The 57,671-nt window shown below is 57.9% G+C and carries 45 protein-coding genes, 1 rRNA gene and 1 riboswitch; of the genes, 15 read left to right on the top strand and 31 right to left on the bottom strand.

The genetic code is table 11. The features are described from left to right. Positions 1 to 558: 558 nt before the first annotated feature. Positions 559 to 2,004 carry a sodium/pantothenate symporter gene (gene panF, locus K341_RS0107610; protein WP_009657584.1) on the bottom strand — a complete coding sequence of 482 codons (1,446 nt, stop codon included), beginning with the start codon at positions 2,002 to 2,004 and terminating at the stop codon, positions 559 to 561. Beyond that, positions 2,001 to 2,261: a DUF997 family protein gene (locus K341_RS0107605; RefSeq protein ID WP_009657581.1), complete on the bottom strand. Its 261-nt coding sequence runs from the start codon at positions 2,259 to 2,261 to the stop codon at positions 2,001 to 2,003. Before K341_RS0107605 ends, panF begins: the two co-directional genes overlap by 4 nt. Positions 2,262 to 2,818: 557 nt before the next feature. Between K341_RS0107605 and K341_RS0107600 the strand changes: the two genes are divergently transcribed. Next, complete coding sequence (locus K341_RS0107600; RefSeq protein ID WP_026762379.1) at positions 2,819 to 4,792, top strand: methyl-accepting chemotaxis protein; 1,974 nt, start codon at positions 2,819 to 2,821, stop codon at positions 4,790 to 4,792. 240 nt (positions 4,793 to 5,032) lie between these two features. Then, entirely contained in the window at positions 5,033 to 7,009 is a 1,977-nt protein-coding gene (locus tag K341_RS0107595) for a methyl-accepting chemotaxis protein (protein ID WP_009657582.1), read from the top strand. A gap of 89 nt (positions 7,010 to 7,098) precedes the next feature. On the opposite strand, the gene K341_RS0107590 is transcribed toward K341_RS0107595, so the two are convergent. The 4 genes from K341_RS0107590 to K341_RS0107575 all read right to left on the bottom strand — a co-directional run bounded on the left by K341_RS0107590 (position 7,099) and on the right by K341_RS0107575 (position 10,038). Continuing rightward, a complete protein-coding gene (locus tag K341_RS0107590) occupies positions 7,099 to 7,677 on the bottom strand; it encodes a phosphatase PAP2 family protein (RefSeq protein WP_026762378.1) in 579 nt (192 codons plus the stop codon). A 127-nt stretch (positions 7,678 to 7,804) separates the two neighbouring features. Then, entirely contained in the window at positions 7,805 to 8,539 is a 735-nt protein-coding gene (locus K341_RS0107585; protein WP_026762377.1) for a PepSY domain-containing protein, read from the bottom strand. A 197-nt stretch (positions 8,540 to 8,736) separates the two neighbouring features. Further along, entirely contained in the window at positions 8,737 to 9,168 is a 432-nt protein-coding gene (locus K341_RS0107580; protein WP_026762376.1) for an EamA family transporter, read from the bottom strand. A 57-nt stretch (positions 9,169 to 9,225) separates the two neighbouring features. Next, entirely contained in the window at positions 9,226 to 10,038 is an 813-nt protein-coding gene (locus tag K341_RS0107575) for a substrate-binding domain-containing protein (RefSeq protein ID WP_248676885.1), read from the bottom strand. A gap of 64 nt (positions 10,039 to 10,102) precedes the next feature. Here K341_RS0107575 and K341_RS0107570 point away from each other — a divergent pair, with 64 nt between their 5' ends. Next, on the top strand, positions 10,103 to 11,509 hold the full coding sequence (locus K341_RS0107570; RefSeq protein WP_009350677.1) for an MATE family efflux transporter: 1,407 nt from the start codon (positions 10,103 to 10,105) through the stop codon (positions 11,507 to 11,509). Positions 11,510 to 11,588: 79 nt separating this feature from the next. Here the strand turns inward: K341_RS0107570 and K341_RS0107565 are convergent, their stop codons facing one another. Together K341_RS0107565 and dsdA are read right to left on the bottom strand one after the other, a co-directional pair. Next, on the bottom strand, positions 11,589 to 13,253 hold the full coding sequence (locus K341_RS0107565; RefSeq protein ID WP_009350676.1) for a methyl-accepting chemotaxis protein: 1,665 nt from the start codon (positions 13,251 to 13,253) through the stop codon (positions 11,589 to 11,591). A 242-nt stretch (positions 13,254 to 13,495) separates the two neighbouring features. Next, positions 13,496 to 14,824: a D-serine ammonia-lyase gene (gene dsdA, locus K341_RS0107560; protein ID WP_009350674.1), complete on the bottom strand. Its 1,329-nt coding sequence runs from the start codon at positions 14,822 to 14,824 to the stop codon at positions 13,496 to 13,498. Positions 14,825 to 15,000: 176 nt separating this feature from the next. On the opposite strand from dsdA, the gene K341_RS13015 reads away from it, so the two are divergent. Beyond that, entirely contained in the window at positions 15,001 to 16,044 is a 1,044-nt protein-coding gene (locus K341_RS13015) for a CatB-related O-acetyltransferase (RefSeq protein ID WP_026762374.1), read from the top strand. Here the strand turns inward: K341_RS13015 and K341_RS0107545 are convergent. From K341_RS0107545 to K341_RS0107535, 3 genes are all read right to left on the bottom strand, one after another. After that, positions 16,002 to 16,925, bottom strand: coding sequence for an SIR2 family NAD-dependent protein deacylase (locus K341_RS0107545; RefSeq protein ID WP_050788030.1), 924 nt, complete (start codon positions 16,923 to 16,925; stop codon positions 16,002 to 16,004). The genes K341_RS13015 and K341_RS0107545 overlap by 43 nt on opposite strands. Then, positions 16,925 to 17,707 carry a protein-ADP-ribose hydrolase gene (locus K341_RS0107540; RefSeq protein WP_009350670.1) on the bottom strand — a complete coding sequence of 261 codons (783 nt, stop codon included), beginning with the start codon at positions 17,705 to 17,707 and terminating at the stop codon, positions 16,925 to 16,927. The genes K341_RS0107545 and K341_RS0107540 overlap by 1 nt, the downstream gene beginning before the upstream one ends. Positions 17,708 to 17,814: 107 nt before the next feature. Further along, positions 17,815 to 18,444: an NAD(P)-dependent oxidoreductase gene (locus K341_RS0107535; protein WP_009350669.1), complete on the bottom strand. Its 630-nt coding sequence runs from the start codon at positions 18,442 to 18,444 to the stop codon at positions 17,815 to 17,817. A gap of 201 nt (positions 18,445 to 18,645) precedes the next feature. Here K341_RS0107535 and K341_RS0107530 point away from each other — a divergent pair, with 201 nt between their 5' ends. Further along, positions 18,646 to 20,082 carry an alanine/glycine:cation symporter family protein gene (locus K341_RS0107530; protein WP_026762373.1) on the top strand — a complete coding sequence of 479 codons (1,437 nt, stop codon included), beginning with the start codon at positions 18,646 to 18,648 and terminating at the stop codon, positions 20,080 to 20,082. A 76-nt stretch (positions 20,083 to 20,158) separates the two neighbouring features. Here the strand turns inward: K341_RS0107530 and K341_RS0107525 are convergent, their stop codons facing one another. Next, positions 20,159 to 22,063, bottom strand: coding sequence for a PTS fructose transporter subunit IIABC (locus tag K341_RS0107525; RefSeq protein ID WP_026762372.1), 1,905 nt, complete (start codon positions 22,061 to 22,063; stop codon positions 20,159 to 20,161). Positions 22,064 to 22,634: 571 nt separating this feature from the next. Beyond that, positions 22,635 to 23,546, bottom strand: a complete 912-nt coding sequence (pfkB, locus tag K341_RS0107520) for a 1-phosphofructokinase (RefSeq protein WP_009350664.1) — start codon at positions 23,544 to 23,546, stop codon at positions 22,635 to 22,637. Positions 23,547 to 23,720: 174 nt separating this feature from the next. Here pfkB and K341_RS0107515 point away from each other — a divergent pair, with 174 nt between their 5' ends. Then, a complete protein-coding gene (locus K341_RS0107515) occupies positions 23,721 to 24,602 on the top strand; it encodes a YitT family protein (RefSeq protein WP_026762371.1) in 882 nt (293 codons plus the stop codon). Between the two features lie 436 nt (positions 24,603 to 25,038). Here K341_RS0107515 and K341_RS0107510 read toward each other — a convergent pair whose 3' ends face one another. Then, complete coding sequence (locus K341_RS0107510) at positions 25,039 to 25,548, bottom strand: cysteine hydrolase family protein (RefSeq protein ID WP_026762370.1); 510 nt, start codon at positions 25,546 to 25,548, stop codon at positions 25,039 to 25,041. 39 nt (positions 25,549 to 25,587) lie between these two features. Then, positions 25,588 to 25,935, bottom strand: coding sequence for a hypothetical protein (locus tag K341_RS11680; RefSeq protein WP_081657287.1), 348 nt, complete (start codon positions 25,933 to 25,935; stop codon positions 25,588 to 25,590). A gap of 208 nt (positions 25,936 to 26,143) precedes the next feature. Here K341_RS11680 and K341_RS0107500 point away from each other — a divergent pair, with 208 nt between their 5' ends. Both K341_RS0107500 and K341_RS0107495 read left to right on the top strand, forming a co-directional pair. Then, entirely contained in the window at positions 26,144 to 27,142 is a 999-nt protein-coding gene (locus K341_RS0107500) for an IS5 family transposase (protein WP_026762369.1), read from the top strand. Positions 27,143 to 27,491: 349 nt separating this feature from the next. Continuing rightward, positions 27,492 to 28,163 (top strand): hypothetical protein, encoded by a 672-nt coding sequence (locus K341_RS0107495; protein ID WP_009350577.1) that lies wholly within the window; start codon positions 27,492 to 27,494, stop codon positions 28,161 to 28,163. Between the two features lie 127 nt (positions 28,164 to 28,290). Here K341_RS0107495 and K341_RS0107490 read toward each other — a convergent pair whose 3' ends face one another. Next, complete coding sequence (locus tag K341_RS0107490; protein WP_026762368.1) at positions 28,291 to 28,731, bottom strand: Dps family protein; 441 nt, start codon at positions 28,729 to 28,731, stop codon at positions 28,291 to 28,293. A gap of 143 nt (positions 28,732 to 28,874) precedes the next feature. Next, positions 28,875 to 29,006: a hypothetical protein gene (locus K341_RS13010; RefSeq protein WP_009657764.1), complete on the bottom strand. Its 132-nt coding sequence runs from the start codon at positions 29,004 to 29,006 to the stop codon at positions 28,875 to 28,877. A 218-nt stretch (positions 29,007 to 29,224) separates the two neighbouring features. Here K341_RS13010 and K341_RS0107485 point away from each other — a divergent pair, with 218 nt between their 5' ends. Further along, complete coding sequence (locus K341_RS0107485; protein ID WP_009350580.1) at positions 29,225 to 30,514, top strand: O-acetylhomoserine aminocarboxypropyltransferase/cysteine synthase family protein; 1,290 nt, start codon at positions 29,225 to 29,227, stop codon at positions 30,512 to 30,514. A 186-nt stretch (positions 30,515 to 30,700) separates the two neighbouring features. Then, positions 30,701 to 30,876, top strand: a riboswitch (cobalamin riboswitch). A gap of 199 nt (positions 30,877 to 31,075) precedes the next feature. Next, positions 31,076 to 33,649, top strand: a complete 2,574-nt coding sequence (locus K341_RS0107480; protein ID WP_026762367.1) for an autotransporter outer membrane beta-barrel domain-containing protein — start codon at positions 31,076 to 31,078, stop codon at positions 33,647 to 33,649. Between the two features lie 82 nt (positions 33,650 to 33,731). Here the strand turns inward: K341_RS0107480 and aepY are convergent, their stop codons facing one another. From aepY to K341_RS0107425, 12 genes are all read right to left on the bottom strand, one after another. Further along, complete coding sequence (aepY, locus tag K341_RS0107475) at positions 33,732 to 34,844, bottom strand: phosphonopyruvate decarboxylase (protein WP_026762366.1); 1,113 nt, start codon at positions 34,842 to 34,844, stop codon at positions 33,732 to 33,734. Positions 34,845 to 35,011: 167 nt separating this feature from the next. After that, positions 35,012 to 37,138 (bottom strand): sulfatase-like hydrolase/transferase, encoded by a 2,127-nt coding sequence (locus K341_RS0107470; protein WP_026762365.1) that lies wholly within the window; start codon positions 37,136 to 37,138, stop codon positions 35,012 to 35,014. Between the two features lie 566 nt (positions 37,139 to 37,704). Continuing rightward, entirely contained in the window at positions 37,705 to 39,807 is a 2,103-nt protein-coding gene (locus tag K341_RS0107465; RefSeq protein ID WP_026762364.1) for a sulfatase-like hydrolase/transferase, read from the bottom strand. Positions 39,808 to 39,862: 55 nt separating this feature from the next. After that, positions 39,863 to 41,980 (bottom strand): sulfatase-like hydrolase/transferase, encoded by a 2,118-nt coding sequence (locus K341_RS0107460; protein ID WP_026762363.1) that lies wholly within the window; start codon positions 41,978 to 41,980, stop codon positions 39,863 to 39,865. A gap of 15 nt (positions 41,981 to 41,995) precedes the next feature. Continuing rightward, entirely contained in the window at positions 41,996 to 44,137 is a 2,142-nt protein-coding gene (locus tag K341_RS0107455) for a sulfatase-like hydrolase/transferase (RefSeq protein ID WP_037349512.1), read from the bottom strand. Positions 44,138 to 44,335: 198 nt separating this feature from the next. Continuing rightward, on the bottom strand, positions 44,336 to 45,442 hold the full coding sequence (locus K341_RS0107450; protein ID WP_026762361.1) for a 2-aminoethylphosphonate aminotransferase: 1,107 nt from the start codon (positions 45,440 to 45,442) through the stop codon (positions 44,336 to 44,338). 3 nt (positions 45,443 to 45,445) lie between these two features. Further along, positions 45,446 to 46,153 (bottom strand): class I SAM-dependent methyltransferase, encoded by a 708-nt coding sequence (locus tag K341_RS0107445; protein ID WP_026762360.1) that lies wholly within the window; start codon positions 46,151 to 46,153, stop codon positions 45,446 to 45,448. Between the two features lie 8 nt (positions 46,154 to 46,161). Next, the gene (gene aepX, locus K341_RS0107440) at positions 46,162 to 47,457 is read right to left on the bottom strand and encodes a phosphoenolpyruvate mutase (RefSeq protein WP_026762359.1); all 1,296 of its coding nucleotides are present in this window, start codon (positions 47,455 to 47,457) and stop codon (positions 46,162 to 46,164) included. Beyond that, positions 47,454 to 48,173 carry a phosphocholine cytidylyltransferase family protein gene (locus K341_RS0107435; protein WP_026762358.1) on the bottom strand — a complete coding sequence of 240 codons (720 nt, stop codon included), beginning with the start codon at positions 48,171 to 48,173 and terminating at the stop codon, positions 47,454 to 47,456. The genes aepX and K341_RS0107435 overlap by 4 nt, the downstream gene beginning before the upstream one ends. Positions 48,174 to 48,335: 162 nt before the next feature. Then, complete coding sequence (locus K341_RS12605; RefSeq protein ID WP_156024921.1) at positions 48,336 to 48,551, bottom strand: hypothetical protein; 216 nt, start codon at positions 48,549 to 48,551, stop codon at positions 48,336 to 48,338. A 118-nt stretch (positions 48,552 to 48,669) separates the two neighbouring features. After that, the gene (trpS, locus tag K341_RS0107430; RefSeq protein ID WP_026762357.1) at positions 48,670 to 49,683 is read right to left on the bottom strand and encodes a tryptophan--tRNA ligase; all 1,014 of its coding nucleotides are present in this window, start codon (positions 49,681 to 49,683) and stop codon (positions 48,670 to 48,672) included. A 47-nt stretch (positions 49,684 to 49,730) separates the two neighbouring features. Beyond that, complete coding sequence (locus K341_RS0107425; protein WP_026762356.1) at positions 49,731 to 50,786, bottom strand: CatB-related O-acetyltransferase; 1,056 nt, start codon at positions 50,784 to 50,786, stop codon at positions 49,731 to 49,733. 169 nt (positions 50,787 to 50,955) lie between these two features. On the opposite strand from K341_RS0107425, the gene K341_RS0107420 reads away from it, so the two are divergent. The 3 genes from K341_RS0107420 (at position 50,956) to K341_RS0107410 (ending at position 53,892) form a co-directional block, all read left to right on the top strand. Next, the gene (locus tag K341_RS0107420) at positions 50,956 to 53,220 is read left to right on the top strand and encodes an anaerobic ribonucleoside triphosphate reductase (protein WP_026762355.1); all 2,265 of its coding nucleotides are present in this window, start codon (positions 50,956 to 50,958) and stop codon (positions 53,218 to 53,220) included. A gap of 110 nt (positions 53,221 to 53,330) precedes the next feature. Then, the gene (locus K341_RS0107415) at positions 53,331 to 53,597 is read left to right on the top strand and encodes a type II toxin-antitoxin system Phd/YefM family antitoxin (RefSeq protein ID WP_009350596.1); all 267 of its coding nucleotides are present in this window, start codon (positions 53,331 to 53,333) and stop codon (positions 53,595 to 53,597) included. Continuing rightward, the gene (locus K341_RS0107410) at positions 53,584 to 53,892 is read left to right on the top strand and encodes a type II toxin-antitoxin system RelE/ParE family toxin (protein WP_009350597.1); all 309 of its coding nucleotides are present in this window, start codon (positions 53,584 to 53,586) and stop codon (positions 53,890 to 53,892) included. The genes K341_RS0107415 and K341_RS0107410 overlap by 14 nt, the downstream gene beginning before the upstream one ends. 23 nt (positions 53,893 to 53,915) lie before the next feature. Here the strand turns inward: K341_RS0107410 and K341_RS0107405 are convergent, their stop codons facing one another. Next, positions 53,916 to 54,524 (bottom strand): SAP domain-containing protein, encoded by a 609-nt coding sequence (locus K341_RS0107405; RefSeq protein WP_026762354.1) that lies wholly within the window; start codon positions 54,522 to 54,524, stop codon positions 53,916 to 53,918. A gap of 186 nt (positions 54,525 to 54,710) precedes the next feature. Between K341_RS0107405 and fsa the strand changes: the two genes are divergently transcribed. Next, the gene (gene fsa / locus K341_RS0107400) at positions 54,711 to 55,364 is read left to right on the top strand and encodes a fructose-6-phosphate aldolase (protein ID WP_282705187.1); all 654 of its coding nucleotides are present in this window, start codon (positions 54,711 to 54,713) and stop codon (positions 55,362 to 55,364) included. Positions 55,365 to 55,816: 452 nt separating this feature from the next. On the opposite strand, the gene clpX is transcribed toward fsa, so the two are convergent. Further along, positions 55,817 to 57,118, bottom strand: a complete 1,302-nt coding sequence (gene clpX / locus K341_RS0107395) for an ATP-dependent Clp protease ATP-binding subunit ClpX (RefSeq protein ID WP_009350601.1) — start codon at positions 57,116 to 57,118, stop codon at positions 55,817 to 55,819. Between the two features lie 373 nt (positions 57,119 to 57,491). Here clpX and K341_RS0107390 point away from each other — a divergent pair. Continuing rightward, positions 57,492 to 57,671 (top strand): 16S ribosomal RNA (locus K341_RS0107390); the annotation flags it as partial.

Here is a 57,671-nt window from a genome sequence, read left to right as displayed (position 1 = left end):
CGAGGTTCGGCCTCCCTTTGGGAGGTGATGCACATGACGCTGTATGAAGTGCTTTCGCTTGCGATCGCTGCTCTGACGCTGATTGTCAGCATTATATCTGCTCTATTTAATCGTTGATTAAATAGAAAAAGAACCGTCCACGCGGTTCATGTCGGCTCTTCTTCAATCCTAAAAAATTTGGGGAGTGACCGACGGTACCACTCGGCTGTCACTCTTTTTATGCCATTATTATACGGTTCCACACAAAAAATGTCAAGCACACTTCCGTTTTACGAAACTATGCGCTATAATATTTGCAAGTGACAGACGAGGTTCGGCCTCCCTTTGGGAGGTGATGCGCATGACGCTGTATGAGAAGCTTTCGCTCGCGATCGCCGCTCTGACGCTGATTGTCGACATTGTTTCGGCTCTGTTTAATCGTTGATTAAATAGAAAAAGAACCGTCCACGGTTCATGTCGGCTCTTCTTCAAGAAACAAAAATTTTGGGGAGTGACCGACGGAACTACTCGGCTGTCACTCTTTTTGTGTCTTCATTATACGTTTCTCAATACAAATTGTCAAGTCTGGGTGCGCCGCTCGAGCATATTCCCGATGAGGAAAAACGCGAGCGAGACGGTAATGCCGACGGCGATGGGATGCAGACCGAGCGGACGAAAGCCCACCGCCATCGCGACGCAGTAGACGAGCGTCCCGCCGCCCATGGCACAGAGCGCACCCGTGCGCGTCGCCCACGTCGTAAAAAGACCAAAGACAAGCACCCAGAAAAACGCCGTCTCAAGCCCACCGAACGCGAACATATTGATGAGCCAGATGAGCGACGGCGGCGCGATGGCGAGAATGAACACAATAATGCCCAGCGCGGCGGTAATGCCCATGGAGAGACGGCGCAGCGTCTTTTCCGGGACGAACCGACCGCGTTTTTGCATGTGATGGAGATAGACATCCTTCACCACCGCGGAGGACGCCACGATGAGCACGCCCGAGATCGTTGAGATGGACGCCGCGAGCGGGCCGATGATCGCAAAACCGAGCAGCGCGGGCGGCATCACCGACGCCATCAGCTGCGGGATCACACTGTCCACGCCGCCGAGTTCCTTTGCCGGAACCATGAGCACACCGCGCCCGAGCACACCGACGAGGTTCACCGCGATGTTCATAAAGGAAATCACGATCGTCCCGATGATCATCGCCCGGTTCATATCACCGCTGCTCCGATAGCTGATCGAGCGCACCACCGACTGCGGCAGCGCGATCGTCAGCGCGCCCACGAGCAGCCACTGTGAAATGTAGAGCGACACCGGCATATGCCCCGCTGACGTCGGCGTCAGCATCTCCGGATGCGCCGTGCGCAGCGTCTCCATGATCGCCGCAAGCCCCCCCCCTGCATCGAGTACATAGTAAAAGAGCAGCACGATCCCCGCCATCATCACCAGCGCACAGCAAGTATCCGTCAGTGCAACGGCACGGAATCCGCCGATCGACGTATAGACAACGACCACCACACCGAAGAGAATCAGCCCCAGCTCGTAGCTGTATCCCGTTACCGCCGCAAAGAGCTGTGCCCCGCCGACGAACTGCGCCACCATCGACGCCGCAAAGAACAGCACAATCGCAAATGCCGCCAGCGCCGCGAGCGCGTCCGAACGGTAGCGGTGCCGGATGATGTCCACGATCGTCACCGCGTGAATGCGGCGGGCAAGGCGCGCCACCTTTTTCCCGAAAATGCCGAGCACGAGGAAAATCGTCACCGCCTGAATGACCGCCATATAGATCCAGCCGAAGCCGATCTCGTACGCCATCCCGGGACCCCCAACGAACGAACTCACAGAGCTGTACGTCGCGACCATCGTCATCGCGAGCACGAACGATCCGAGCGACTGCCCCCCCACGAAGTAGCCCGAGAGGAAGCCGCCCGCACCTTCATGTCGCCGCACATAGATGCCGAGCGCGAGCATAAAGACCATAAAAAAGAGCAGCGGCAGCAGCACATAGAGCGTATTCATCGCTGCGCCCCCTCTCCGTGCGACTCAAAGGGCACATCCTCCGCCGTGCGCGCAAGATAGAACGCGAGCAGGGCCCCCACCACCATCACGCCGACTGTCGACGTGATCGCCCAGAGCGGGAATCCCGCGACCCAAATATCCGCATCCGCCAGCCCAAAGCCCAGCAGCACCCACAGCACCGCGAACACAGCACCTGCTGCTGCGGTACGCCTCGCCTCACGCGCGATAGCGTCCGCACATCTCTCTTCGGTTGTCATAAACTCCTCCTCAAAACACGCGCCGTCGAACGCAGAACAACATGCTGTCCGCGGCAGTTTCCAATAAAATATACCGCATTATCCTACCATAAGTTGATATAGTGTGCAAATTTTTTCTGAATTTGACGTAGGTCTTTAACTACGCCTTCGCTTGGATTCTCCTCATGCCTAGCTATGCATCAAAGCTTGCACGCCGCGTAGGTTGCGGTGGGGAGACACGGAATTTTCGCGCCTAGCGTTGTCATTTTCGTCGAACGCTTCGTCGACGTAGGTTTTGGCTGCGCCTTTATTCCTAGCTATGCATCGAAACGTCCGTGTCATTCGGCTGCAAAATCAAATATCATAGATCGAAAAGAACCGGAAACGTTCCTCGTTTCACGGTTCTTTTTATTGTTTCTATAAAATTCTCATGACATTTGTTAAATTTCTTAAAGTATGGGATTGATTTAAATATATAAATCATATAAAATGGATAGCATTAAATGTCGGGGACAGGTACGCTGTGGGGCGCACCCGATTGTTGTGTAGAAATGGAAATGAAAAGGAAGGGATGTATTTTGGGAATCAAGCAAAAACTGCTTCTCATGGGAACCCTCATGGTGCTGCTCGTTATTGCGATCTGCGGCATCGGCTACTACCGCGCACAGGAAGCGCTCGTGGAGAGTACCTCCGGCGAGATCAACGCGCTCCTGCACGTTGAATCGGAGAAACTCGACAGCTGGATCTCGAAAAAACTCCAGCGCACCGAGAGTCTGGCGAACCTCCTCACCGCCATGGGCGACAATCCCGTCGTCATGAACCGTGAGATCGTCAGCCTCGCCGCCGGCGATAAAGATCTCATCGACCTCGCCTACGGCGCCGAGGACGGGCGCTTCATCAGCTGGGTCGACGGCAACATCACCGGAGAGTTTGACCCGCTGAACCGCCCTTGGTATCTTGAGGCAAAGACCAAGAGCGCACCGTTCTTCACATCCGTTTACGTGGACAACTCCACGAAGAAACCCATCATCTCCGCCGTCGCTCCCTACAGCATCGACGGCACGTTCCGCGGCGCCGTTCTCTCGGACATCTCGCTCGACGCCCTCGCGGAATACATCAAATCCGTCAAATACCAAGGTACCGGAGCGAGCATCGTCGTCGACCCGAGCGGGCTGATCATTGCGTCCTCCGAAGGGCAGGCACTGCACAAGGTCGACGAGAACGAAGTCCTCAAAGTACGCTTCCCGGAGATGCTGCAAAATAAAAACGGCTACTTTATCATGGAAAAAGACGGGCAGTCGCAGATCATCGCGTACGCCACCGTCCCATCGACCGGCTGGGTCGTCAGCATCGCCGTTCCCGAGAGCGTCGCCTTTGCGCAGCTTGCCGGGCTCAAGACCACCTACACGGTCATGAGCATCATCGGCATTCTGCTCGTTGCGGGCATCCTCTTCGCCCTCCTGCGCTTCGCATCGTCCGTTACCGGAGCGACCGAGCGCCTCATGCACCACGTCGGACTGCTCGCAAAGGGCGAGCTGAACCTCCCCGATCTGCCTGTTGTCTCGCAGGATGAGCTCGGGCGCCTTGCTGAGAACTTCAACAGTATGGTCAAAAATATCAAGGCGCTCATCAAGCAGGTTGCCGGAACCGCCGAGCAGCTCGCCGCCGCAAGCGAAGAGCTCACCGCAGGCGCGCAGCAGATGGCGGAATCCGCCACCGCCGTCGCCTCCACCGTCATTGAGGTCGCGGGCGGTACGGATCGCCAGCTCGAGAGCCTTGCGGGCGCAAAGAAGACCATCGGTATCGTCATGGGCGACGTCACGCGCATGAGCGAAAAAGCGGAAAAGGTCGCCGCCGGCTCCGCCTCCACCGCGGATGCTGCCGCCCGGGGCGAAACCCTCATGAACGAAGCCATGACAAAGATGAGCGGCATCGAGCAGAGCGTCCTGCGATCCGCCGAGGTCGTCGAAAAACTCGGCGAGAGTTCCAAGCAGATCGGCGAGATCGTCGAATCCATCTCTGCCATCGCAGAGCAGACCAACCTCCTCGCCCTCAACGCCGCTATTGAGGCGGCGCGCGCAGGGGAGTCGGGGCGCGGCTTTGCAGTCGTCGCCGAAGAGGTGCGCAAGCTCGCCGAGGGGGCACGTGAAGCCGCCGAGCAGATCAAAGAGCGCATCTCCGTCGTCCAGCATGATACCGCCGAAGCAGTTACCGCCATGCAGAGCGGCACCGCCGAGGTGCAGTCGGGTTCCGCTGCCATCCGCGACGTTGGGGCGCAGTTCGAGGACATCATGCGTATGGTCGATGAGATCAACACGCAGATGACTGAGATGAACAGCGCCATTCACACCGTCGAGACAGGCATGGACGACATTGTCGGATCTGCGACCATGGTCAACGAAATCACCGAGCAGACCGCCGACCATATGCAGAGCATCTCCAGTTCGTCCGAGTCGCAGTCCGCCTCGAGCCAGGAGATCGCAAGCGCATCGCAGAGTTTGGCGATGCTCGCGACGGACTTGCAGAATACCACGAATAAGTTCAAATTCTAATCGGGTTCGATTAAATATTGGTTCCGCAAAGGCATGCCGGGGATTTCCCGCCGTGCCTTTTTTTGCGCGCATATCCGATGGCTTCGAATCATTTTCTCACAGATATCTCGGTAAATTTTCTCTAAATATGCATAAGGGCTTGATTAACCCGCGAGAATTATATAGAATAAAAAAGGAACGCGATAGAGTCGGGGGACTCTGATAGAGTGATTCCATATTTTTTGAAGGAAGGAATATATTGTGGGGATCAAACAAAAACTTCTGCTGACGGGAATTCTCATGGCGGTACTTGTCGTTGCGATTTGTGGCATCGGTTATTTCAAGGCGAAAAGCGCGCTCGAAAATAGCATCTCCGGCGAGATCAAGGCGACGTTGACCGTCGAGAGCGAAATGCTGAACGGCTGGCTGAACGAAAAAGGGCGTATCGCTCAAGCCACGGCAAACCTCCTCACCGAATATGCGGGCAGACCTGAGCAGTTTGACCAAAGCATGCTTAGTCTCGGCGCAGACGATAAGGATGTGCTTAACATCATTCACGGTGCGGAAAGCGGCAGGTACATCCGCTGGACGACGGGCGATGCCACGGGGCAGGTCAATCCACACGAACGCCCGTGGTACAACGAAGCCAAGGCAATTGGAAAACAGGGATTTACCAAGGCATATGAAGACCTCAATACCAAAAAGATCCTTGTCTCGGCAATCGCTCCATACAATGATAAAAATAATACGGTCGCGGGTGTTGTCTGCGTCGACATTTCGCTTGCTCCGCTCGCCGAACATATCAAGAATCTCAAATATCACGGGCAGGGACAGGCCGAGATCGTCGATCCGAGCGGTATCATCCTCGCCTCCTCCGAAGGGCAGGAAATGCAGCGCTTCGACCAAAATGAGGTTCTGAAAGCGCGTTTTCCTGAGATGCTGCAAAAGAAAGCCGATTACTTTACAATGGAAGAGAACGGTGAGGAGCAGATTATCGCCTATGCCACCGTCCCTGTAAACGGTTGGATCGTCGTCGTTTCCGTACCGGAATCCATTGCTTTTGCCGAGTTGAACAGCCTCAAACTGACCTACGCCGTGATGAGCATCATCGGTATCGTGCTTGTCGGCATCATTATTTTCGTGCTTCTGCGCTTTGCGTCTACCATCACGGGGGCGACCGATCGCCTCATGCACCATGTCAGTGCATTGGCAGAGGGGAAACTGAACCTCCCGGATCTCCCCGTTACCTCCAAGGATGAACTCGGTCGGCTTGCATCGAACTTTAATACTATGATGAAAAATATCAACGGTCTCATCAAGCAAGTTGCCGGAACCGCCGAGCAACTCGCGGCGGCGAGCGAAGAGCTCACCGCGGGCGCGCATCAGATGGCCGAATCCGCAACAAATGTTGCCTCCACCGTTGTCGAGGTCGCGAGCGGTACACAACGGCAGCTTACGAACGTCTCCGGAGCAAAGGCCGGTGTCGAAACCGTATCCGGCGATATTCGCCGTATGACCGACGATGCGAAACAGGTTGCCGCCGGCTCCGCTGCGACTGCAGACGCAGCGCAAAAGGGCGAAGCTCTTATGAACGAGGCCATGGCGAAGATGGCGGGCATCGAGCAGAGCGTTCTGCATTCAGCCGAAGTCGTCGAGAAACTCGGCGAAAGCTCCAAGCAGATCGGCGAGATTGTTGACACGATCTCCGGTATCGCCGATCAGACCAACCTTCTTGCACTCAATGCAGCCATCGAAGCGGCACGCGCGGGAGAGACCGGACGCGGCTTTGCAGTCGTCGCAGAGGAAGTAAGAAAGCTTGCTGAACAGTCCCGTGAAGCCTCCGAACAGATCAAAGAGCGCATCGCCGGCGTCCAGCGCGATACCGCCGAAGCCGTCGCTGCGATGCAGAGCGGCACATCGGAAGTACAGGTAGGCACAGCTGCGATTCATGACGTCGGTGCGCAGTTTGAAAGCATCATGAAGATGGTCGATACGATCAACGGACAAATGGCACAGATCAACAACGCCATGCAGACCATATCGACGGGAGCCGAGGATATTGTTCATGCTGTCGACGATATCAATGAGATCAGTAAAACAACGGCGGATCACATGCAGAATATTTCCAGCTCCTCGGAATCGCAGTCCGCATCGAGTCAGGAGATCGCAAGCGCATCGCAGAGTCTGGCGACACTAGCGACGGATCTGCAAAATATCACGAATAAATTTAAGTTTTAGCAGCGACGCGCGACCTTAGCACATCGTTGTGTTACGATAAAAAGACCGCTCCCAATCGAGCGGTCTTTTTTGTATGTGGTAGGTCGTATTTACTTTTTGCACCGGCAGATCAGCGTGGGCGGGAAGTTCCGCAGGATGCGCTCGGCAAGCCGCCACGCGACGACGCCGAAGAAGATGCCGAGCGCGGCGCCGGCGATGACGTCGGTCGGGTAATGGACGAAGAGATACATCCGGGAGAACCCGATGAGCGCAGCGAGCGCAAGGAGTACCGTGCCGATGCTGCGCCGCACGCCGCAGGCAAGCACCGACGCCATTGCAAATGCGCCGAAGGTATGCCCCGACGGGAAGGAATAATTCGTCGGTCCGCCGTCCGCGAGCACGGTGACAAGTGGATATGTGACGCAGGGGCGCGCGCGCATGATGAGGTTTTTCAGCGCGAGATCGCCGACGACGAGGCAAAAGAGCAGTGCGAGGATGACGGCGATGCCGACGCGGCGGTATTTGCGGGTGTAAATAAGCACTCCTGCGAGGAGGCACCAAATGATGCCGAGTCCGTGCAGATCGCCGAGCGACGAGGCGCCGATCATCCACGGGGTGAGCCACGGGTGTACGAGGTGGTTCTGTATCCAAAAGATTGCCGCCGTATCCGCCCCAAGAATCATGTCCATATGTGAAGCTTCCCTCGATTCTAATCATATGAAATGTAACTTTTTTGCCCAAAACGATACCCGCAGTGCGCCTGACGGTCGCCTGCGGGATCGCGGCGTTGCTCTTTAATTTTCGGTATCCGAGGGATTAGTCGTCAACGCGGCTCGAGAGCACATTGCCGGTTGCGGCGTCGATGCGGACTTTGTACTTCACCGTGCCGTCGGTGCAGGTGACGTTATAGACGGGCAGGAAAGCGGGGCGCGCGTCGGGCATGGCCATATGCGGGGCGGGTGCGGCGCCGTGCATTGGTGCAGGTGCGCCGACAGGCGGCTGTGCGGCATCCGCAGGGGTGGTCTGCGGCGGTGCTGCGGGAGCTCCTGCCGGCTGCGGCGCGGGGGCGTTTGCCGCCTGTGCGGCTGCGCCGCGATCGCGCTGCGCGAGGGCGAGCTTGAAGTAATCTTCGGGGGTGACATCGCCGCGGTCACGGCGTTCTTTGTGTTTTTCTCCCTTTTCATGCTTTTTGTCCTTGTCGTGTTTATCGCGTTTGTCATGTTTGTCGCGTTTTTCGTCACGGTCAGCGGCATTGGTGAGTTCCACGCGGCGGAATGTCAGCGCGCTCTCGTCCTTTCCGACTGCCGTTGCGGCGATTGAGCGTGCCTCCGCTTCGGAGATGAGGCTGACGTTCTCGCGCTCTGCCTGTGCGGTCATCATTGCCGTCTGAGCGGCGGCAGCGGCGGTGCGGTGCGCGATCTTTTGCTCGTGCATATAGTACGATGCGCCGCCGGTGACGACTGCCGTGAGTACGAGGAGCGCGCCCAGTTTCTTCAGACGCGATTTTGTGACGATCCCCGATGCTGCATTTTTGATGTTTTCCATTTCCATGATGTATTCCTCCTATATGATAATGACTTTGTTCCGGTCGGGCGGGATGTGCTCGCCCTGTCGATGGTTATAGTATAGGAGGGAGGTATAAACAATTCGTAAACAAAGGAAAAAGAATGTCTAAATTCTTCGCTGCGGATTGTTTTTGTACAAAAAAAACGCACCAATACGGTGCGGTATGTATTAAGTATAAAATCTCATGGAAAAATGGCGAGCATCAGACCGCCCGCCGCGATCAGGGCGATGGCGATGCCGTGCATGAGGCTGACGTGCTCGCCGAAAAATATCAGGGCGATGAGGACGGCAAAGACGACGCTGAGTTTATCGATGGGGGCGACTTGTGTGACGTCGCCGTCCTTGAGCGCGAGAAAGTAAAAGAGCCACGAGAGCGCGCCCGCAATGCCGCTGAGCGCGACGAAGAGAAGCGCCTTTTTATCGGCAAAGACCGTCGGCAGGTCGGCGGCATGTCCCTCTGCGAGCACGACGCCTACGAGAAAGACCGACATGATGACGGAGCGCACCGCCGTTGCGGCGCTTGTATCAAGCCCCGCGACGCCCACTTTGCCAAAGATGGAGACGAATGCCGCGCACAGTGCCGAGAGCAGCGCATAGAAAAGCCACGAGCTCATGGTGCATCCCCCTTTTGTTGCTTGATCCCCATGGTGTGAGTATAGCACGGTTCATCGTCAAATGCACGCATCCAAAAGTATTCCGTTGTTCCTCATAACATCGATCCATTTTTCGATTGCCGGCCGGTGCAGCTGTTTGGCGGCGATCGACATATAGGTGCGCCAGCGCGGCGGCCGCGGGTCGCCGATGAGGGGGATCTCCCGCACCGAGCCCTCCGTGAGAAATGCCTGCGCCGTGGATCGTGTGACGATCGCCGTGCTGAGACCTTCTTTGACCAGCGCCATCAGCGCGGGCGTGCTGCTCATATAGCAGCCGGAAAACCGATTGGCCGGAATGATGCTGTGGAACCACTCGGAAAATGCCCCGCCCCAATCCTGCATGATCAAGTTCGTGATCGCGAGCCCTTTGACATGGATGCTCTCATATTCCGCCAGGGGATCCTTACGCCCGACCACAAAGACGAAGTCCTCGTCGACGCAGACCCAGCTGCGTATCTTTTTGCTTTTCGGGAGGCGATAGCTGATCGCGACGTCGATCAGACCGTCCGCGAGCTGCTGCAAAATATCCGACGAATGCCCGATCGCGGCATGGATCGAAATCCGGGGATAGGCGAGCATAAAATCGACGTAGACCGGCAGCAGGAAATTACCGAGCGCGGAATTCACATTGCCGATCGCCAGCCGGTCGTCAAACGTCTCGATTGCGTTGATGTGCCAGCGTCCCTGCTCGCATCCGCCGCGGATAAGGTCGTCGTCCTGCACGAAAAGAAGCTGTACGCAGAGGGCGCTGTCGAGGACATCCTCACGGAGCGCATGTTCCGCGATGTGTACCGGATGAACGTAGAATTCTGCCGGACTGCCGCAGGGCATACGGTGACGGTTCCTATTTCGCCCTGCGAGTAAGACTGCCGCAGGGAAGTATAAGGAGCGGGACATGAATCCGATCGCACGGTTCTTTGCACTCGAATCCCATTTGGATGCAGGTGAAAAACAGGGCAATATGCCGCCGGCAAAGGCGCTGTACCGCGATTACTGGCGTGTGGCATGGCCGACGGCGCTCGAGGGCATCTTTCTCAACCTCATTCTGCTCGCGGATCTCGTCATGGTCGGGAGCCTCGGCATCGCGCAGGCGGCGGCGATCGGGATCGTCAGTCAGCCGAAGATGCTCATGCAGATGTTCGGAAAGGCGCTCGGCACGGGGGTCACGGCGGTCACTGCACGCAGAAAGGGCGCGCGCGACTATCTCTCGCTGAACAGCTGCATCAAGCAGTCGCTGGCGCTGACCGTTCTCGTCTACGCCGTGCTGGCGAGCCTTGGCTATATATACCGCGAAGAGATTCTGCGGCTCATGGGCGCGAACGACGAATATATCGGCTATGCGCTCGTCTACTTCACATATCTGATCGGCGCGCTGTTTTTCAAGGCGATGTCGGCGATCCTCACCGCCGTACAGATCGGCATCGGGCAAACGAAGATCATCCTGCAGGCGAGCGTTGCGGGGAACCTCGTCAACGTCTGCCTGAACTATGTGCTGATCTTCGGCGCGTTCGGCTTCCCGCGGATGGAGATCAAGGGCGCGGCGATCGCGACCATCATCGGGGAAGCGGTGATCTTCCTCGTCCTCCTCTATGCAGTGCTCCGACACCCGCAGGAGGGTGTCGATCTGCGCGGGCAGGGGACATTTGCCTTCGAGCGGAAAACCCTGACTCCGGTGCTGGCGGTCGGCACGAATTCCTTTTTGGAGCAGATCTTCGAGCGCATGGGGCTGCTCGTCTTTGCCCGCCTGATCGCCGAGCTCGGCACGGTCGCCGTCGGGACGCACCACTACTGCATCATCCTGTGGGATCTCTACTATTATTTCGGGCTAGGAATGAGCACGGCAAGCGCGTCCTTTGCCGGGCGAAAGCTCGGGGAGAAACGCCGCGACCTCGCGCGTCTCTATATGAAAGCGGCACAAAAGTCGGGGCTTATCGTCTCTCTCGTCGTCGCCGCCGCGCTCCTGCTGCTGCGCGGGACAATTTTTTCCGCAATGATTGCAGACGCGGATGCCGCCGCGCTCGGCGCGGGCATCCTCGCCATTGTAGCCGTTCTCATCGTGCCGCAGACGCAGGCGCAGGTGCTCGCGGGGACGCTGCGCAGGGCGGGGGACAACCGCTTCATCGCGCAGTATTCGCTCTTTGTCAGCGCGATTCTGCGTTCCTGCATCGCATATGTTTTAGCTTTTCCCCTCGGGATGGGGCTCTATGGGATATGGGGCGCGCTCCTGATCGACGAGGTGCTCAAGATGCTCTTGACAGAGTACCGCATCGGCAAAGGCATTTGGCTGACCAAAGAGCTCTGAGACGGGAACCTGTTCCGCCATAAAAAAGAGCGCGGGCATTGCTGCCTGCGCTCTTTTCTATGTGTCGGGGATTGCAATATCATACCTTGAACTTGCCGACGAGCCCCTCAAGGTTCGCTGCGAGCTGCGCGAGGTTTTCGGCAGTGGCGGTGAACTCTTCGATGGAAGCGGTTTGCTGCTCGATGGCGGCGGCGGAGTCCTCGGAGAGACTCGCGATATGCGTGGCGCTCTTTGCAACGCCCTGTGTCGTTGTCTCCATGTCCTTTGTATCGGACGAAGTCGAGCGGCTGAGCGCACTGATCTCGGCAACGGCGTCGGCACTGGCGCGCGAGCTCTCCAAGATGGTGTCAAGAGCGCCCGTGAGCCCTTTCACGACGGCGATGATCTCATCAAGCTCGCGCACGAGCGTGTCGTTTGCCGTGCGTGTCTGCGTGACCTGACCGCGGATGTCGGCGATTTTTTTTGTCACCTCATCGGCGGCATTGCCGGAGTTCTCGGCGAGTTTGCGCACCTCTTCGGCGACGACGGCAAAGCCGCGTCCCGACTCTCCCGCGCGTGCGGCCTCGATGGCGGCGTTGAGGGCGAGGAGGTTGGTCTGCCCGGAGAGTTCCTTGATGATGTCGACGATCTGGTTGATGTCCTCGGCGTATTGGGTGAGCGTCCGGACATTTTCGTTCATCTCGTCAACGATGCCGCGCAGGCGATCCGTCTGCGCCGAGACATTGCTGACGTTCGTACGTCCCGCTTCCGCGTTCTCCTTCGATCCGACCGAGAGTTCGGACGAATGCTGCGCATAGTCGAGCATCTGCGCCATGTTGCCCGCAATCGCAGTGACCCGGTCGGCAAGCCCCTGCATGTCTGCATTCTGTGCGTTCGCGTCGCCCGCGACATCCGTAATGATGTGCGCGACATGTTCGACGGCACGGCTGCTTTCGCTGCTCGCCTGCGAGAGGTTCGTCGAGAGTGCGGAGACCTGCTCGGCGGCGTCCTGTGCGCCGCGCATGATGGCCTGTAAATTCGCGACAAATTTGTTGAAATACTGCACGATCTGCCCGATCTCATCGTCGCGCTCGGCGTGCATCCGCTGTGTGAGATCGCCGTCCCCCTCTGCGATATCCGCAAAAGAGTGCGTCAGCATGGCGAGCGGGCGCAGAATCTGTGTGAAAATGACGAAGAATGCGCCGCCCACGATGATGAGGGCAAGCAGGATGACGATCTCCTGTACGGTCTTGGAGGCGGCGACCTTTTCCTGACTTGCGGCGTCGTACGCCCCGACGAGCTTATTGACCTCGGCAACGTAGTCCGCGACGGAGGCGGCGACCTTGGCGTCCGCCGCTGCGCGCGCCTCGAGGCTGTCCGCGTTCATCACGGCGGTGACCTGCGCGCGATAGGCTTCCCAGCGCGGTTTTATCGCGTCGAGCTGCGCGCGTGCGGCGGGGTCGTCCGTTTTCGTGAGGTTCAGCGCAGGATCACCCGCATCGAGCCCCTTGAGGATCTTGTCGTACTGGGCGATAAATTCCTCAATATTTTTTCGGATCGTATCGGCGTCCGCGCCGTCCGCCGAGACAAGACGCGCGGAGAGCCACGAGAGCTGATACGCCTTCATGCGCAGCGAGCCGGAGGCGTTCACCATCGGCGAGTCGCCCTTGAGCTGGTCGAACGTGTGGAAGTTGAATCCAACGAGCGCAACGATGAAGACAAAGAGCGTGATGAGAATGGAGAGGAGTTTGACGCGAATGGACATTGCTTTCAGAACCTTTCTGCATAACGTGAAGCTATTATGCCGGGGCAAAACATGCGCCCGATTCCTATGTTATACTTTTGTGATAATAACACAGCAAAACATAAAATTCAAGTTGAAGCGTATGCGAGTGGTGTCATCGGGGGCACTTACGATCAAAAAATATAAAAACAGGGCTTTCTAATCGGCAATGCATTGTGCTGATCAAAAGCCCTGATTTGTATATGGGGTGTATATGGTTTCTCTTACTGATACGTCGCGAGGTACTCCGTCCACATCTCTTCGGGGACGAAGCCGCCGCCCGTCGCCCATGCGATCTGTGTCGCGTTTGCAAGGCGCGCGGGGGTGAGGTCGTGCGCCTTGCAGTATGCCGCGGCGTCCGGCAGGCGAAGGAGGTTCAGAGGCCCGACAAATGCGGCGCAGCTCGACGGCTCGATGCGGACGCCCTCGCTCGCGTCGAGAAGGCGCAGATAATCATAGAGTTTCGCGTCGATGGCGGTGAAGATGCCCGCGACCTGATTCGTCATGAGGCGCGTGACGAAGCCCGAGGGACACGGCACGGCGAGCCCGTCCGCCTCGGTGCGTCCCGAGATGCCAAAGTCGTGGACATTCACGCCTTCGAACGCCTGCGTCGCCATGCCGAGGAGGACGGAGGGGCAGGTCGCCGGCTCGACGAAGAACGCGTGCACATCGTCGCCGTAGATGCGGCGGAGTCCATAGGAGACGCCGCCCGGCGAGCCGCCGATGCCCGCGGGGATGTAGACGATGAGCGGATGATCGGCATCGACGGGGATATTCATTTCCTCGAGCTGCTTTTGGAGACGTGCCCCCGCGACTGTATATCCCATGAAGAGGTCGCGCGATCGCTCGTCGTCCACGAAATAGCTCATGGGATCCGCTTCCGAGGCACGGCGTCCCTCGAGCACAGCGCGTGCGAAGTCGTCGTCATACTCGATGACCTCGACGCCCTTCGCGCGCAGGAGGTCTTTCTTCCATTGCTTCGCATCGGCGGACATATGCACACGGACACGGAAGCCGAGGGCGGCGCTCACGATGCCGATCGAGAGCGCGAGGTTGCCCGTCGAGCCGACCTGCACCATGTATTTTGAAAAGAACTCCTTCATTTCGGCAAATTTGCCGTAGTCGTCGTCCGGGGTGATAAGTCCTGCATCAATTGCGAGCGTTTCTGCGTGCTTGAGCACCTCGTAAATGCCGCCGCGCGCCTTGATCGATCCCGCGACGGCGAGGTGGCTGTCCATCTTGAGGTAAAGTTTGCCGGGGATCTTGGCGCCGTATGTCTCCGCAAGTTTCTTCTGCAAATGCGGCAGGAGGCGCAGCGGCGACTCGATGATGCCATTCGTTTCCGCCGTCTCCGGGAACGCGCGGCGAAAGAACGCGGCGAATCGCTTGAGCCGGGCGGCGGCGTCCGCGATGTCCGCGTCCGAGACGACAAGCTCCGAGACGCCCTTCGTCACGTCGTACGGGACGAGACGCGGATTGATCCAGACGGCTTCCTCCTGCCGCGCAATGGGACGGAGCGACGGGGCGCGCGCGAGATATTCTTCACAGTTCATCACATATACCTCCAAGATCTATATTCCGCCGCGGACGGCGGTAAAATATACCGTTCTGATACGGCGATTATAGCATATTTTTCACGCGCGGGCGAATGAATCTCTGCGCAATATGGCGGGGGCATCTGATTTATGATATGATGCGGATATCAGAAATTATAAGGAAGGCGATGCACATGGATTTCACGTTAATGGATTTCGCGCCCAACGAGTGTAAAATCCTTTCCCCAAATTCGAAAACACCGCTGGTTACGTTCGGTGCAATGTCGTATCTCGTGGGCGGAACGCTTGACGCCGCGAGCATGGACTGCCACATCCTCATCGGGCGCTATACGGCGCTTGCGCATCGCCTGAAATTTTCCATTGCGGGCAACCACGACTATCGATGCCTGACGATGTTCCCGGAGCATATGCTCACGGGCGATGATGCGGCGGAACTTACGAATATCAATCCCGGCTCCGCGGTGGTTAATCGCAATCAGTTGATCATCGGCAGTGACGTGTGGGTCGGCTCGGACGCGCTGCTCCTCGGTGGAGTGCGTATCGGGAGCGGTGCCGTCGTCGGGGCGGGGGCGGTTGTGACGAAGGACGTCCCGCCCTATGCAATCGTCGGCGGCAATCCTGCGCGGGTGATCCGCTATCGGTTCGACGAGGAGACGATCGCGCGTCTCCTGCGCATCCGGTGGTGGCACTGGCCGCATGAAAAAGTGAAGGAGTACATCCCCCTCTTCAATCACGATATGAAGGGGTTCCTCGATCGCTTTGATCCGGGCGTACAGCAAAAAACACCGCCCGACGAGACCGTCGCGGCGATGCTTGCAAAAGGCGCAGAGGGGGTTCTGCGCTATTATTTTATCCCGGATTTCGATGCGCCCGAGCAGCACGCCGTTTGGCCGCGTCTCATCGGAACGTATCTCTCCGCCTATACCGCGGCGGATTCCGTGCTCCTCATGATTGCCGTACCGGAGGGAGACGCGCATCCCGAATTTTTCGCATCGGTGCAGGCGCGCCTCGATGAGCTCGGCGATGCGGCGCCGCATCTTTATATGCATACGACCGGGGGCGGATCGCAGTTCTCCCCCGCCGTGCTGGAGGCCGCAGACATCTATATCACGACGCGCGAGGGCAGCTGCTCCGCTGCCGTTGATGCGGCGGCAAATGCCGGGCTTGTCGTGCGCTACGGACTCGATCCGCGTGAACTGCTCTTCCCGCAGGTATAGGCAGCACACAGCACCTCGTCAATATCCGCGTCGATCACGATGCTCCGCGCGCGAATCTCGGACGGGACATAGGGCGCGCCGAGATTCACAGTCGCAAGGGTAACGTCCGCGCGCTCCGCCGTCATCTGCCAAAATGGAATCTTGATGATGCCGGGCGTATTCATCCCGACGCCGAGCTCAAGGAGAAGCGTCTTTTTCCCCGCCGTATGCGCGAGGAAGTCCTCATAGCGGCGCGCCGCCGCGTGCCAGCCGGCATCCTCGACAAAGGAGCTGTCTACACGCAAATTAGTAGTCATTTCCCTGCCGTCGTCTATACAATGTGGGATCAACTCCGTGGGAATCTCCATGCGAACTGTCCCGTCCTTCGGGAAGAGAAGCGCCCCGTCCGCGGCGAACGAAAATCCCTGCGCGCGCAGCATTGCGCGGACGATTTCCTCATTGTCATAGGTTTTCCCTGCCGATGCGCCCTGCGGCTTGCTGCTTTGAAAGAGTCCAAAATCGCCCTGCGTGTAAAAGAGGCGATTTTTATCGAAGCCTGCGCGCCGAAACGCATGGTCAACATTCGTCGTCAGCACGAAATAATCCCTGCCCCGGACGAGAGAACGAAGGCGCGCATAGGTGTCGCCCGACAGAGGCACATAGCGGTTGATGTAGATGCTGCGGCTCCACCAGCCCCAATAGAGCTCGCGCGAGGGAAACGGATAGAACCCGCCGCTGTAGATGTCCTCAATGCCGAATGCGGCGTGAAAATCTGAGAAATATTTGAGGAACCGCGCGCCCGCATAATCGTACCCTGCCGCTGTCGAAAGCCCCGCCCCCGCGCCGATGAGAATCGTCTCGGCATCGGCGAGGGCTTTTTTGAGTGCGTTGATTTCTTTCATCATGATAAAAGCCTTTCGTAAATCACGCGATCCTCGTCCTTGAACACGTTGAACACAACGCGCCGAATGCGCGTATCCACGGCGAGGAAGTCCCGTACCTCCCGCACGGCGATCTTTGCCGCCGCTTCATTTGGGAAATGGAATTCGCCCGTCGAGATGCAGCAAAACGCGATGCTCTTACAACCGCTTTTTGCCGCAAGCGTAAGGCAGGATCGATAGCACGAGGCGAGAAGTTCTCTGTGCCGATCGGTCAGCGCACCGTCAACGATGGGACCGACCGTATGAATGACACGGCGCGCGGGCAGATTGTAGCCCGCCGTGATCTTCGCGCCGCCCGTCTCCTCGGGATGCCCCTGCGCGCGCATGATACGATCGCATTCATTGCGTAATTGCAGTCCCGCCGCGCTGTGGATCGCGTTGTCGATGCAGCGGTGGCATGGGATGAAACAGCCGAGCAGCGCGCTGTTCGCGGCGTTTACGATGGCATCAATCGAGAGACGCGTGATGTCTCCCTGCCATAGCGTGATGCGCGGATCGTGCGGCGCGGCGGGGAGCGCCGCGGCGTCCACCGTTCCGCGTTCCTCACGTTCGGATGCGAGGAGCGCGTCTTGCAGATGTAAAAAATCATCGGAGAGCGGCATCGGCGGACACACGTTCATCAGCGCACGCAGGAGCCGCCGCTGCTCCGCCTCCCCCGCGTCAAACTGTGCCGCCTGCGCGCTGGATTCCGGCAGGAGTTCGAGCAGCATTTCATTGAGCGCACGGATGTGTGAAAGGGACATGAGGGCACCTTTTCCTCTCAACAGAGTGAACAAAAGTATAAAAAAGCCGCAACAACATCGCATTTGACGTGATGTCGTTACGACTTCTCGCGATCGATCTCCGATCTTTACGTCTCTACGAGCGAGACGCGCACCCCTGAGAGGTCGTTTTTCTCGATGAGATCCGCCATGCCGACGGCGTAGTCCGCGTAGCTGATGACGCTCTCGCCCGCGCTGCTCAGCGTCAGCTCCTCGCCGCCCAGTTTATATTTCCCCGTGCGCACGCCGTCCTCTGCGAAGTCCGCCGCGGGGCTGACGAAGATCCAGTGTGCGTCCTTGCGCGAACGCAGCGCCGCGAGTTCCTCCGTCTGCGCCTTTGCGAGCGGATAAAACTCTGCCGGGAAGTCGGGCGTATCGAGGAGCTGCGTCTTGTGCGCTGCATCGACGTAGAGCGAGCCGGCTCCGCCGACGATGTAGAGCCGCGTATCCGTTCCCGCGACGAGATCGGCAAGATGCTGGCTCGTCTTCGTGTGCAGCGGCAGTGTGTCGGGCGTATACGCGCCGAATCCGTCCACCACGGCGTCAAATCCCGCGAGATCCTCCTTCGTGAGTTCCAAAATATCCTTTTGCACGAAATTCTTCACCGCGCTCCGGTTCGCGCTGCGCGCAAATCCCGTGACCTCGTGCCCGCGCGAGAGCAGCTCTTTGATGATCAGCTGCGATGCCTTGCCGTTCGATGCAACAACTGCAATTTTCATATGATGTACCCCCATCTCAAAACGTTTATGATTTTTGAAATCATCTTGATTACAAAATGGAGTATAACACACACAATATAGAACGTCAATAGATACAATAAAAATAATTTCCATGTGCACAAAAGAATACAGAAATGCAATTTGACAAAATACGCCCCTTTCTATTAAGATGAATGCTATTGTATGAGAAAGGGTGACTCGATGGACATGCTGAATGCCGCCGTGGATGCGGTCAACAACTTTCTATGGACGTATATCATCATCGTTGTGCTCGTAGGATCGGGGCTGTGGTTCACACTCTCGACGGGCGTGGTGCAGCTGCGCGCGCTGCCGGAGATGGTGCGCCTGCTCGCGGGCGATCTGGGGCGCCGACCGAGCGGACGCAAGGCGATCTCGTCGTTTCAGGCGTTTTGCGTCAGCACCGCCTCGCGCGTCGGCGTCGGCAACATCGCGGGCGTAGCGATCGCGATCGTGACGGGCGGACCCGGCGCTGTCTTTTGGATGTGGGTCATCGCCTTCATTGGGACGGCGACGGGATTCGTCGAGAGCACACTCGCGCAGATTTATAAAATCCCGCGCGGGCATGGACTCTTTCACGGGGGGCCGGCATATTACATTCAAAATGCTCTCGGACAGCCGGCTGTTGCAAAGCTGTTTGCCGTACTCATCTCCGTGACGTTCGGTCTCATCTATGTCTCCGTGCAGGCGAATACGATCGCGCTCTCGATGGATAAGGCATTCGGCATCGACACATGGGTCATGGGCGGCATTCTTGCGGCACTCTCAGCAGCGTTCATCTTCGGCGGGATTCACCGCATCGCGAGCTTTACGACGCTGCTTGTTCCCTTTATGGCGGGGCTTTACCTCCTCATCGCACTCGTGATCGTCGTCATGCATATTGACGCCGTGCCGAGCATGTTCGCGCTCATCCTGCACGACGCGTTCAGTCCGCAGGCGGCGGTCGGCGGCGGCATCGGCACGGTCATCCTGACGGGCATCCGCCGCGGGCTCTTCTCCAACGAGGCGGGTGAAGGCTCGATCCCGAACGCAGCGGCGACGGCGAATGTCACGCATCCTGCAAAGCAGGGACTCGTGCAGGCGTTCGGCGTCTATGTAGACACATGGGTCGTCTGCTCTGCGACCGCGTTCATCGTGCTGCTCACAGGGCAGTACCGCATCGGCGACGACAGCGTGACGGGCATCGCGCTCGCGCAGGACTCGCTCGCGAGCGTCTTTGGCGTTGGCGCGTCGGCGTTGCTCGCCGTGCTCATCTTCCTCTTTGCCTTTAGTTCCGTCGTGGGCAATTATTACTACGGCGAAATCAACATCCATTTCTTTGGAAAAAATACGAAAACGACGCTCTTCTTCTATCGGCTCGCCGTCGTCGCGATGGTGTTCTTCGGCTGCATCGCGGCGCTCGGGCTCGTGTGGAACCTCGCCGATCTCTTCATGGCGATGATCTGCCTGACGAACCTCTACGCCATCCTGCGGCTCGCCCCGTATGCGCGCATCGCGCTTCGCGACTATCTCGCGCAAAAAGCCGCCGGGAAAAATCCGATATTCGACCCCGCCGTCCTCCCCGATCGCCGCGGCATCGAGGCGTGGAGCGGCGAAGAGTTCCACGCGGAGAAACACTGAAAAACTTTCAATACAAAACGACCATGACACACATGCTGTGTCATGGTCGTTTTTGTATTATCTTTCGAAACGATTTTTACGCATCAATTTTCTTTTTGAGCAGGGCGAGGAGAAGTGCGCCCCCAACGGAGCCGACGGCGATGCTGAGGAGGTACATCAGCGGGTTGCCGATGGTCGGCACGACGAAGATGCCGCCGTGCGGGGCGCGCAGTGTGCAGTCAAAGACCATGGTGAGCGCACCCGCCAGTGCCGAACCGACGACCATGGAGGGAATGACGCGCACGGGATCGGCGGCGGCAAACGGGATCGCGCCCTCCGTGATGAACGAGAGTCCCATGACATAGTTCGTGAGACCCGCCTTTCGTTGGCTTTCGGTAAAGCGGTTTTTGAAGAACGTCGTGCAGAGTGCGATCGCAAGCGGGGGCACCATGCCGCCCGCCATGACCGCCGCCATGACGTGGAATTCGCCCGAGGCGAGGAGCCCCGTGCCCGTGACGTATGCCGCCTTGTTGATGGGACCGCCCATATCGATCGCCATCATGCCGCCGACCACAGCGCCCATCAAGACGCGCGCCGAGGGATCCATGCCGCCGAGGGTCGCAATCAGCCACTGATTGATCGCGGAGACCGGCGGGGCGATGATGAAGAGCGAGATGAACCCCATGATGAGGATGCCGAAGAACGGATAGAGCAGGATGGGCTTGATGCCGTCGAGCGAGGCGGGTAGCGATGCAAAGACTTTCTTGAGGAAGTTGACCGTGTAGCCGCTGACAAAGCCCGCGAGCAGGGCGCCGAGGAAACCGGTGCCCGTCGATCCTGCGAGCGCGCCGCCGACGAATCCGACGGCAAGTCCCGGGCGGTCGGCGATCGACATGCCGATGAATCCCGCAAGGACGGGGAGCATAAACCCGAACGACGCGCCGCCGACGTCCTTAAAGAACTTCGCGAGCGGCGTGTTCGATCCAAAATTGGCGGGGTCGATGCTGTTGTAATCGTCAAAGAGGAAGGCGAGCGCGATGAGAATGCCGCCGCCGATAACAAACGGGAGCATATGCGAGACGCCATTCATGAGGTGCTTGTAGATCTGGCGCGCGAGGCTCTCATCCTCGACATTGTCCGCGCCCTCGGTCTCGTCTGCGCCGGAGGCGTGATAGACGGGCGCGTTCCCGGAGAGCGCGCGGTCGATGAGCTCGTCCGCCTTGTTGATGCCGTCCGCGACCTTCGTGATGACGACGCGCCGCCCGTTGAAACGGGACATGGCGACCTGCTTGTCCGCCGCGACGATGATGCCGTCGGCGGCGGCAATCTCCGCGTCCGTGAGGACGTTCTTCACGCCTGCCGAGCCGTTCGTCTCAACCTTGACGGTGAGACCGCGCTTTTTCGCGTGCTGTTCGATGCTCTCCGCCGCCATGAAGGTATGTGCGATCCCCGTCGGGCAGGCAGTGACGGCGAGGATCTGGATGTGGTCGGCTTTGGGGGCGGCGGCTGCGGGCTCCTCTGCGGCGGAGGGCGCGACGAAGCGGTCGTTTTCCTTATCGTCGACGAGTTTGCGGAACTCTTCGACCGTCTTTGCGGCGATGAGCGCTTCCTTGAAGTCGGGATCCATGATCATCGTCGCGAGCTTCGAGAGGATCGCGAGATGTTCGTCGTTCGCCGCATCGGGCGCTGCGATCATGAAGAAAAGGCGGCTCGGGTTGCCGTCCATCGCGGCAAAGTCCATGCCGTCCGGAACGGTCATCGCGGCGAGCCCCGCCGTACGCACGCCCGCGCTCTTGGCGTGGGGTGTCGCGATGCCGTCGCCGAGCCCCGTTGTGCCGCTCTCTTCGCGTATGAGCACGTCTTTGACGTACTGGTTTTTATTGCTGAGATTGCCGCCCTTTTCCATGTAGTCCGCGAGCAGGCGGATGGCTGCCTCCTTTGAGGCGGGCGGGGTGATGCCGAGGGCGATGCTCTCGGGTTTGAGCAGATCGTTAATAGTCAAAATGAAACCTCCTTTGAGACTGTGAGGCAGGATTTTGGCGCCTAGCGGTGTCACTTTGTCGGGCGCAGCGGTTGACGTAGGTTTCATCTACGCCTGCCCTTGCGCCCTCCTTGTTCCTAGCTATGCATCCAAACTTCTGCCTCACACCGGGTTAGTCGTTTAAGAATCACGAGATTTTCTCATCGGTCTGTATTTCAATATTTTTATGGCGGCTTAGGGCATCCGTCTTGCCGCTGCGCAAACGACGCGGCAGACCGCGTGCGTCATAAAGCCGATTCCGACGCACAGCCCTTACGCCGCTGCGCGGCGAGGCTGCAAAGCGTCGGTCTCACATGTCAAAACCCGGTGGGAATACATGCCGCGCCGCCCCTTGCGGGGTAAATGCTCCGCGGCGGCGACCGGACGCCCTTCGCCGCATGATACAAACTGCCGTGAAGCTATGCGCCCCCATCATCGTGGGCGCAAAAAACGTACCGCCTAATGCGTGCCGCGCGGCGTTTGCCGCAGCGATTTTTAAGCCCTGCTTTTTTCGCAAGGCAAATGCCAAGCGGCGACGGAACAGAACTTTTTATCACACGGTGATCGTTTTCAGCAGCTCCAACGCCTCATCCCGCGTCGCGAGGTTTTCCGAGAACGCCGACGCGGAGCCTGTCGCAACGCCCATGTAGAACGCACGCGCATAGTCGCCGTCCGACTCCATCAAGCCCGCGAGGAAGCCCGCGACCATCGAGTCGCCCGCGCCGACGGAGTTGACGAGCGTCCCTTTCGGCGCGGCGGAGCGGTAGAACACGCCCTCGCGCGTGAGGAGGATTGCGCCGTCGCCCGCCATCGAGATGAGCACGTTCTCCGCGCCCTCTTCTTGGAGCTTTTTTGCGTGCGCGACGATCTCGTCGTCCGTTTTGAGAACGACGCCGAACATCTCACCGAGTTCGTGATTGTTCGGCTTGATGAGGAAGGGACGGTACTTCAGCACGCGGCGCAGGAGGTTCTTCGTCGCGTCCACGACGATGCGGATGCCGCGCCCCGATAGATGCTCCATGATGCGCTCGTACATATCGTCCGGCAGTGTGTTCGGGATCGAGCCGGCGAGGACGAGCGTATCGCCGCTTTTGAGGCGATCAAGCCTGTCAAATAATGCACGCTGTGCATCTTCTGTAATGACAGGACCCTGCCCATTGATTTCACTTTCCTCCTCCGCCTTGATCTTCACATTGATGCGGGAAAAGCCCTCGTCCAGCGGAACGAAGTCCTCCGCAACCCCGAACGACGCGAGCATCTCCCGCATCGCCGTCCCGGTGAATCCTGCGGTAAAGCCGAGCGCCGTACTCTCGTGCCCGAGATTTTTCAGCACGATGGAGACATTGATCCCCTTGCCTCCCGGCAGGATCTGCTCGTAGTTCACGCGGTTGATTTCCCCCGGCGCGAATCGTTCCAGCCGTACGATGTAGTCGATCGACGGGTTGAACGTGACGGTGTAGATCATATATTATCCCCCTCCCATACGATGGTTTCGTGATAAAATTAACATTCCCCTTATACAGCTATGATATATCGGGGCAGGGGCAAAGTCAAGAAAACCATTTTCATCTTCGCGCTCTTGCCTGAAGTTTTTCTTTCCTCTATAATATATGAGAAAATAAATTATCCGGGAGGATTTATGACTGCACAAAATACGCACGCCGGCAAGCCGAAGCACGGTACGCTCTTTTATGTGAAAAAAATGCTGATGCTCATCATCGGCGCGCTCATCACCGCGGCGGGGCTCGAGCTGTTCCTCATTCCGAACAACGTCATCGACGGCGGCGTCGTGGGACTTTCGATCATGTCGCACACCATCACGGGCATGACGCTCGGCACGTTCCTCGTCATCTACAATATCCCGTTCATCTACATGGGGTACAAGCAAATCGGCAAGAGTTTTGCGCTCTCGACGATCTTTGCCATCGTCATGCTCTCCGTGTGGACGGGCGTTCTGCATTCCGTCCCGCCGGTGACGAGCGATCCGTTCCTCGCCGCGATCTTCGGGGGCGTCGTGACGGGGCTCGGGGTCGGCATCGTCATGCGTACGGGCGGCTCGTTCGACGGCACGGAGATCGTCGCCATCATCCTCGATGCGCGGACGCAGTTCTCCGTCGGCGAGGTCGTCATGTTCATCAACCTCTTTATCCTGAGTTCTGCAGGGCTGTTGTATGGTTGGGATAAAGCTATGTACTCGCTCTTTGCATACTTCGTCATTGCAAAGATGATTGACGTCGTGCTCAAGGGGCTCGACGAGTCCTACGCCGTCATGATCGTCACGAACGAGCACGAGGAGATGACCGCCGCCCTCAACGAACGCCTCGGGCGCGGCGTCACCCTCCTGCACGGCGCGGGCGGTTACACGGGCGAGGCGAAGGAAGTCCTCTACTGCGTCGTCACGCGTCTGGAGCTCGATAAACTCAAGGAAATCGTGCTGGATAAGGATGAGAAGGCATTTGTCACGATTAATGCGGTTCACGACATCGTAGGGGGGCGGTTCAAGAAGAAAGCCATCCACTAGAGGCGTGACGTGCGATCTTGGCGCATAACTGTGTCACTGCGAAAAATACGGCGGTCGACGTAGGCTTTGTCTACGCCTTCCCTTGTATTTTTCTCGTTCCTTGTTCTGCATCCAAGCTTGCACGTCACTTACTTTACGATAAATAAGGCGGGATTTTCGCGCCTAGCGTCGTCATTTTCGTCGAATGCTTCGTCGACGTAGGTTTCACACTACGCCTTCGCTTGGTTTTTCCTCATGCCTCGCTATGCATCGAAACTTCCGCGTCACTTAGGGAAGCACTGATAAATTCAGCCGCGCCATCTTGACGGACTTCATTTTATCAGTGATCCCTATATCAAAATTTTCAACCTATTATAACATAAATTCTGAAATAAAACAGAAGGGACTATTGCACACAGATAAAAACTTCGTGCAAAAGTCCCTTCAAAAATCTCACTCAGTGCACCTCCACCTGACACATCCGCATCGCGGCGAGAGCGTTCCTGTGGCTCTCGGGGGTGACGCCCGCACAGCAGGAGGCATCGACGCTGATGCGTTTCTCGGGATGAAACGCCTTCGCGATGAGGGCGTTGGAGATGACGCAGATGTCGGTGCACAGGCCAACGAACTCGATTTCGTCGTAGTCCGCGAGGATGGCAGGGAGGTTCGTTGCACCGAAGGTGGGTTTTTCGACGACGGCTGCCGCCTCTCGGACAAACGGCTGCAATGGCTCCGCGATCTGCCAGCCCACCGTGCCACGGATGCAGTGTTCGACAGGTAGCTTCTGCCCCTCCTGGGTCGCGAGGTAGTCTGCGCCGTGCGTGTCCATGGTGAAAATGAATGCTGTCCCCTGCTCTCCTGTGAGCTTCGCCACGAGGCGCGGCAGCATCTCCTGTGCCTCGGGTGTTCCGAGCGCCCCGTCAATAAAGTCATTCTGCATATCCACGACAACGATTGCCTTGTGCATGATCGGTTCCTCCATATCCATGTAATCACGATCATTATATCATATATGCACAAGAAAAGCGTCCTCTCCATCGGAAAGGACGCTGCGCGGCAGGAGATTCTCACGTATTCTTTGCGATGATCGCGCCAATGACGGCACCGGCAATAATCGCTGTATTGACGCTGCCCTGTGAATACTTCTTGCCGCCTTTGCGGGACTTGCGTTTTCCCCCCATGCGAGCTGCTGCACATCCGTACGCCCGTCAAGACGCTCGAATGCCGCGGGTGTCACGCGCTGATCTGCGCGGGGCGCACTTGCGGAGACCTCGGCAACGCCCGCCACGCCATAGCCCATGGCACCGATTAGGGCGGCAATCGCGGTTCTCTTCATCATGTTCGTTGTCATCATATGAATCACATCCTTTTTGTCGGCAGACCATGATCTCTTCCCGTTACAGTGAGATCATACCGCACATGGATGGGAAACGGATTCGATGGGCGTTCGAGTTTTTTAAGACTTACTTCTAAGGAAACACTGAAAAATTCTTTTGTTGCACGATTGAGCTCCGAAATATTACAATAGAGGAAAACAGCAACACGACGAGAGAGGCAACATCATGGTGCAGCAAACCTTTACCGACATGGAGTACGCAAACCGCAAGAGAACAACACGGCGTGAAGCCTTTCTGCAAGCCATGGAATCCATCATTCCTTGGAACGAATGGATGGCACTCATCGCGCCGTACTATGTCCAGAAAGAGCGCGGCAGAAAACTGATCCCCCTAGAAACCATGCTGCGTATGTACCTTATGCAGAACTGGTTCGGTCTTTCCGATGAGGGAATCGAAGATGCAATTTACGACAGCTATGCCATGAAACACTTTCTGCGGATTGACTTTTCCACAGAACAGACACCCGATGCCACGACACTTCTGCATTTTCGGCATCTGCTGGAAAAGCACGACATCGCCCGCAAGATTTTCGATGATGTGAAACAACGCCTAGACGCGTCTGGACTCATCATGCACGGCGGCACGATTGTTGATGCAACCATCATTCATGCACCGAGTTCGACCAAGAACGCGACAAAGTCCCGTGACCCTGAGATGCACTCCACGAAGAAGGGGAATCAGTGGTACTTCGGCATGAAGATCCATTCCGGTGCGGATGCCGGAACAGGATACGTCCATACGATCACAGCGACCGCCGCCAACGTGCACGACATTACCCAAACCCATGCGCTGATCCGCGAAGATGATCATACGGTCTATGGGGATTCGGGGTATCTCGGTGTGGAAAAACGCACGGAAATCCGAGAGAGGTCCGAGCTTTCAGACGTGGACTGCCGCATTGCCCAAAGACCCTCGCAGAACCGCATGACGAAAGAATACAAAGGGACGAATTGGGACAGGCAGATCGAGCATGCGAAAGCCTCGGTTCGCAGCAAGGTGGAGCATCCTTTTCTCATTGTGAAGCGTCTGTTTCATGCGGGTAAGACAAGGTATCGCGGACTCAGGAAGAACCTTCTGCAATACTATCTGCTCTTTGCGTCGGCGAATTTCGTTATGTGTCTGCGGGCGGGAAGGCAGAGAGAGTTTTGCATGACAACGGGATAAGTGTGCCCTTTTTCTCGAAAATCCCGTTCAAACGGGAGGTTCGGGGAAGGAAAGAAAGAGATATGGGCATGCTTTTCCACTTTTTGCATGGGAAACTGTAGAACTGATGCCTGTGGATAACGCAAGCCTTGTTATCCGTGTTTTATCAGCGTTTCCTTAAATCAATCGGCGATTCCTTATAAAACAGTGGGCGGGAATCCATTTTCCATATCCTATATTTGGGGATTTTGAGGGCTGTAATGTCCGGGATTAAGTCGATAAAAATAAATTCGAATAAATAAATATAAAAAGGAATAAAATATAATAAATAAATCAATAAATATATGATGGACGTTTAGGAGGGGCTGTTATGCGGCACATTCATTTCCTCACGATCTTCTTTGCAGTTCTTATGAGCACATCCGCTGCGTTTGCCGCACCGCTGATCGCAGTCGATCGCGGGGATGGGGTGCTTGTCGAAAAAGAAAGCGGAAAAATCATTGGAAAAATCAACCCGGGCAATCCTACAGGACAGATTATACGCGTCGATGCGGGGAACTATGCGGTCGGTTTTGTCTCAACGCTCCTCTTTGAGCCTGTAGAAAAGAAAGATATCCCCGTCCCCGCATACAACCGTGACGCAATGGAACGCGTGACGACCTTCCTCACCACGGGGCGTAAAGATCCCTTGCGTCTCTTTATTTCCTGCACAGAGATGAAGGAAGAGTTCTACAATCGTGTTATGCGCGGTGCGGAAACGGAGTACATTGACACGCGGCTGGAGAAGGCTTCGCGGGATGCCGGCAAAACGATGCCCCGGCGTGTCGATTTTCCCACAGTCGGCGACGGGAGCCGGCTTTACACGGTCACGGATATGATGAATGGGATAAAGATGCATACGGATATTCTCTATATCGTCAAGGCTCCCGTGATATGGGCGGTGGAATTTGACTATCCGGAGGATGTGCCGGGACTCGGAGCGCGTGTGCGGGAAGCATTGGAAGACGTCCAGGCCTGGACAACCGGGGAGCCCGGGAAGTAATAATATCGGACGGATAAGGTATTTATATCAGCGTAACCGGAAGTCCCTTGCATACAAAAAGAGACCTGCAGCACATACGTGCAGCAGGTCTCTTTTCTATGCAATTTTACCCATGAACTATATTGATTTACGCAAGCATCGAGCGGAGGAACCAGATCTGCTTTGCGTAGTTCGCGATGTGATCCTCCATGAGGTTCGCGACGCCGAACACATCGTCCTTGTCCGCAAGGGCGCGCACCGCAGCCGCCTGGTCGCGCAGGAGCTCGAGGTCAGCGAGCGTAATCTGGAGTGCCTTCTTCTGCTCCACGGAGCCATCCGGCAGCTCGCTGATGGTTGCCAGCTCGAGGTAGCCCTTCAGGCTCGCGACCGGCTGCTCACCGCACATCTTGAGGATCTCGGCAGCCTCGTCGAGGACGTCTGCGAATGAATCGTAGAGCGACTCGAGGTATTCGTGTACTGCTTTGAACTGCGAGCCGACCACGTTCCAGTGGAGGTTGTGCAGCTTGATGTAGCCGACGCCGATGTTGGCGATATAAGCATTGACGGATTTCGTAAGTTCCTTGTTCATAATAAAATCTCCTTTTCCCAATAATAGAATATATGCAGATACATTCATATCTGTTTTCTATCTCGTTACATGTGTCATTATACCCGTCTATCTACTATTTGTCAATAGTAATTATTAAATAGAGAATGATTTTTACTTCGCCGCTATGCGAGGTACGCCCCAAGTCTCTGATGAATGGATGCTGCGGCGGGGGAACACTGCCGGATGGGGTAAATCGTCGGTTTACTGTGCTGTATCTTGCTCGAAATCCGCACTGCAAAGATTCCTTTTGCCATAATTTACGGTTTGCTTCCCATGCGCCTTGCGTGCCGCCCGGGCGTCCGCCGCAGCGATTTTTAAGCCCCACTTTTTCGCAAGGCGGATGTCGAGCGGCGATATAAGCCCCGCGCAATACACTGTTTTTCATGTTGACAACGTAATATCACAGGAGTATAATATAACATATCTATTAAGTATGAAATAGGGTCTCTACAAAGGAAAGGGGAACCCCCTCATGAGTGACAAGAAGTACCGTTTCGAAACCCTCCAGGTTCGTGTCGGGCAGGAGCAGCCGGATCCCGTCACGGACGCGCGCGCTGTTCCGATCTATCAGACGACCTCCTATGTGTTCCGCGATGCGCAGCATGCGGCGGATCGGTTCGCCCTGCGCGATCCCGGCAACATCTACGGGCGGCTCATGAACCCCACGCAGGATGTCTTCGAAAAACGCATCGCGGCGCTCGAGGGCGGTGCGGCGGCGCTCGCCTTTGCCTCGGGGGCGGCGGCGGTCACGGCGACGATCCAGGGGCTCGCTCACGCGGGAGACCATATCGTCTCCCAGCAGACCATCTACGGCGGCTCGTTCAACCTCCTGAAGCACACGGTCAAGGAGTGGGGCATCGACGTCACCTTTGTCGATCCGAAAGGCGGCGCGGCGGCGTATGAGGCGGCGATCCGTCCGAATACGAAATGCGTCTACATCGAGACCGTCGGCAATCCGAACGCCGATCTCGTCGACATCGAGGCGATCGCCGAGATCGCGCATAAGAATGGCATCCCCGTCGTCATCGACAACACGTTCGCGACGCCGTACCTCCTGCGCCCCATCGAGCACGGCGCGGATATCGTTGTGCATTCGGCGACAAAGTTCATCGGCGGACACGGCGCGGCGCTCGGCGGCGTCATCGTCGACAGCGGCAGGTTCGACTGGAAGGCGTCGGGACGGTTCCCGCACATCACCGAGCCGAACGCGAGCTACCACGGGCTGAGCTTTGCCGATGCGCTCGGCGCGATCGCCTTCATCGTCTACCTCCGCGCGCTCATTCTGCGCGACACGGGCGCGACCATCTCGCCGACGCACGCATTCCACTTCATCCACGGCCTCGAGACGCTCTCCCTGCGCGTGGAGCGTCACACGGAGAACGCGTTGAAGCTCGTCGACTTCCTCAGCAAACACCCGAAGGTCACGAAGGTCAACCACCCCGCGCTGCCCTCGCATCCGGATCATGCCCTCTACGAGCGGTACTTCCCGCACGGCGGCATCTCCATCTTTACCTTTGACATCAAGGGGGGACAAGAAGAGGCGTACCGCTTCATCGATAAACTCGAGCTGTTCTCCATCCTCGCGAACGTCGCGGATGTGAAGTCGCTCGTCATCCACCCCGCGACCACGACGCACTCGCAGATGAGCGCGGAGGAGCTCGCGGCATCCGGCATCAACGCCGGCACCGTGCGGCTCTCCGTCGGCATTGAGCACATCGACGACCTCCTCGCGGATGTCAGCGCGGCGCTCGATGCTGTGTGAGGCATTCGATTCGTCACTGAACTATGTGAAGTAAATATTTGATTCCCCTGCATTTAATGTAGGGGAATTTTTTATACTTATGACAAATTGAGGTTATGAATAGTATTCATGATTTTTTCAATAAAATATTGTCCCATATATTGATTCTATCGTAAAACAATGATATAATGTCGCCTGAAATTCACAAAAGCACATAAACGAACAGGTTCCGTAAGGATTCATAGGGAAGTCAGTGCAAATCCGACACGGTCCCGCCGCTGTATCAAGGAGTGCAGCTGCATATAGTCACTGGGCATCCCCCGGGAAGACGCAGACGCACGATGATTTGGAGTCAGAAGACCTGCCTGTTCAGAGGTCACCGTTACCACCTGCGAGCGACAGGGAGGAGATTCATATACGGCTGTATTGTCGTGCCATTCATATGCTTCTGCCTCTTTGGGCAGAGGTTTTTTTATATCGCTCGCCGGGGATACGTTCGGAGAGGAGGAAAAGACGAAATATTAACAAGAACGCATGTGCATTTTTTCACAGAGTATTGATTGTTCGGGAGGAAGAAAAAACGTGAAATTCGAAAAAAGAGAGCGGAGACTTACGGCACTGGTACTTATGGCGCTGATGGGGGTTAGTGCGTGCGGAACGGCATCGGCGGAAGAGCAGACAACAACGGTATTCAATAAAGGACAAATTGATGGAAAGCCAACGACGACATTACAGAGTGACTTTGCCAGACATCATGTCTGGGACTCAGCCACAAAGACCTACACATTTACAAAAGACAGCGCGCTGAATACAAAATCTATTACGGGAAATGGCGCAGATGTCAATGTCAATGCACCCGGCGTGACGCTTACGCTCAATTCAAAGGAGAACCTTGGCATTCAGAGTTACCGAGGACGCGGTTATAAAGCTGACCCGAACTACTACGCAAATCTCCATAATGTAAATATCACAGCAAAAAAGGTGATTGTCAACGTTGACCGTACCTCTCGTCCGCATGCAGAAGACTCCTACGGCATCATTTCCGGTTCTTCTAATCATAAGACCGTGCGTGTGAACGGCGATGTAGAAGTCAATATTGCCAGCAAGTATTGGAAGGCCCCCACAGGAGATGGGGATATAGATCCTGCTGTGACCTGCGGCATCGGAACGCTGAACCATGGTCATGTAGTCATCAACGGCAACGCAACGATTCGTGTGCGGGTGCCGGAGCAGTCGGGAGCCAGTTTTCTGTCTCACTACTATGTCAGCGGCATCTCTGCGATGCTCAACTATGACGGCGATACGCCGGGCGGCAATGTTCTCGTCACGGGAGATGTGGATATCGAATCGGATGGGACAGGTGTTCGTGCCGGAACGCGCTCTACGGTGACGATTGGCGGCGGCGGGAAGATTAATATCAACAGAGATCATAATATCCCGCATTTTGCACTCAATGCCGAAGAAGCGACCGTCAATATGAATGTAAAGCTCGACAAGGACGGCAATGTCATCGGTGTGGGCAGCCGAAAAACGGAGATTTACGGCAATGTCGGGCTTATTGACAGAGAGGGAACGGCTACCACATTTGGCAACACGCCGACACGGATCAATCTGGGACTGACGACAGCGGATTCTGTCATGAAGGGCATCGTGCTGGATCACTATAAAGAGAAAGGGAAAACGGGCGCAACCGAACCGGATAAGAAGGCGATTCGAGAAGCTTCCGGATTCAATCTTTATCTGCAGAACGGTGCAGCATGGCACAATGCTTCATGGGGCGCGATGATGGGAACGACATTTACCGGCAGTAAGCTGCGCTCGCTCCATGGCGGTGTGGATGCCGACCATGCGGGCAGGATCTTCCAAAAGGATGCGCGCTCCATCACGATCAACCACTATGATGGATTTACCAATGTCTGCTATGACCGCACGGCGCCGGATGCCACGACGCTTGTCGGCGGAGATTTTGTCGTTAAAAATGCCGCCGCAGGCAGCGGTGTCACCCTGCGCACCTCCGGCAACGGGCTCGATACATCGAAATATAAAGAAGCGCTCGAATCGCTCGCACATAAATTCTACTACGAAGGGTATAAGAGCGGCGAGAAGAACATCACGGGCAAGGCGGAGATCGCCGAAGGCGCGATTACGCCATGGGCGCGGCGCATGTTGTCCTATGACGACGCAACGGGACAGGCGATGCTCGGTGCAGCGGTTCCGGATGAAAACCGCATCACTTACGGGCCAAAAGAAACACTCATCATGAGCAGCGCAAAATCTGCGATGGCAGCCTCTGCAATGGCATTTCGTGCGGAAGCCAACGACCTCATGAAGCGCATGGGCGATTTGCGCCTATCGCCGGAGCAGACGGGGACGTGGGTGCGTTTTTACCGCGGAAAGACTAGCAGCGATAAGGACAATACGAACTTCCATATGAACTATCATACGGTGCAGGTCGGTCATGACCGGCAGGTATCTCCGCAGTGGCGCGTCGGCCTTGCGGCAAGCTATATGAAGGGCAGCGCCGGATTTGCAAACGGCAGCGGAAAGAGCAAAGAGGGAAACCTCGGCATCTACGGCACGTGGACGGGAAAAAGCGGCGACTATGTTGATCTCATCGCAAAGGTCGGCAGACTCGGCACGGAATACAGTGTTTATAATACGAGCGGAGACATCGTGCGCGGCGACTGCCATACATGGGCGGAAACGCTCTCTGCGGAGTATGGAAAACGTATCAAGTACAAGGGCGGCAGCTTTATCGAGCCGCAGGCCGAGCTGATCTACACACATCTGAACGGTGTCGACTATAAGGCAAGCCTCAACGGCGCGGCGAACGCCCTCAGTATCCGGCAGGGCGCGATGAACAGTCTCATCGGCCGCATCGGCATCGGCGTCGGGCAGGAGACGGCACGCAGTACGGTGTTCGCAAAGCTCTCGCTCTATCATGAGTTCTCCGGGGACATGAAGACAACGTTCTCGGACAGCGTCAATACCAACCGTGCATCGCAGGAGTTCAAGGATACCTGGGTCGGCGCACAGATCGGCGGGACGCTGAAGCTCAGTGATAAGTGCAGTGTCTACGGTGATTTTGAAAAAACCTTCGGCGGCGATATCAAGACCGACTGGCGCGTGGATGCCGGCATCCGCTGGGGATTCTAACCGCGGATTAGCTATCTTCAATAAAAATAACAGGGCGACAGCACGAATAAAGTGCTGTCGCCCTGTTATTGTATATACGGTATCAGTGCAGTGTCTGCATTAGTGCCGCTTTATTTTCTGCGGGCGTCGTTGTAGGGCGTCCGAGATCGCTGCGTGATCCGATGGCGATGCGCACCTCAAGGAAGGTGAGTTTCCTGTGTTCCTGAATATCCTGCAGCGCACGGCGGAGCGAGCCGGGATCATCGGCACTGCGGACGCGCCGGTAGCCGACGGCTTCGGCGATGTGGAGGAAGTTCATTGAGTCTGCGACTGTCGGCGCGCCGCCGACGGATTCGTGTGCCTCATTGTTGAGGAGGATGTGGACAAGATTCTCAGGCGCGATGGCGCCAATGGTCGCCATTGCCCCCATATGCATCAGCGCCGCGCCGTCGCCGTCGATACAGATGACGCGCCGCTGCGGGCGGTGAAGGGCGAGGCCGAGGGCAATGGCGCTTGCATGTCCCATCGAGCCGACGGTGAGGAAGTCACGGGCATGACCCTCGCCGCGCGCCTCACGCAGCTCGAAGAGCTCGCGTCCCGTCTTGCCCGTTGTCGCGACGATAACGGCGTCTTCTGCAGCATTGAGGATTTCGGCGACGGCATCTTCACGGCGCATGGGAAAGAGGTTTTCATATTTCTGCTTTGGATACGTGAGCGCGCCTTCGCGGACAAGGAATGCTGCCTGTCCGCCCGCCGCGAGATGAGGGCGTACCTCCTCCATCATGCGCGCGAGCTCTGCGGGCGTCGTCTCCCGCGTGAGGATGCGTGTCGTTACACCCATCGTATCGAGGAGCGGCTCGGTGAGCCGCCCCTGCAGGAGATGCTGCGGCTCGTCGTGCAGTCCAGGCTCACCGCGCCAGCCGATGACGAAGATGCACGGGATGCCGTAGACCGCGCGGTCGAGGAGCGAGAGCAGGGGATTGACGATGTTCCCCAGCCCGCTGTTCTGGAGATAAACGACAGGCGTTTTTCCCGTTGCGAGATGATAGCCCGCCGCGAGCGCCGCAGCGTTTCCCTCGTTCGCAGCGATCACGTGGGATGCATTATTGCTGCCGTAGCTCTCTACGAGGTAATCGACAAGCGGCCGGAGCTTTGAGTCCGGCACGCCGGCGAAGAAATCTGCCCCGAGGATGTTGACAAAATCTTTGACGTCCATGGTTGATGTCCCTTTCTCTTGAAGAGTGATGCAGGGGGGGAAGTTGCCGGAGCCGCTTGGCATTTGCCATGCGAAAACAGAGGGGCTTAATTGCTGCGGAAAAAGACGCGCGGTACGAAGGATAACGGCGCAACGACGGTGACACCGCTATGCGCGAAAATCCCGCGTCACGTCTTCTTCATTGAGGGAAAAAGCTCTCCATTACTCGCAAATCCCTCCACAAACGCCCGCGCACGCGGGTAGAAGAACGCGCGCAGCTCCGCGCTGTCCGCCTCGTACCCGTCCTCCCATTCATGCCCGCGCGGGTAGATGCCCGTACGCGCGATGCGAAAATCCACCGTGCCGTCCTCGTCCGCCGTGTCCTGCGTCTCGAGACGAAACGCGTGCGTCTTTGACCGCACGGCGAGCTTGAACGTCTGCCCGGGGAATGTCAGCGCACTGTAAACGACGTCGCGCTCCTTTCCGCCGAAGACCGCGGGCAGGTTCCCGTTGATGTCCGCCGGCATGGGGAATCCGCAGAGATGTCCGAGGGTGGGGTAAATATCGACGATGCTCGTCATTTCATCCGCGACAATGCCCTGCGGCACGCCCGCCCCGCGCATCATCCACGTCGCGCTCGTCTGCATCTCGCGCGCGAGATCAAGACAGGTACTGAGATCTTCCGCGCTAAAACAGGGAAGCCCGTGGTCGCTGTAGAGATTTACGATATATTCGTCCTCGTCGTAGCGGTCGGCGATGTACGCGAGCAGCGCGCCGATCGAGCGATCCGCATTCCTCAGATTCGCCCAAAAATCCTCTTGGTAGACCTTCGTCGGCGGCAGGCGGACGCTCGCGGTGCGCTCCTTGCCCGGCGCGACACTGCGGTCTTTGAGCGGCAGATGCGCCTCGACCGTGGGATCGAACTTAAAATCCTTACCGTCCCACGGGTGGACGTCCATCACATGCAGCAGGAGAAATTGATCCGTCTCGTCGAACGCCTCGATCTGCCGGATCGTGCGGTCGACGCCCTCGTAGGAGGGCAGACGCCACGAGGTCGAGACGATGCGGTCGTAGCCGCGCATCACGCCGTTGTAGACGCCGAATCCGCTCGCCATCGGGGCTGCGCAGTAGTAGCCGAGCTCCTTCATCTGCTCCGAGAGCGTCGGTATATCGAGCGGCAGTTCGTGACTGTCCTTTTCGTTGAAGATATGGATGCGCTGCGGATAGCGCCCCGTCTCGATCGCGGGGAGCGCGGGGTGCGTGTGCTCGGACGTGGAGAAATTTTGATCAAAGATGACGCCGCGTGAGAAGAACTCCGCGATGCGCGGCATACAGTGAGGGAAGCGCATCCGTGCCGCCGCCCATGACAGCCCGTCGACGAGGATGTTCAACACGAGTTTTTTGCGGCGCGGATCGTGCCCGAGGAGGATGGGCGTCCCGACGGCAAAGGGCTCGCTTGCGGTGAGCGTCGCGCTCTCGCTGAGGCGGTAATTGCTGAACGCCCATTTGCCGAGGAGAACGTCCTCCGCATCCGCGGCGGTCTCGATGCGGCATTCGTGCCATGTGTGCGCGCCGGCGACGGGCAGAATGATTTCGCGCCCCTCCGGCACCTCGATATGAACGCTGCCCTGTGCCATGCGGGCTTTTTGGAAATCGAATACGAAGTCATGATGCCAACATTGAGCGAAGAGATTGTCGTGACGATACTGCGCGAGTATCTCGCCCTTTTCCGAGAGAAAACAATTTTCCGTGTAGCATCCGACATAGAACCGGTCGCTCCCCTCGGGCATCGTGAGCGGGAGCATCTCGCCGACGAACACATCGCGGCGGAACGTCAATGCGCCGTCATGATAGAACGGGCGGTGCGGCGCGAGCGGAGCATAGTTGCCGGGACCGAGCGCGACGGCGAGCCGATCGAGCGCCTCGGGGAGCAGTTCCGGCGACGGGAGTTCGATCTGCGGCTTGATCTCCTCGTATATGCTATATCCGTAGCCCTGCATGGTCATGGCGTCGAGGTATCTGCCGACGTGCCTGTAAATTTCCGCGAGGAGCTTCCACACCTCGTAGTTCACCGGGCGCAGGCGATAGGCGCGCTCGGCGAGCGGGAGCGTGGCGTCGTATCTGCCGTGTCCCGCGAGGTACCGCGCCGCAAAGATGTAAAAATGCGCCGTGTCCGGGCGTTCCTCCTGATAGGCGCCCAGGAGCGCGAGGTAATCGTCGTCATAGGCGCCGCGCTCCATGCGTGCGACAAGATCGTCGAACAGCGCAAGCGCGCAGTCGTTGTTCTGCCAAAAAATATTGAAATCGTCTTGCATGGGCGTGTCCTTTCTAGGCGTGACGCGGAGGGAAAAGTTATCGGAGCCGCTTGGCATTTACCCTCTCGAAAAAGCGGGGCTTAAAAATCGCTGCGGCAAACGCCGCGCGATATGAAAGTGTTTGGGGAAACGTAGGATTTGTGTGCGTCTCAGGGTATCTTTCTCGCTGCTTAGCAAACGACGCGGCAGGTATGTATCATTATCTCGTTCGTTCCGCCGCACAGTCCTTCGGACTGCAAAGCGGCGCTCTAACACATCCCCTCATCAACGGGCAACGAGCCGCGCCGCCCTACGGGTAAATGCTCCGCAGCTTCGATAAGATACCCGTTCGCCGCAGCTCACTACACGGCGATACACCTGATGCGAGACGTTCCGACGGCGTAGCGCACCGCCGCATGAAAATGACCCGGCGATGCGCGAAAATCCCGTCTTAGCCCGTAACCTGAGTGACACGGAAGTTTGGATGCAGAGCAAGGAATGAGAAAAACACAAGCGCCGGCATAGTTAAGAGCTACGTCAAGCGCAGTGTTTTTCGATATGACACAGCTATGCGCCCAAATCCCGTGTCACGCCCTCGGGAAGGGGAAGATTTCGCCATTATTATCTATCCCCCTCATAAACTCCCGCACCCGCGGATAAAAGAATGCGCGCAGTTCTTCGCTGTCAATAGCATATGCCTCATCGCCCTCGTGTGCGCTCGGGTAGAACTGCACCTGCGCCTCTGCAATATCCGCCGTGCCGTCGACCTCCACCGCGCTGTTTACCGTCACGCGCATCGAATACTCCGGCGCACGCGCCGCGAGATAATATGCCTTCGTCGGGAAGAGCGAATTGCTGAATGCGATCTCGCGACCCGTGCCGCCGAATATTTTCGGAAGTACCCCGTCCACATATTCATCCACGGGGAAGCCGCAGAGCGCGCCGAGCGTCGGGTAAATGTCCACCCCGCTCACTACCTCGTCCGTATGAACGCTGCACGGAACCCCTACGCCGCGCATCATCCATGCCGCATGCGTCATATGCGGCTCGACCACCGTCTCATTGTCACGGAATACCGATGCACCGTGATCGGAGTAGAGCGTTACGAGGTACTCGTCGGGCGTGTAATGCTCCGCTAGGTAGGAAAAGAGCATCCCGAGCGCGCGATCCGTACTGCGGATTCCTTGGAGGCACGCCTCCTTGTTCAGCGGCGTCGCGCCGAGATAGGGGCTCGGCGTATTGCTTTTTGTCCCGGAGAGACGTTCCCTGAGCGAAAGTCCCGTCTGCGTCGGTGTCGACGGTTGCATGCTTGCTTCCGACCATGGGTGCGCATCCATGAGGTGGAGCAGGATGAAGTGATCGGCGTCACGCAGACCGTCCAGATGACGGACAGTGCGCTCTGCCGCCTCGTAGGCAAACATGCGGTAAGGCGTCATGATGAGCCGGTCGTAGCCGCGCATCGTCCCGTTATAGATGCCGTTGCCGTCGGTCATGAGCGACGCCGTAGCGTAGCCGAGCGACTTCATACGCTCCGAGAGCGTGATGTAGTCGGGCGGGAGCTCCACGGCGATCTTTTCATTGAAAATCTGACTGTGGTGCGCATACATGCCTGTCTCGATGGAAGCAAAGGACGGGTATGTATACTCCGCCGTCGAATAATGCCGGTCGAAAATCACCCCCTCGCTGAAAAAACGGGAGGTATTTGGCATGAGTTCTTCAAATCGGTCGCGCAGTACCGCCCATGGGAGCGCATCGACGAAGATATTCAGCACGAGACGGCGGCGGTGCGGCGCGTGGCCGATGCGGATCGGCGTGCCGACGACGAAGGCGTGTTCGGAGGAGAACGTCGTCTCCTTGTCGAGCCGGAAAAAGCTCGGCGTCGCAGGCGAGAGGTACGTCTCTGCATCTACATCTGCCGCCTTGACATGCACAGGCTGCGCCGGATGCATCCCGAGGATCGGGACAACTGTCTGCTCCCCTTCCGCAGGGGAAATGACCGCCCTGCCGGGGGCGCGCTCGGCGCGCATGATGTCGAAGTTAAAATCGCCTGCGCCAAAGACGCTGATATTTTCATCATCACGGATGAGACTGAGCAGCCACGCCTTATTCCCGCGCAGCTCCTGCTCCGTGTAGACTCCGACGTAGTAGGGCGGCGTGATGTGCGGCGCGATCGGCAGAAATTCGCCCGCAAAGCAGGAGGCGCGATCCGTCAGCCCCTTTTCTGCGTCGTAAGACATGCGCCGGAGCGTGAACGGCGCATAGTTCGCCTTGCCCATCGCGACAGTGAGGCGATCGAGCAGGGCGTCCGTCAGGGCGGCGGGCGGGAGCGTCAGGCGCATCGGCGTGCCGAACAGATTCTCCGCGTACGCCTGCATCACGAGCGCGTCCGTATACCGTCCCAGCCCCTCATAGGCACACGCGAGGATACCCCAAACGACATGGCTCACCGACCGACGGCGAAACGCGCGATCCCCGCAGACGGCGGCATTTTCGGCATCTCCCGCGGCGAGCAGATAGAGCGCGGCAAAGATATCCGCGTGCACCTCGTTTCCACCCGCCGCACGGTACGCGGCGAGCTGCGCGAGATATTCCTCATCGTAGGCGCCGCGCTCCGATCGGTCGCGCAGATCGTAAAACAGATCGTGCGCGCGCTCGCTGCGCCGCCAAAATGTTGCGAGATCGTTCTGCATAGGAAGACTGCCTTTCTATCGGTTGCAGGGTGCAGGTCTTGTCTTTACACCATGGTTACGGATGTGGGAAATACTCGCCGTTGTTTGCAACCTCTCGTAAGAAGGTTCTTGCCCGCGGATAAAAGAACGCCCTCAGCTCCGCGCTGTCAACGGCGTACCCCGGCTCCGCCTCATGGGCGCGCGGGAAGATGTCGGGATATGCCCCGCCGAGATCGACCGTCCCGTCTTTTGCTACGACTTCGTCTGTCTCAAGACGCAGCGTATGCGTCTTTGACCGCACGGCGACCTTGAGCGTCTGCCCGGGATAGCGGGAGATGCTGTAGACCGCCTCCCGTTCCCGTCCGCCGAACACCGCGGGGAGATTGCTGTCGACATCGGGGGCGACGGGAAAGCCGCACAGATGCCCGAGGGCAGCGTATATGTCCACACTGCTCGTCAGCTCATGGGCGACGCCCGCCGCAGGGACGCCCGCACCGCGCATCATCCATGACGCGCCCGTGGAGTAGGGCCCCATGATGTCAACGGCGCCGTCCGCGTTTGGACTAAAGATCGAGACGCCGTGATCCGAGTAGAGATTCACGATGTATTCGTCCTCGTCGTAGTGCGTCCGGATGTAGTCGAGCAGGACGCCGACACTGCGGTCGACATATCGCGCTCCCTCCAGGAACTGCGCGCGGTAGATTTCAAAATTCGGCAGGCGCACGCTCGCCTCCGTACCCTGTGCGCCGAGGAGACGCCGCGCCAGAGGCAGGCGCGTCTCCACCGATGTGGCGAATTTGAACCCTTTTGCAGCGTAAGGGTGCACATCCATCACATGCAGGAAGAGGAATTGATCTGTCTCGCCAAAGGCTTCGAGATGGCGGATCGTGCGCTCCGCGCCGTCAAAGGCAGGCAGATCCCACGAGGTCGCGACGATGCGGTCGTAGCCGCGCATCGCCCCGCAGTACATGGAGTAGCCGCTCGCCATCGGGGCGGCGCAGTAATAGCCGAGATCCTTCATGCACTCCGAGAGCGTCGTCATATCGAGCGGCAGCTCGTGACTGTCCTCTTCGCTGAACACCTGCGTATGCGTCGGATAACGCCCCGTCTCGATGGCGGCGAGCGCGGGGTAGGTGAACTCCGAGGTGGAAAAATGATCGTCAAAGATGACGCCGCGCGAGAAAAACTCCGCGATGCGCGGCATATATTCCGTGAACCGCGTGCGCATGACCGGCCACGAGAGACCGTCCACGAGAATGTTCAGCACGAGTTTTTTGCGGCGCGGGCTGTGTCCGAGAAGGATGGGCGTGCCGAGGACATAGGGGGCGGATTCGTCCACATGCAGCGTCGTCTTTTCGCTGAGCCGGAAATAGCTGAACGCCCACTTGCCGAGATAGGTATGATCGTCGACGGTTTCCGTTTGAAACGATAATTCCTGTGACAGCTCCGTGCCGGCGATCGCAATGAGCGCTTCGCGTCCCTCCGGCACATCGATCTCTGTCGTGCCGCGCACCTCGCGCGCCTTTTGCAGATCGAGGACAAAATCGTGATGTCCGCAGTTTTTGAACCGCGCGCTCCGGCGGAGTTCTTCGAGCATGAAGCCCTTTTCCGAGAGAAAGCGGTTCTCGCCATAGCAGCCGACCCAAAACCGCGCGCTGCCTTCGGGCATCGTGAGCGGTAGTTCCTCGCCGACGAAGAGATCGTCTCGGAAGGAGAGCTGCCCGTCCTCTATGACGGCGCGGCAGGTGAGGACGGGGGCGACCTTGCCCTCGCTCATCGCGACGGAGAGCCGATTCAGTCCCTCATGGAGGAGCTCCGGCGGCAGATCATCGATGCGCGGTTCGGGCGTCTTGTAAATACCGTAACTATAGCCGCGCATCGTGAGCGCGTCAAGCGGACGGCCTAGATGCTCGTAGATCTCGGTAAGGAGATTCCACACCGCATAGCCGACCGGGCGCAGGCGATAGGCGCGCTCGGCGAGCGGGAGCGCCGACTCATATGCGCCGTGTGCCGTCAGGTAGTGCGCCGCGAGGATGTAGAAATGCGCACTGTCCGGTGATTCCGCTTGGTACGCGTCCAGCACGGCGAGGTAGTCGTCGTCGTAGGCATTCCGATGTATGCGCGCGACGAGATCGTCGAAGAGGGCCCGCGCGCGGTTGTTGTTTTGCCAAAATATGGTGAATCCGTCCTGCATAGCAATGCTCCCTTTTTATGTAGACTGTGGGGAGGGGAAAATCTCACCATTATTATCTATTCCGCGCAAAAATTCTCTCACGCGCGGGTAAAAGAATGCCCGCAGCTCCGCGCTGTCAACGGCATATGCCGCTTCGCCCTCGTGATCGCGCGGATAGATTTTTACCTCTGCGCGCGAGAGGTCGACCGTGCCGTCCTGCTCGACCGCATCTGCAACCATGAGCCGCAAGGTATGCGTCTCACTGCGCGCCGCGAGATAATACGCTTTCGTCGGGAAGAGCGAATTGCTGAACGCAATCTCGCGCCCCGTGCCGCCAAATATTTTTGGCAAAACCCCGTCCACATACGCGTCGACGGGGAAATCGCAGAGCGCGCCGAGCGCCCGGTAGATGTCAACCGCGCTCGTCAGCTCATCCGCGCGCACGCCCTCCGGCACGCCGGCACCGCGCATCATCCACGCCGCGTGCGTCATCGCGGGATTTGCAATGTCCTCGCATTCGTTGAAGATCGAGACGCCGTGGTCGGAGTAGAGATTTACGATGTAGTCGTCGGGAGCATAGTGCCGTTCGAGGTAGGAAAACAGCGTGCCGAGCGCGCGATCCATATCGCGCACGCCCTGCCAAAATGCCGCCTTACTGAGCGCATTCGGCACGAGGTAGGGACTCGGCACGCGCTCGTCGGGCGCAGAGAGCCGATCCACGAGGGAGAGACGCTGCTGCACCGATGAGGAGAACTGAAAAAACTCGGACGCCTCCGCATGTATATTCGTCGTATGCAGGAAAATGAAGTGATCCGCATCGCCCATCCCCTCAAGCAGGCGGATCGCGCGCTCCACACCGTCATGGGCATGTAGACGGTAGGGCGTCACGATCAGGCGGTCATAGCCGCGCGTCACGCCGTTGTAGATGCCGACGCCTTCTCCCAAGAGATTCGACGTCGCATAACCGCGTTCCTTCATCCGCTCCGAGAGCGTGATGCAGTCGGGGCGCAGCTCGATCGCGACACTGCCGCTGACGAGACCGCTGTGATGCGGATACATGCCCGTCTCGATGGTCGCGAGCGACGGATAGGTGTACTCTGCCACCGAAAAATGATTGTCAAAGATCAGCCCTTTGCCGAAAAAATCATGCGCGTTCGGCATTTCCTCTCTGAACCGCTCACGCACGATCGACCACGCGAGCGCGTCTACGAGGATGTTCAGCACGAGCCGCCGGCGCGACGGATCGTGACCGATCCGGACGGGCGTCCCGACGATGTAGTCGCGGTCGGAGGAAATCGCGGTGCGCGCGGAGAGACGGAAGAAATTCGGCGCGCCCGGGTTCAGCCATGTCGTATTGTCGAGCGTGCGCGTCTCGAAGCGGATCTTTTGATCGTCCGCCGTGCCGATGACGGGCAGAACGATTTCCGCGCCCTGCGGGTCGATCTCCGTTTTGCCGCGCGCGGGCGTGCCGCGCATGATGTCGAACGTGAAGTCGCCGCCCGCATGTGCCGCCGCGCCGGGCGTGCGCCGCACGGTATCGATCAGCCATGATTTGCTCATGCGCGGTTCCTGCTCGGCATAGACGCCGACATAGTACGAGGGAGAGATGTGCGGCGAGACGGGCAAAAACTCCCGCGCGAACAGCCCGTCCTGCCCCGATAGACCGCGCGCAGGACTGTAGCTCATACGGCAGATGGCAAAGGGCGCGTAGCTCGCGACGCCGAGCGCGACGGAGAGCCGATCGAGCGCGGCGGGCGTCAGTGCGGCGGGCGGAATGTTCAGCGAGATGGGGACGCGGTAGAGATTTTCGGCGTAGCCCTGCATAACGAGGGCATCGTCATAGCGTCCAAGAGCGGTATATGCGCGCGCGAGTACGTCCCACACGGCGTGATTCGAGGGGCGCAGGAGGAAAGCGCGTTCACTGTAGTCGGCGGCAGCCACGGCGTCGCCGTGTGCGAGCATGTAGCGCGCGGCAAAGATGTAGAGATGCGGGTGATCCGGCGATTCCTTTTCGTAATCATCGAGCACGGCGAGATAATCGTTGTCGTAGGCGGAGCGTTCACAGCGTGCGAGAAGATCGTCAAAGAGGGCACGCGCACGGGCGTTGTTGTTCCAAAATGTGGTGAAGTCGTCCTGCATGGGCGTGTCCTTTCTTAGCGTGATGCGGGCGTCTCTCATACGGCTTCTATCGATATGCGCGCGTGAATCGTATCTGTTTCCCGCGATGAAGGGAAACAGCTATGCGCGAAGATCCCGCGTATAAAACCGTACAGTAAGTGATGCGGAAGTTTCGATGCAGAGCAAGGAACAAGAAAAATTCAAGGGAAGGCGTAGATGAAACCTACGTCGACCGCAGAATTTTTCGCAGTGACACAGCTATGCGCGAAAATCCCGCATCACGTCTTCAAATACACGGAAAAACGCCCCAATATCTGGCGCATCGATCGCTCCGAGTGCGCAGAGGCGGAACGTCTTTGCCGTTTGCATCTTGCCGGGGTAGATGGTGAATCCGCGCTCATAGCAGTAATCATGCACGCGCGCAAAGTCAAAATGCGGATCGTCCGGGTAGCGCACGGCGACGACGAGTCCCGATTGTATCTCGCGGGGGATCGCCTCTTCTAGTCCGAGCGACGCGAGTCCCTCATGAATGGCGTCAATCACGCGCGTGTGGCGCGCCCACTTCTTGGTTTCGCCCTCGGCGAAATACTCCGCGAGCGCGCGCTTTGCCGCATAGACAACCTGTACGGGCGGGGTGAAGCGCATCTCGCCCGTCCGTTCAAATCCCTCGTACTGCATGATGAGGTTCGTATAGTAGGACCGCACGGGATAGTGCACCGCCGCGTCGAGCACGGATTTGCGCGCGAGGACGAAGGACAGCCCCGTCATGCCTTGGATGCCCTTTTGCGCGGACGACATGCACACGTCGACGTTTATCTCCTCCGCATCGATGGGGATCATGGCGAATGTCGATATGGTGTCGGCGATGCAGATCGCGCCGTGCGCGTGGGCGAGCGCGCCGATCTCTCGCACGGGATTGAGAATCCCCGTGCCGGTCTCCTGATGCGTCGTGTAGACGGCGGTGATCTCGGGATGCTTTTTCAGCGTGTCCTCTATCACCGCGAGATCGGGCAGTCCGTCGATCGGGAAGGTGAGGTCGATGTGCAGTACGCCGTAGGCGCGCGCCATCTCCGCGGCGCGGGCGGAGTATACGCCGTTGTTCACGATGAGGAGCTTGCCGTCCGCGGGAACGAGCGAGGAGACGCAGGCGTCCATGGCGATCGTGCCCGACCCGCAAAAGAGGACGGTCGCCCATTCTTCGGGCGTCACATGCACGATGCGCAGGAGGTCGCCCCCGAACGTGCGCATCAGATCGCCGAATTCCCGCTCACGCGGGCAGATGTCGGGGACGAGCTGCGCCGCCTTTACCGTGTCGGTCGTGGTCGCGGGACCCGGATTGAGCAGGATGTTTCGTTTGATGTTCATAAGTCACTTCCGATACATAAAGCAGTTGAAGATGAACGGAGTGTTCCAGTAGCCCGGCATATCGACGGTCGGGAACGTGACGGTGAGATCGTGCTTCCGCGCAAAGTCCTCGAAGAACGCGCGGGGATAAAAGAGCTTATCGAGCCCCTTATAACGTTCGTCATAGTCCGGGATAGAGGCGCGGCGGAATGCGTGATAGGCGTCCTCCTTTTCGATGTCATGCACCTCGAGGAGTCCGAGCGCGCCGCGTGATTTTTCGAGCATTCGGGTGAGGACGCGCCGGGCATAGTCCGTGCCTGTGAAATAGGAAAAGACGCCGGCGGAAAATACGGCGTCATATGTCCGCTCTGTCGACAGCTTGTCCGCCTCGCCGCAGGACAGCTCGAGCGCATCCGGGAGCACCGTACGTGCGGTGTCCACGAGGGGGGGCGAATAGTCCATTCCACCAACCATAATACTGTCCCGCTGCATGAGGTAGAGATTTGCGCCCGCGCCGCACCCGACCTCAAAGACGCTTTTCCCGGGGCTAAGGTGCAGGAGCTCCCGCATTTGTTTATCTTGACCGATGAAGGTCTCGAGCGGCAGACCGCCCTCCATGACGTCGTAGCCGTTTGCGCGTTTGAGCTCGAGCAGAACGTCCTGCCAGCGCCCTGTCAGTCGGTCGTTCGAGGAGGTGCGCCGGTTCCATACGGCGCGCCATTGATTTTTCATGCGGCACCTCACATAATTTCAATGAGACGGATGATGTCCTTGATGGGCATGAGGTTCTGATCCGCCTCATGCGCGCGGTGATGGACGAGGATGGAGCGCGCGGTCGCCTCCATGGCGGGAAACGCGCTGCGCGTGAGCTGGTTCGCGTAGATGACGATGCGCACGCCGTGCGCCGCCAGCTCCGCCTCGGTGATGGTGTTGTAGGACGAGGGGACGGCGACGATGGGAATGTCCGGGTGCGATGCGTGGAACGCGTCGCAGAACGCGAGCACTTCGCCCGGTGTCTTTGCGCGCGAGTGGATCATGATGCCGTCCGCGCCTGCCGCGACATAGGCGTCGGCGCGCCTGAGGGCATCCTCCTGCCCCTTTTCGAGGATCAGGCTTTCGATGCGCGCGATGATCATAAATTCGTCGGTGCGCAGCGCCTTTTTCCCCGCGGCGATCTTCTCGGAAAAATTCTCGATCGTGTCCTGCGTCTGCGCGACCTCCGTGCCAAAGAGGGAGTTGCGTTTTGCCCCCGTCTTGTCCTCGACGATGACGGCGGAGACGCCGATGCGCTCGAGCGTGCGGACGTTGTAGGCGAAATGCTCCGCCGTGCCGCCCGTGTCCATGTCGAGGATGACGGGCTTCGTGGTGACGTCCATGACCTCGTTGATGGTCTGGATGCGGTCGGAGAAATCGACGAGCTCGATGTCGGGTTTGCCGCGCGCCGTCGAGTCGCACAGGCTCGAGATCCACATGGCGTCGAACTGATCGAGTCCGCCGTCATTTTCAACGACCGTCTTTTCCGCGATAAGTCCCGTGAGACCGTTGTGCACCTCGATGGTCTTGACGATGGGGATGATGTCGAGCAGGCGGCGCAGACGGCTGCGGCGCCGCTCGGGCATGGCGAGGTGCTCGCGCATCCGGCGGTCGATCTCAGTGACCTCGTCGCTGTAGGTGTAGGGCGGCTCGACGAGCTGCCCGCCGAGCCGCTGTAGACACGCGAGCACGTTGCTGCGCAGCGCGGACTCGGGTCCCTGCGCCCAGTTGCGCCCGTGGATGACGTAGTCGGGGCGGAGTTTTTCGAGGATTTCGTCATAAAAAATATGCTCCTGCACGATCACTTCGTCGACGAGATCCTCTGCGCGCAGCATCTCCATGCGCTCGGCAAGCGTGCGCGTGGGGAATCTGTTGTAGCGCAGCATCTCGGGATCGGAGAGCACGCCGACGACGACGCGGCCGAGTTTTGCCGCCTCGCGCAGGATGTTCCGGTGTCCGTCGTGGATGATGTCTGTGCAAAAGCATGTATATACGGTTTTCATTGGCAATTCATGTCCCTTTCCAAATCCCTGAGCTCCTCTGCGGTGTCGATCTCCCACACGTCCGCGCGCGTGCACGGGCGGACGTAGATGTGAAAGTCCTCCGCATAGTATTTGAGCGCGATCTCGTCCCAGTAGAGCCCGCGGTAACGCTCCTCCCTGTAGAGCGTCGCCGCGCAGCGGGCGAGACGTGCGCCGTCCTCCGCGGTCCAGTACGAGAGTCCGAGCATCTGATGGCAGTCCCGCCCGCCGACGCCGATCTCCGTGATGCGTCCCTGCGCATCGACGGCAAACCGCCAGTCGTCCGTCTCCTCCACGGGGAACGCGATGTAGTTCGAGCGCTCCTGTGTGGGCGTTATGACGGCAGGATTTGCGAGGTACAGATCCCCCTCGACGACGTAGGTGTCCTCAAGCAGTCCCTGTGCCCCCGCCAGTGTGACAGAGGAGATGTTGTTTGACGTCTCCCAGTCGGGATTGTCTAGAAATGAAATCCCTTCGTATTGGTCTGTGAGCTTGTCGAACGCCGCGCCGCGATACCCTCGTACAATGGTAATCGACGAAATCCTCGCCGCCTTAAGCGCGTCAAGGATGGTCGTGATGATCGGACGTCCGCAGACCTCGACCATCGGCTTTGGACGGTCGTCCGTGAGCGGCGCGAGCCGTGTGCCGCGCCCTGCGGCAAGGATGAGGGCGCGTTTTATTTGATGGATTTTGTTCATCCGGTTGTCTCCTTTGTGCGGCGCGGTTTTCTCCGGTTCGGGGGCGTAGGTGTTATGCGCGGCTCAGGGGATCTTTCTCGCTGCTGCGCAAACGTCGCGGCAGTATCGTATCGTTATATAGATCATGCCGCCGCACAGTCCTTTGGACTGCAAAGCGGCGGTCTAACACATCCCCAAATCAATGGGCAACAAGTCGCGCCGCCCTTCGGGTAAATGCTTCGCAGCGTCGATAAGACACCCGTTCGCCGCACACCACGAAACGGCGATACACCTGATGAGCGGCGTTCCTGCGACATCGTGGGACACATTTGCAATCCACGCCGCCTCCGTAGGGGCACGGCGTGCCGTGCCCTGTATCTCGCTATGGCGGCGTAACAAAAAAGCAACCTCGGCATCGATACGTCGTGATCATCATCGAAGGAAAGCGTAGCAACTTATGCCGCCCTCGTAGGGGCACGGCGTGCCGTGTCCTGTATCTCGCTATGGCGGCGTAACTTTATGCCAGTCCCATCTTTCGCTTTGCCTTCGCGAGCGTTCGCTCGGCGATCGCAGAGGCGCGCTCCGCGCCCTCGCGGATGGCGGCGTCGAGATATTCTTTATCTGCGAGGAGCTCTGCGTATTTTTCCCGGATGGGGCGCAGCTCGTTGGCGACAACCGTGCCGACGGCGGTCTTGAAGTCGCCGTACCCCTTCCCGGCGAACTCCGCTGTGATCTCGTCCATATTTTTCCCTGTGACGGCGGCGTAAATGGTCATGAGGTTGTTGACGCCGTCTTTGCCTTCACGGAACGCGACCTCCGACTCGCTGTCCGTGACGGCGGATCGGAATTTTTTCAAAATCGTTTTTTCGTCGTCGAGGATGTAGATCGTCGCCTTTGCGTTCGTGTCGGATTTGCTCATCTTCGCCGTTGGCTCCTGCAGGCTCTTGACGCGCGCGCCCTCCTTCGGATAATAGCCCTCGGGCAGGCGGAACACCTCGCCGTAGACGCGGTTGAACCGCTCCGCGACGTCGCGCGTGAACTCGAGGTGCTGCTTTTGATCCGCGCCGACGGGGACGTAATCCGCTCGGTAGAGCAGGATGTCGCCCGCCATGAGCGCGGGATAGGTGAAGAGTCCCGCGTTGATGTCCTCGGGGTGCTTCGCGGATTTGTCCTTGAACTGCGTCATGCGCGTCAGGTCGCCGAACGGGCTGAGACACGAGAGCATCCATCCCATCTGCGCGTGCGCGGGGACGTGGCTCTGGATAAAGACGAGACTTTCCTTCGGATCGAGACCGCACGCGAGCAGGAGGGCGAACGCCTCGCGGCTCTGCCGGCGGCGTTTCTCCGGTTCGTTGTAGACGGTCAGCGCGTGGAGATCGGCGACAAAATAATAGCAGTCATAGGACTCCTGCAGATGCCGCCAGTTCTTCACCGCGCCGAGATAGTTCCCGAGGGTGAATGTGCCGGTCGGCTGAATGCCGCTGAGGATGATCTTGCGGCGGGAATCCTGTGCTGCTTGTGTGTCGGTCATGATGTGAGCCTTTCTTTATATATGGATGTGCGGCGTTTCGCGCGCATTTAGGAAAGCGGCGGGAAGATCAGCACGGCGGGATCGAGCCCGTAGCGGATCGTGAGCCCCGCGTCCGCGGCGTCGTCTGCGGCGCGCGAGGAGACGTCCTCCTTCGTCGTGATGAGTACGTCCGACGCCGCGAGGATTGCGGGGGAGAACTCCCGCCCCTGCGCGGGCGTATGGGTGAAAATGAGGGGCGCGTCGTCTCCGCAGTCGGTGAGCCGCGCGGCGATCGCTGCGAGCGGCGCCTTTGCATCCGCGTCCTGCGCGACGGCGAGAATGAGCGCCGCCTTATCCCGTGCGCGGTACGAGGTAATGTAAGATTCGACTGCATAACGCCAAACGGCATCGTCCGCGCTGAAATCCGGGATAAAATAATATATCGTGTATTGCTCCGCCCGAAGCGCGCGGACGGTCGCGGCGATATCCGCGTCCTCGTCCGCGGACGGCGGTGTGTATGCGCGCTCGCAGGCGGCGAGAAATCCCTCCATGTCGCCGCCCTCGAGGAAGGCGCGGTGTGTTTCGATTTTTTCCGCCGACCAGTTCCACCACTTGATCTTTTGCAGGCGGCGAATCGTCTCCTCATCAAAGCGGTATTTGATGACGCGCGCCGGGTTGCCGACGGCGACCGCATAGGGCGGGATGTCCTTTGCCACGACCGCGTTTGCGCCGATGACCGCGCCGTTGCCGATGCGCACGCCGCCCATCAGGCACACGTTATCGCCGATCCACACGTCGCTGCCGATGATGATTTGCCCGCGGTTGACGGCGGCGGCATGGTTTTGGTGGTCGCCTGTTTTGAGACAGCGCAGATTTTCAAAAGGATACGTCGTGATATTATGAAGGTTGTGATTCTGCCCGATGTTAAACGTCAAACCGTCTGCCAGAGAGGAGTACCGCCCGACAAGCACATGCCGCTCGCCGACGCCGTATACGATCGTGCCGCTCATGAGGTATGAGCCGGGACCGAACGTCATGAGGACAGAATTTTGACCGTCGTTCGTGCGCAGTGTTCGAACCGCCGCGTCATGATTTACGAATTGCACCTTAAAATTCAGTCCCATGGGCGCCCCTCCAATCTTTCTATAGTTTAGAGTATAACAGAAAATGAAGCGATGTCAAAAACCTAAAAAATTCTTGCCTTTCTTTCGTGGCTCTGTTACAATATATTCCACATCAAAAATCGAAAACCACAAGATATAGTGTATTTTCAAATTCAAAGGAGAAAAGTTCATGGCAGTGACAACGGTAACGAAGCGCGCGGGGCACAGCGTCCCCTACGACCGCGCGAAGATCCTCAACGCGATCGCGGCGGCGAGCAAGGAGTACGCGCACCCGATGACCGCGCTCGAGATCGAGAACGTGACGGCGGCGGTGGAGGCGGCGTTTGAGAGCCGCGCGGAGATCTCCGTCGAGGAGATTCAGGATCTCGTCGAGAAACAGCTCCTCGCGCACGGATTCTACGACATCGCGCGCCGCTACATCACCTACCGCCAGCGCCACGCGCAGCGCCGCATGGCACAAAAACACCTCATGGCGAGCTACCGCGACATCTTCTTCGCGGACGCCGTGGATTCCGATCTGAAGCGCGACAATGCGAACATCAACACCGACGCGTCGATGGGCATCATGTTAAAGCTCGGCGCGGAGGGCGCAAAACACTTCGTCGACAACTACGTCCTCGAGGAGCGGTATGCCGACGCCGACCGCGAGAACTTCATCCACATCCACGACAAGGACTTCTCGCTCATCACGTTCAACTGCTGCCAGATCGACCTCCTGAAACTCTTCCGCGGCGGCTTCTCTACCGGACACGGCTTCCTGCGCGAGCCGAACTCCATCCGCGCGTACGCGAGCCTTGCCTGCATCGCGATCCAGTCGAATCAGAACGACATGTTCGGCGGACAGAGCATCAACGCGTTCGACTTTGCGATGGCGGACGGCGTGAAAAAATCCTTCCGCAAGGCGATCGTTGAGGAGGCGTGGAAAGCGCTCCTCTATCGTCTCGGACACGGACATTTCACGCACGACGCGTTCAAAAAAGCGCTGCGCGCAGAGCTGGACTTCGCCGTCTGCGTCTACGCTGAGGATGCCGAGAGCGACCTCGGACAAAGTTCCGTCAGAGAGCTGCGGCGCGCGCTCGACGTCGTTTATCGGAACGCATTCGAGACGCCCGTCGCGGGCGAGCTCGACGCCGACGCCGCGACGATCTACCGTCTCGCGTGTGAGAGCGTCGAGGAGGAGACGCATCAGGCGATGGAGGCGCTCATCCACAATTTCAACACGCTCCACTCGCGCGCGGGCGCGCAGGTGCCTTTCAGCTCCATCAACTACGGGCTCGACACCTCGCCCGAGGGACGTCTCGTCATCCGTGAAGTGCTCAGCGCGATCTGGCAGGGACTCGGCAACGGCGAGACCGCCATTTTCCCCATCTCCGTGTTTCAGCTCAAGGCGGGCGTCAACTACAACCCCGAGGATCCGAACTACGACCTCTTTATCGAGTCGTGCCGCGTCAGCGCGCGCCGCCTTTTCCCGAACTACGTCAACATCGACGCGCCGTACAACCTCCAGTATTACAAGCCCGGCGACTACAACAGCTGCGTCGCGACGATGGGATGCCGCACGCGCGTCATGGGCAACGTCAACGGCCCCGAGCAGTCGGGCAGCCGCGGAAACTTCTCCTTTACGACCATCAACCTGCCGAAGCTCGCGCTCGAAGCGAAGGGCGACCTGAATAAATTTTGGGAGCTGTACGATTACTACATCGAGCTCTGCCATGACTACCTCCTCGACCGCCTGAAGGTCATCGAGGAAAAGCACGTCTACAACTACCCGTTCCTCATGGGGCAGGGCGTTTGGATGGGCAGCGAAAAGCTCAGCCAGGTCGACTCCATCAAGGGAGTTCTCAGGCACGCGTCGTTCTCCATCGGCTTCTGCGGGCTCGCCGAGTGCCTTGTCGCGCTCATCGGCAAGCACCACGGCGAGAGCGAAGAAGCGCAGGAACTCGGGCTCAAGATCGTGCGTCACATGCGCGAGCGCACCGACGCCTATACGAAGGCGGAGACCCGCAACTGGTCGACGTTCGGCACGCCCGCCGAGAGCACAGCGGGACAGTTCCAGCGCGCGAACAAAAAGACGTACGGCATCATCCCCGGCGTTACCGACCGCGGCTACATGACGAACTCCAGCCACGTCCCCGTCTACTACGACATCAGCGCGTACGACAAGATCCGCATCGAAGCCCCGTATCACGAGCTTGAGAACGCTGGACACATCGCCTACATCGAGATGGACGGCGACCCCTCGAAGAACGTCAAAGCCTTCGAAAAAGTCGTCCGCGCCATGCACGACGCCAACATGGGCTACTTCTCCATCAATCACCCCGTCGACCGCGATCCCGTCTGCGGCTACACGGGCCTCATCGAAAACGAATGCCCGCACTGCCACCGTAAGGAAAAATCCTTCGGCACTATGACCGTGCCGCGCATGAAGGACTAAGAGTATATTAGGCAATCAAAAAAGCACGCTTCCGATCAATCGGAGGTGTGCTTTTTGTTGCTTTGGGGATAAAATTGTGATAAAGTAACGATAAAAAGGAGGACGCTCTTATGATTGCAATTCGTCCGGTATCAGACCTGAGAAATAAATTTCCGGAAGTGGAGGAAGTTGTCCTGCACAGCGGAAGCCCCGTGTTCCTCACCAAGAACGGATACGGCACAATGGTTCTGATGAGTCTCAAACAATATGAAGCACTCACCGAGGACGTAGAGACAAAACTCGATGAAGCGGATGCCGCGGCAAGAGCGGACGCCGCGCGTCTCTCGCATGACGAGGTATTTCGTGCCGCGCGGGGCATCGTTGATGAAGGACTATAAGCTCACATACCTCCCGCTGTTTAGTAAAGACCTGAATGAGATTGTCTGCTATATTGCCGATGAACTTAGAAATCCGCAGGCGGCGGCTCGGCTCATTGACGACGTAGAATCTGCCGTCCGAAAACGTCTGCATATGCCGGAGGCGGCTGCTCCGTATCCTTCGACGAGGGAGCGCGCACTGCCGTATTATCCAATCTATGTGCGCGGGTACATCGTGTTCTATGTCGTCGTCGGCGATACCATGGAAGTGCGGCGGATTCTCTACAGTCGTAGGAACATTGCCGAGATCCTTTGACATGGGATGATGCACTGTTCTTGTCACAGATACATCTCAAGCAGTGCACGGTTCTGCTCCAAAAGCGCGGGGCGGTAGACCTTCGGCAGCGTGGATTTTTTTACGATCGCCCACAGCGCCGCGGCGGCTTTGAGACGGTGCTTGTAAATCCTGCTTTGCGGGTCGGCGCAGAAATCCTTGAGAAAGCGGTTCCATTCACAAGCCTTGTTGTCATATTTCGCATAGTCTGACTCGCGGTAATACAGCGCCAGCAAATCCCGCACCGTGAACGAGCTGTCCCGTGTGCGCTTCACCTTGCGCCATGCCGCCGCCATATCGGCATTGAATTTGAAATTTCGGACGCCTGTTACCTCGGAAAAGTATGCCCGAAACGCTGCGTTGAACGCAAAATTGCATGCGAGCAGCGGACAGTCGAGCGAAATCTCACGGGTGCCTCTTTTGCGGGATTCTTTTTGCGGGCGAATCAGCCGGCCGTTAAAATATGCCTCGATATACCCGTTCAGCTCCGCCTTCGTTCCCGTGTGGCGGATGCCGAGCCGTTTGCACAGTGCGGTGAGCTCCGCGCGGTACCAATAATACCGGCTGAACTCGCTGTAGGATGCAATATCTTCAAAATGAGGGCGCTTTTCCAAGGCTCTCACCTCCTTTACGGATATGCGACATTTATTCTAGTACATTTATAAGTGACAAACAAGGAGGAAAATATATTTTTGTCAGTTATAACTGACAAAAACTGCGACGGTGTACCGCATATTTATTTTGGAAAATTCCAAATCAATGATATAATACATGTAATTTGAGCCGGTAAAGGAGGAACAATGATGAAGTTTTTTATTGACACGGCAAAGGTGGAGGAGATTCGCGCGGCGAACGATATGGGCGTCATTTGCGGGGTGACGACGAACCCGTCGCTGATCGCGAAGGAGGGGCGCGACTTCAAGGAGGTGATCGCCGAGATCGCCTCCATCGTGGACGGCGCGATCAGCGGTGAGGTGAAGGCAACGACGACGGACGCGGCGGGCATGGTCGCGGAGGGGCGCGAGATCGCGGCGATTCATCCGAATATGGTCGTGAAGATCCCCATGACGGTCGAGGGGCTGAAGGCGGTGAAGCAGCTCGCGGCAGAGAATATCAAGACGAATGTGACGCTCGTCTTCAGCGCGGGGCAGGCGCTGCTCGCGGCGCGCGCGGGGGCGACCTATGTGTCGCCGTTCCTCGGGCGGCTCGACGATATTTCCGTGCCGGGCATCGATCTCATTCGCAGCATCGCAGACATCTTCGGACTGCACGACATCAAAACGGAGATCATCGCGGCGAGCGTGCGCCATCCGATCCATGTGATCGACTGCGCGCTGGCGGGGGCGGACATCGCGACCGTGCCGTACAAGGTGCTTGAGCAGATGACGCATCATCCGCTCACGGATCAGGGGATTGAGAAGTTCAGGAAGGACTATGAAGCTGTCTTCGGATAAGGCGTGACGCGTGACGCGGGATTTTGGCGCATAGCTGTGTCACTGCGAAAAATTCTGCGGTCGACGTAGGCTTCATCTACGCCTTCCCTTGAATTTTTCTTGTTCCTTGCTCTGCATCCAAACTTCCGCGTCACTTAGGTTGCGGTAGTCGGGCGCAGGATTTTGGCGCATAGTTGCGTCATATCGAAAAACACTGCGCTTGACGTAGGTCTTTAACTACGCCTGCGCTTGTGTTTTTCTCATTCCTTGCTCTGCATCCAAACTTCCGCGTCACTTACTATACGGTTTTATGCGCGGGTTTTTCGCGCAGTCCGATCTCATCGATACGTTACGCCGCCGTATATCGTCATAGGGCACGCCCCTACGGGGGCGGCATATCAACCAAATACCAACAATAAAAGAGAACCGTTACACAACATTGTGTGCACCGGTTCTCTTTTTGATTGCCTATCTTAGCCCGCTTCGGCGACCTCGATAATGGGGAGCGCGCCGTCCGTGATGCATTCCTTCGTGACGGTGACGCGGCGCGGGGCGGTCTCGCGCGGGATGTCGAACATCACGTCGAGCATGACCTCTTCGATGATGCCCTTGAGACTGCGTGCGCCCGTTTTGCGCGCAATCGCCTTTTTTGCCACGGCGCGCAGGGCGTCCTCGGTAAAGACCAGCTCCACGCCGTCCATCGCGAGCAGCTTTTCATACTGCCGTACGGGGGCGTTGATCGGCTCGGTGAGGATGCGCAGGAGCGCGTCCTCGTCCAGCGTCTCGAGCGTGCAGATGACGGGCAGGCGTCCGATGATCTCCGGGATGATGCCGTACTCCATGAGATCCTCGGGGCTGACCTGATGAATCAGCGTGTCAAATTCCTTTTCCGTCTCCTTGCCGCGCACCTCCGCGCCAAATCCAATGGCGGCGCTGTTCTTGCGCAGACGCTTGGCGATGATTTTCTCGATGCCGACGAACGCGCCGCCGACGATGAAGAGGATGTTCTTCGTATCGACCTTGATGGTCGGCGCTTCGGGATGCTTGCGCTGACCGCGCGCCGTGAACTCCACGACGCTGCCCTCGAGCATCTTGAGCAGCGCCTGCTGGACACCCTCGTGCCCCGGGTCTGCCGTGATGGAGTTGTTCGCGCCCGATTTGCGTGCGATTTTGTCGAACTCGTCGAGATAGATGATGCCGTGCTCCGCTTTTTCGATGTCCTTGTCCGCCGCATAGTAGAGGTTGCGCACGGCGACCTCGACATCCGCGCCGACAAAACCCGCCTCGGTGAGGCTTGAGGCGTCCGTCACGGCAAAGGGGACGTCGAGGAGTTTCGAGAGATGCGAGAGAAGGGCGGTCTTGCCGCAGCCCGAAGGACCGAGCATGATGACATTGGACTTTTCGATCTCCGTTGACTCCTGCTCCTCCTTGGCGGCTTCATAGCCGTACTTCATGCGCTTGTAGTGGTTGTAGACCGCCACCGCAAGGATTTTTTTCGCGTGATCCTGATTGATGATATAGGTGTCGAGATAGTCCTTGATGAGGTGCGGGCGCGTCTTTTGCAGCACGTCGTCCAGCTGCGCGCGGAACGAGCTGTGCTCCTCGGACGAGACGGCCTGATCATGTTCGTCGAGGAAATGGTTGATCTCGCGTACGCAGTCCCGGCAGATGGCAAAGCCCGTGTTCGGATCGTAAATCGGCATATCGTATTGGTCACGCACATCAACGATGCGTTTGCAAAAGCTGCATTGGTGTTTGACCGGATTCTTTGACATTATGTATCCTTTCGAAAATTAAAGGGAACCTTGATAAAATCTACCATAGGATACCATAGGAATGCAGGGAGCGCAAGCAAAAGACGGGTGGAGAGATGATTTTATATTATATGGAAAGGAAAATAATCCTGCGAATTTGTCTAGAAAAACGTGGAAAAGGGCTTGACGCTTCGCGGGGATTATGTTATATTATGACAGTCGCGCTGATGAAGGCTAGAGGCTCTCGAGGCGCACAAGATGTACCCTGAAAACTACACAATGCAGAGAGGTTAGAGATAATCTAACCGAAGCCAGATGCAACATCGTTGATAATTAGGTCAACGAAAACAATTCTTTTACAGAATGACATTAATGAGTCTAGTGAGGCTCTTCTTTTACGGAGAGTTTGATCCTGGCTCAGGACGAACGCTGGCGGCGTGCTTAACACATGCAAGTCGAACGGAGCGAATGAAAGCTTGCTTTTATGAGCTTAGTGGCAAACGGGTGAGTAACACGTAGACAACCTGCCGATAGGATGGGGACAACATTCCGAAAGGAATGCTAATACCGAATG

It is taken from the genome of Centipeda artemidis DSM 19719, from assembly GCF_000426665.1.
Classification (GTDB): Bacteria; Bacillota; Negativicutes; order Selenomonadales; family Selenomonadaceae; genus Centipeda; species Centipeda artemidis.
The sequence above is the reverse complement of the archived record's forward strand: the minus strand, read 5'-3'. Positions and strand labels throughout refer to the sequence as shown.

Coding starts and splice junctions, on each gene's coding strand:
- panF (WP_009657584.1), bottom strand. CDS start 2,004: ATGAATACGCTCTATGTGCTGCTGCCGCTGCTCTTTTTTATGGTCTTT.
- K341_RS0107605 (WP_009657581.1), bottom strand. CDS start 2,261: ATGACAACCGAAGAGAGATGTGCGGACGCTATCGCGCGTGAGGCGAGG.
- K341_RS0107590 (WP_026762378.1), bottom strand. CDS start 7,677: ATGGACATGATTCTTGGGGCGGATACGGCGGCAATCTTTTGGATACAG.
- K341_RS0107585 (WP_026762377.1), bottom strand. CDS start 8,539: ATGGAAATGGAAAACATCAAAAATGCAGCATCGGGGATCGTCACAAAA.
- K341_RS0107580 (WP_026762376.1), bottom strand. CDS start 9,168: ATGAGCTCGTGGCTTTTCTATGCGCTGCTCTCGGCACTGTGCGCGGCA.
- K341_RS0107575 (WP_248676885.1), bottom strand. CDS start 10,038: ATGCCCTGCGGCAGTCCGGCAGAATTCTACGTTCATCCGGTACACATC.
- K341_RS0107570 (WP_009350677.1), top strand. CDS start 10,103: ATGAATCCGATCGCACGGTTCTTTGCACTCGAATCCCATTTGGATGCA.
- K341_RS0107565 (WP_009350676.1), bottom strand. CDS start 13,253: ATGTCCATTCGCGTCAAACTCCTCTCCATTCTCATCACGCTCTTTGTC.
- dsdA (WP_009350674.1), bottom strand. CDS start 14,824: ATGAACTGTGAAGAATATCTCGCGCGCGCCCCGTCGCTCCGTCCCATT.
- K341_RS13015 (WP_026762374.1), top strand. CDS start 15,001: ATGGATTTCACGTTAATGGATTTCGCGCCCAACGAGTGTAAAATCCTT.
- K341_RS0107545 (WP_050788030.1), bottom strand. CDS start 16,925: ATGAAAGAAATCAACGCACTCAAAAAAGCCCTCGCCGATGCCGAGACG.
- K341_RS0107540 (WP_009350670.1), bottom strand. CDS start 17,707: ATGTCCCTTTCACACATCCGTGCGCTCAATGAAATGCTGCTCGAACTC.
- K341_RS0107535 (WP_009350669.1), bottom strand. CDS start 18,444: ATGAAAATTGCAGTTGTTGCATCGAACGGCAAGGCATCGCAGCTGATC.
- K341_RS0107530 (WP_026762373.1), top strand. CDS start 18,646: ATGGACATGCTGAATGCCGCCGTGGATGCGGTCAACAACTTTCTATGG.
- pfkB (WP_009350664.1), bottom strand. CDS start 23,546: ATGATCTACACCGTCACGTTCAACCCGTCGATCGACTACATCGTACGG.
- K341_RS0107515 (WP_026762371.1), top strand. CDS start 23,721: ATGACTGCACAAAATACGCACGCCGGCAAGCCGAAGCACGGTACGCTC.
- K341_RS0107510 (WP_026762370.1), bottom strand. CDS start 25,548: ATGCACAAGGCAATCGTTGTCGTGGATATGCAGAATGACTTTATTGAC.
- K341_RS11680 (WP_081657287.1), bottom strand. CDS start 25,935: ATGATGACAACGAACATGATGAAGAGAACCGCGATTGCCGCCCTAATC.
- K341_RS0107500 (WP_026762369.1), top strand. CDS start 26,144: ATGGTGCAGCAAACCTTTACCGACATGGAGTACGCAAACCGCAAGAGA.
- K341_RS0107495 (WP_009350577.1), top strand. CDS start 27,492: ATGCGGCACATTCATTTCCTCACGATCTTCTTTGCAGTTCTTATGAGC.
- K341_RS0107490 (WP_026762368.1), bottom strand. CDS start 28,731: ATGAACAAGGAACTTACGAAATCCGTCAATGCTTATATCGCCAACATC.
- K341_RS13010 (WP_009657764.1), bottom strand. CDS start 29,006: ATGGCAAAAGGAATCTTTGCAGTGCGGATTTCGAGCAAGATACAGCAC.
- K341_RS0107485 (WP_009350580.1), top strand. CDS start 29,225: ATGAGTGACAAGAAGTACCGTTTCGAAACCCTCCAGGTTCGTGTCGGG.
- aepY (WP_026762366.1), bottom strand. CDS start 34,844: ATGGACGTCAAAGATTTTGTCAACATCCTCGGGGCAGATTTCTTCGCC.
- K341_RS0107470 (WP_026762365.1), bottom strand. CDS start 37,138: ATGCAAGACGATTTCAATATTTTTTGGCAGAACAACGACTGCGCGCTT.
- K341_RS0107465 (WP_026762364.1), bottom strand. CDS start 39,807: ATGCAGAACGATCTCGCAACATTTTGGCGGCGCAGCGAGCGCGCGCAC.
- K341_RS0107460 (WP_026762363.1), bottom strand. CDS start 41,980: ATGCAGGACGGATTCACCATATTTTGGCAAAACAACAACCGCGCGCGG.
- K341_RS0107455 (WP_037349512.1), bottom strand. CDS start 44,137: ATGAGAGACGCCCGCATCACGCTAAGAAAGGACACGCCCATGCAGGAC.
- K341_RS0107450 (WP_026762361.1), bottom strand. CDS start 45,442: ATGAACATCAAACGAAACATCCTGCTCAATCCGGGTCCCGCGACCACG.
- K341_RS0107445 (WP_026762360.1), bottom strand. CDS start 46,153: ATGAAAAATCAATGGCGCGCCGTATGGAACCGGCGCACCTCCTCGAAC.
- aepX (WP_026762359.1), bottom strand. CDS start 47,457: ATGAAAACCGTATATACATGCTTTTGCACAGACATCATCCACGACGGA.
- K341_RS0107435 (WP_026762358.1), bottom strand. CDS start 48,173: ATGAACAAAATCCATCAAATAAAACGCGCCCTCATCCTTGCCGCAGGG.
- trpS (WP_026762357.1), bottom strand. CDS start 49,683: ATGACCGACACACAAGCAGCACAGGATTCCCGCCGCAAGATCATCCTC.
- K341_RS0107425 (WP_026762356.1), bottom strand. CDS start 50,786: ATGGGACTGAATTTTAAGGTGCAATTCGTAAATCATGACGCGGCGGTT.
- K341_RS0107420 (WP_026762355.1), top strand. CDS start 50,956: ATGGCAGTGACAACGGTAACGAAGCGCGCGGGGCACAGCGTCCCCTAC.
- K341_RS0107415 (WP_009350596.1), top strand. CDS start 53,331: ATGATTGCAATTCGTCCGGTATCAGACCTGAGAAATAAATTTCCGGAA.
- K341_RS0107410 (WP_009350597.1), top strand. CDS start 53,584: ATGAAGGACTATAAGCTCACATACCTCCCGCTGTTTAGTAAAGACCTG.
- fsa (WP_282705187.1), top strand. CDS start 54,711: ATGATGAAGTTTTTTATTGACACGGCAAAGGTGGAGGAGATTCGCGCG.
- clpX (WP_009350601.1), bottom strand. CDS start 57,118: ATGTCAAAGAATCCGGTCAAACACCAATGCAGCTTTTGCAAACGCATC.